This window comes from Pseudomonas sp. PGPR N4 (assembly GCF_059693665.1).
This window is the reverse complement of sequence record NZ_JCAUKV010000006.1, coordinates 229557-286566: the sequence shown is the minus strand read 5'-3', so window position 1 is coordinate 286566 and position 57010 is coordinate 229557. Positions and strand designations below refer to the sequence as shown.

Genomic DNA, 57010 nt, shown 5'->3' with positions numbered 1-57010 from the left:
CGCACCGTTCTGGCAGCAGCTTGACGTGTTCATCGACAAAACCCAGCGTGCAGCGCGCCTTGAAGCTGCAGGTAATCGGCTGGGCATCCTCGACTGGATCCGCCAGCGCCGCCCTCAGCCCGCGCAACTGCAGGCCATCAAGCAGCGTCTGGAGCGACTGGGGGCGCCGCGCATTGCCGTGCTGGTGATTGACCGAGGCGATCAGGTGGCTTTGGCTGCCACCGTGGACAGTCTGGTTCACAGCCGCTATCAGCAGCTGCAGATCGTCGTTTTTGGCAGGGTCCAGCCCAAGCAGAGCAATATCGAATGGCTGGCGACGGATCCACAGCAGCCGCTGGCTGCTATCAATGCGTGGCTGAGCGGCAGCCAGAGCCCATGGCTGATGCTGGTCGAGGCGGGCACAACATTCATCCACAGTGGCCTGCTGCTGTGCGCAGTAGGCTTGGCTGAAGCCGCCAGCGACTGTCTGGCGGTATACGCAGACGAGGCGTCGCGTGGCGATGATGGCGCCGTCGAACTCTGTTTGCGCCCCGATCTCAACCTCGACCTGTTGCTGTCGCGCCCAGCAGAGCTGGCAAGGCACTGGCTATACCGGCGTGAAGCCCTACAGCAGGGATTCAGCTGCGCTGCCGGGCGTGCGTTCGAACTTGAGTTGCAGTTGCGCCTGCTCAGCGAACACGGCCTGGGCTGTGTCGCCCACGCCAGTCAAACACTGCTCATAGCGCAGGTGCCCGGCCAGGTGCCGTGCAGCGACGAACAGGCGGTGATCGGCGCTCATTTGCAGGCGCGCGGTTATGTCAACGCGCAGGTGCTGGCGCAGTCGCACGGTGGCTATCGCATTGAATATGGACTGCAGTCTCCGGCACTGGTCAGTATCGTGATTTACCTGGAGGGGCAACTGCAGCAGTTTCAACGCTGCCTCGACAGCTTGCTGACACAGACGTCCTACAGCGATTACCAGGTGCTGTTGATCGAGCCGGGCACAGACGACCCTGCCCGCCAAGCCTGGCTCGACCAGCTCGAGCAGATAGGTGCGGGCCGTTTCGAGGTGCTGCGATTTGCCCCCGGTCAGGCGCCTGCGGCCATGTGCAACGCGGCGGCGCAGGAGGCTCGCGGCGAGTATCTGGTCTGGCTCAGTGCCTGTAGCGTCCTGCTCGAGCCAGGTTGGCTGCAGGCGCTGCTCAATCACGCTCAGCGCCCGGAAGTCGGCGCGGTGGGCGGCAAGTTGCTCAACCGCGACGGCAGCATTGCTCAGGGAGGTTTGGTGCTCGGCCTGGCGGGCTCGGTCGGGCCGGCGTTTGCAGGCGTATCCGCCCAGGCCCCCGGCTACATGGACCGCCTTTGCCTGGACCAGAACTACTCGGCGCTGGGCGGTGAATGCCTGATGCTGCGCCGGGCGCTGTTCATTGAAATGGGGGGCTTTGATGCCGCTCCTTTGCTCTCCTGCTGGACCGCAGTTGATCTGTGTCTGAAGCTGCAACGGTCCGGCTACCTGAATGTCTGGACACCGCATGCGCGGCTGCTGCTCGATGCCGAGCCAGTGCCGGCGCCCAGCGCTGATCAGGAAGATGCGCTGTATGCCCGCTGGTTGCCCGCGCTGGCACGCGATCCAGCCTATAACCGCAATCTGTCGCTGACTGCCGGAAAAAGCTTCAGCCTGGAAACCAACGCGTTGAGCTGGCGCCCGGTACAGCACATCCTGCCAACCGTGCTGGCCTGCGCAGCAGGTCCGCAGCCCCTGGGCAGGGCGCGCTTGCTGTTGCCGTTCATGGCCTTGCGCGACTGCGGCGAGCTCGATGGCGCGGTGACTGCCGGGATGCTGTCGCCGGTCGAAATCGAGCGTTTCGAACCGACCAGCGTAATTGTCCAGCGCCCCTGCGATGACGCCGGTCTGCTTGCGCTGCGGCGCTTGCGGGCATTTTCGGCGGTTTTCAAAGTTTACGATCTGGACGGCTATCTGCCGGAAATGTCCTTGCCCGGCGGATTCTCCGCCGCCGAGCTGCAGCAGCGGCTGCAGCATGGCATCAGCCAGGCCGATCGGGTGTTGGTAAGCACTCCGGCGCTGGCGCAGCTGTTGCAGGCTGAGCATGAAGATGTGCGCTTGCTGGAAAGCGCGTTGCCGAGTAGCTGGGGGCGCCTCCAAGGCGGTCGCGGCAAGGGCAGCAAGCCGCGTGTGGGCTGGCTGGGCGACAAAGACGCGGACGTGCTTGCCGAGGTCATACCGGCGTTGGCAGGGGCGGTCGAATGGGTCGTGCTGGGCGATTGCCCAGCCGCCTTGCGTGGCTGGCTGACAGCCTGGCAGCCGCAGGTCGACGACAGCCGTCTGGGCCAGGCTTTGGCAGAGCTGGATCTGGATCTGGCACTGGCGCCTATGCGTGAATCCTTTGCCAACGCCTGCTCGGGCGACCTGCGCATTCTGCAGCATGCAGCCTGTGGCCAGCCGGTGATCTGCAGCCGGGTTGCAGGGTTTGTCGGTGGCGAGGTGTTGCCGTTGACACGCGTGAGCAATGAGGCGGCAGATTGGGTCCGGGCAATCAGACTGCACCTGGACGATCAACAGGCGTCAGCCCAGTTGGGCTCTGCCCTGCAGGCCCAGGTACGTAAGGACTGGCTACTCGAAGGCGACCGACTGCAAGCATGGCGGCGTGCCTGGTTGCCAGATTGAGCGGCGTCAGTCACATGACAACGATCATGGCGGACATCGCTCCGATCCATGCAGGAGAAACGGCATAGATGAACAACACACTCGATACTTTCATTGGCGCTTACAGCGACAGTTTCGGCTACGCCTACGACAACAACATCATGCTGAACTGGTACCCGCGGCGGATCATGGAGCTTTGCGGCCCTGAGCTCAGCTTGCTGGAACTGGGTATCGGGCATGGTTTCTCAACCAATCGATTCTCTCGCTATTTCAACTCGCACACTGTGATCGATGGTTCGCCTTCGGTAATTGCCCAGTTCCAGGCGCAATACCCGGACAGCCCGGCGCACATCGTCGAAGGCTATTTTGAAACCTTCGAAACCGATCAGCGTTTTGACCTTATCGTCATGGGCTTTGTCCTTGAGCATGTCGAAGACCCGCAGGTAGTGCTGCGCCACTTCCGCCAGTACCTCAAGCCCAATGGCCGCTGTTTTGTTCTGGTGCCCAATGCACAATCGCTGCACCGGCGCTTCGGCCATGCCGCTGGGCTGCTTGATGACATGATGGTGCTGGGGCAGGGCGATCATGAACTGGGGCATCTGCGCGCCTACTCACTGGACACGCTGACGCAAGAGCTCGAGCAGGCGGGTTTGCGGGTCGTGCGCAAGGAAGGCCTGTTCCTCAAGCCGTTCATGACCTCGCAGATGAAATCACTCGAACTCAGCGAAAGCATTACCACTGCCATGTGCACCGTCGCCATCGATTACCCGGAGCTCAGCTGCGCGCTGATGCTCGAAGCGACCGTCGCCGACCTATGAAAAGCCTGGTGATCGGCAGCACTTCGACCCTCGGCAAAGCAATCGCCCAGGCGCTGACACGCCACGGCCCGGTCCAGTTGGCGGGGCGCCGCGAGGCTAACATTGTCTTTGACCTGAGTCGGTTGGATAGTCCGGTCTGTGAGCAATCGTTCGATGTAGTGGTGCACGCCGCAGCCGATTTCGGTGGCGCAGAGCCCGACGATCTGGTGCGTGCCGAGCAGGTCAACAGCGTCGGTGCGCTGGCAGCCTGTCGCCTGGCCGAACAGTGTGGCGCGCGGCATTTCATTCTGTTGTCATCGCGCTGGGCCGCGCATCAAGCGCAAGACCCGTATTACGGTATCTATGCGCTGTCCAAACGGCACGCCGAAGAAGTCGTCAGCCTGTACTGTCAGTCACGGGGCATGGCCCTGACGATTCTGCGTATCAGCCAGGTCTATGACAGTCAGGCCCAGTGTCGAATCCACCAACCGCTGCTGTACGCCATTGCCGACAGTGCAGCAGCCGGCAACACGGTCAAGCTGTACGGCAGCAACGACCCTCGTCGCAACTACCTGCACGTCGATGATCTCGCCGAGATCTGCGCACGAGTCGCCGAGCAGCGGGTCGAGGGCTTGCACAACTGTGGCCATCCAGAAGACCCGCGCCTGTCGCAGATTGCCCGAGCGGCGTTCGAGGCTTTCGGTCAGCCGGTTGATGTGCAGTTTCTGCCGGATCGGGCTGATATCCCCGATCTGCCAATGTTCGCCTGCGCGCACGCGCTGTTCGAACGGATTGGCTACGCGCCCAAGGTGGATATCCGGCGCGGCTTCGAATTGATGCGGGCACAGCGAGGGATGCACGGATGAGAACGGTAATGGTCACCGGCGTGGGTGCCATCATGGGCTATGGCCTGCTGAAATCGCTGCGTGCAGCCGACCCCGCGGTGCGCCTGGTAGGCACCGATATCTACGACGATGCGGTCGGCCGGGCATGGTGCGATGTGTTCGAACAGGCGCCGCTGACTGCCGATGCCAACTACGGCCACTGGCTCCAACAGGTAGTGCTCAGGTACCAGGTCGACTTGCTGATTCCGGGCATCGAGCAGGACGTCCACTGGCTTTCCGACCACCGTGCGCTGCTGGCGAAGACGAGTACTCAGGTGGCGCTCAATACCCAGGCTCTGATCGACTTGTCGCGCGACAAGTGGGCCATGGATCAGGCCCTGCTGGCGCTTGACGAGCGCTGCCGCATCCCAAGCCTGATAGCCGGTGATTTCCACTCGCTGAAGCAGGCCCTGGGTCTGCCGTTTCTGCTCAAGCCGCGCAAGGGTTATGCCTCTAAAGGACTGGTATGGGTCCACCAGGAGCAGGACTTCACGCCTTATGCGCCGCTTCTCGGTGAGGTGATGATGGCGCAGCCGATCATTGGCACCGCGGCTCAGGAGTACACCGTGGCGGTGTTCGGCGACGGCCTGGGCAATGCCGGTGCGAGCATTGCCTTCCAGCGCAGTCTGGCCTCCGACGGTTCGACCGCCAAGGCGTGGGTCTATCAGGCCGATAGCCTGGACGGCACGGTCGCCCGATTGTGCCGTGCGTTCAAGCCGGTAGGTCCGACCAATCTGCAGTTTCGCCGCGATGACCAGGGCGGCTGGCGCTTGCTTGAGATCAATCCGCGGATTTCTTCGACCAGCTCGATCCGTACTGCTTTTGGCTATAACGAGGCGGCGATGTGCCTGGACTATTATCTGGACGGCAGGATTGCCCAGCAGCCGACACTCAGGCAGGGCTTCGCGGTCCGCTACATAGAGGATCACGTTGTCTATGATCGGCATCATTTCTGACGTCCACGGCAACTACAGCGCACTGTGTACGGTGCTTGACCGGCTTGATGCGCTTGGCGTGTCGCGGATCATCTGCCTGGGCGACACCGCTGGCTACTACAGCGAGGTCAATGCGTGCTGCGATGCATTGCGCGAGCACCAGGTGCTTTCGGTGATGGGTAACCACGACTGGTACCTGGCCAATCAAGAGCGCTGCCCCCGCTCGAACAGTGCCAATGCGTGCCTGGATTATCAGGCGGGTGTCATCAGCGCGAGTAACCTTGACTGGTTGAAAGGCCTGGCCACGCATGCCGTGGAGCAGGAAATCCACATGGTGCATGGCGGCTGGAATGATCCGTTGGATGAATATCTGCGTCCCTCGCAAGGCTATTTCGATGCGCTGCCGGGCTGTCGCTTCGCCTCAGGGCACACCCATGTGCAGTTTCTCTGGCAAGGCCAAGGCAAGGTCTATTGCAATCCGGGTTCGGTTGGCCAGCCGCGTGACGGAGACCCGCGCGCAGGTTTCGCCACCTGGGACGGTGAGACGTTTGTACTGCACCGCGTCGCCTATGACATCGGCAGGACGCAGCGGGCGATGGCCGCTGCCGGATTCACCCCATACTTTTACCAGAACCTTGAGAAGGGCACTCAGATAGGTGGCAGGATCAGCACCGTTCCGGGGCTCTGAATGGCTAACCAGCGACCCATGGCTTCGGGTGGCGACTGCGGAAAATCAGCAATGAACACAGAAAAGATGTTCTTCAATCGCCCGCACATGACGGGCAAAGAGCTGTACTACATTGCCGAGGCCAAGTTCGGCAACATGCTGGCTGGCGATGGCCCGTATACCAAGCGCTGCCACCAGTGGCTGGAAGCCCACACCCGCAGCGCCAAGGCCCTGCTGACCCACTCCTGTACCGCCGCGCTGGAAATGACGGCGCTGTTGCTGGATATCCAGCCGGGCGATGAAGTCATCATGCCTTCCTACACCTTCGTCTCGACTGCGAACGCGTTCGTGCTGCGTGGCGCTGTGCCGGTATTCGTCGATATCCGGGCCGATACGCTCAATCTCGACGAGCGCCTGATCGAAGCCGCCATCACCCCGCGAACCAGGGCGATCGTGCCGGTGCACTACGCTGGAGTGGCCTGCGAAATGGACAGCATCATGGCCATTGCCCGCAAGCATGGCCTGGCCGTGGTCGAGGACGCCGCCCAAGGTGTGATGTCCAGCTACAAAGGCAGGGCGCTGGGCAGCATTGGTGATCTGGGTGCATTCAGCTTCCATGAGACCAAGAACGTCATTTCCGGTGAAGGCGGAGCGCTGTTGGTCAATACCCCGAAGCAGGTGCTGCGCGCCGAGATCATCCGCGAGAAGGGCACTGACCGCAGTCGCTTCTTCCGCGGCGAGGTAGACAAGTACACCTGGCAGGAGGTCGGCTCGTCGTTCTTGCCTGGTGAGTTGATTGCAGCGTTTCTCTGGGCTCAGCTCGAGGAAGCGCAAGCGATCACCGACAACCGCCTGGCCAGCTGGGATTACTACCATGGCGCCCTGGAGCCGCTCGAGCAGCAAGGCTTGCTGCGTCGGCCGATCATCCCCCTCGACGTTCAGCACAACGCCCATATGTACTATGTACTGCTCGCGCCCGGGATTGATCGCCAGGCTGTGATCGATGCGCTCAGGCAGCACGAGATCTATGCCGTGTTTCACTATGTGCCGCTGCACTCGTCCCCAGCGGGTCAACGCTACGGACGCGTGCACGGCTCGATGCAAGTCACTGACAGCAGTGCTGAGCGGCTGTTGCGTCTGCCACTCTGGTGGGGGCTGCCGCGAGCGGGCCAGGATCGGCTCGTCGAGGTGCTCGGCGATTGCCTGACCGGGCAGTCCGCAGCGAACGCGTATTCGACAAAAAGAGCGTGACTTGAGAGTCAGAACGCGCATCTTCACTGTATATTGTCGGAAACCGGGAGCCGCTGCATAGCGCCTGCAAAACGGGTCAGGGATCGGTAGTCACCGTATCGCCTGGCTTTTTGTCGTTGTGCATGCAGTGGGTGTTTCGCTGTTATTGAATTGGGAAGCCATATGATTGGCATTAAAAGCATTGCCAGCTACGTGCCCACCGAAGGGGTGGACAACTACGCCCAGGGTGCGAAATTCGGCAAAGACCAGGATTTCATCTTCGGCAAGATCGGTTCGACGTTCTTGCCGCGCAAGGACGCCGGCCAGGAAACATCCGATCTGGCTGTCGAGGCTGCCAAAGTCTTGTTTGCAAATAATCCAGCGCTGGATCCGGCGGCAATTGATGTGTTGATCGTCGTTACCCAGAACGGTGACGCCGAAGGGCTGCCGCATACCGCTGCGATCGTCCAGCACAAGCTGGGCCTGCCCACCCATATCGCGGCGTTCGACATTTCTCTTGGCTGCTCTGGGTATGTCTACGGACTGTATGCCATGAAGGGCTTCATGGAAGCCGCGGGCCTGAAGAATGGCTTGCTGATCACCGCCGATCCTTACTCGAAGATCGTCGACCCTGAAGACCGTAACACCACCATGCTGTTCGGCGATGCTGCAACCGCCACCTGGATGGGTGAGGACGCCAGCTGGAAGCTCGGCAAGTCGCTGTTCGGCAGCGACGGCAGTGGCGCTGAGCACCTGCGCACCACTGAAGGCAAGTTCTACATGAACGGCCGCCAGGTCTACAACTTTGCCTTGGTGAAGATCCCCGCTCACCTGCAGCAGTTGCTCGATGCCAGCCAATTGCAGGCTGATGACATTGACCTGTTCTGCCTGCACCAGGGCAGCGCGGCCATCGTCGATGCGGTATCGCTGCGCTTCCAGGAAGGGCAACACAAGGCCAGGTTCGTCAAGGACATGGTCGAGACGGGTAACACTGTGTCGTCGAGCATTCCCTTGCTACTGGAAAAACATGTATTCGGCTCACGTCACCAGCGCGTCGCGTTGAGCGGCTTCGGCGTAGGTCTGTCATGGGGCTCGGCGATCATCGAACGATGTGACTGAGCACTGTCGATGTATGCATAGAAACGCCGCCATATCCCGGGCGGCGTTTTTGTTGGTGTGCAGGCAAGCTTGCGTCAGGGGCAAATTTTTGCCCTGCGGTCTTTAAATGCGCGCCTGAATCATGGCGTCAAGTCCGCGAATTCTCTGGGCTGGCAGGATGCCACCAATTTTTTTCGAAAATCCGCTAAAGCAACGCCCGCTGACGACGATAACTATTACGAAGGTTCTCTGTGCCCCCACCCGGCGAATTGCCAAGGCCGGAAGCCGTAGTACCCAATTAACGAGGAATTCGTCATGGCTTTGACCGTTAACACCAACACTACCTCCCTGGGCGTTCAGAAGAACCTGAACCGTGCTACCGATGCACTCAGCACCTCGATGTCCCGTCTGTCTTCCGGCCTGAAAATCAACAGCGCCAAAGACGACGCTGCCGGCCTGCAGATCGCTACCCGCATGACCTCGCAGATCAAAGGTCAGACCATGGCGATCAAAAACGCCAACGACGCTATCTCGATCGCCCAGACTGCTGAAGGCGCGATGCAAGAGCAGACCAACATTCTGCAGCGTATGCGTGAACTGGCTGTTCAGTCGCGAAACGACAACAACAGCGAAGACGACCGTGCCGCACTGGACAAAGAGTTCCAGTCGATGCTGAAAGAAATCGACCGTATCGCCAACAGCACCCAGCTGAACGGCAAGAACCTGCTGAACGGCGACGCTGGCGAGATGACCTTCCAGGTCGGTTCCAACACCGGTACTGACAACCAGATCACCATCAACCTGAGCGACGCGCTGAACACCACTGGTGCACTGAGCGGTCTGACCGGCCAGAACATCACCGGTGCAGACAGCTCCTCGGCCGAGGCCACCTTCACCGCCGCCATGAGCGCGATCGATGACGCCCTGAACGCCATCAACACTACTCGTGCTGACCTGGGTGCCGTGCAGAACCGTCTGACCAGCACCATCAACAACCTGCAAAACATCAACGAAAACGCCGAAGCTGCTCGTGGTCGCGTACAAGACACCGACTTCGCCGCTGAAACTGCCCAGCTGACCAAGCAGCAGACTCTGCAGCAAGCTTCCACTTCGGTTCTGGCTCAGGCCAACCAGCTGCCATCCGCTGTACTGAAGCTGCTTCAGTAATAGTTGATTGGTCGTTGGCGGAGGAGTGCAGAATGCTGCGCTTCTCCGCTTTTTTCGTTGCGAGGTGGCAGACATGGACATGAGCGTCAAGCTGAACCAGTCTTACCCGGCCGTGCGTCCGGTCGAGGTGGTCGCCGACAAGCCAGTAGCTGATGCGCCTGTGTTGCGCTCGGCAGATACTGATCGTGTCAGTGAAACGAAACAACCGCCGGCCGTGATCGATGCCGAGCAGGTTCGCAATGCGGTATCGGAAATAGAAAAATTCCTGAGCACGTCTCGACGTAATCTGGAGTTCTCCACCGATGAGGATTCCGGCAAGATCGTGGTCAAGGTCATCGCCAGCGAGACTGGCGAGCTGATTCGTCAGCTACCCTCGGAAGAGGCGTTGCGGATCGCCAGCAGCTTGAGTGATGTCAACAGTCTTCTATTCGACGCCAAGGTATGATTGGCGGCGAATTCAGCAATAATGAATCGTTGCGGCCCTGTAACCTTGGGTGACCGCACAAGCAGAGAGGAGCACCACCATGGCAAGCTCGATCGTTTCCTCCTTGGGCCTCGGCTCTGGAATCAACATCACTGAAATCGTAAAAGTGCTGGTCGATTCCGATACTGCCGCCAAGAAGGCACAGATCACCCGGCAGACCAGCAACAATGCTGCGTACATTTCCGGGGTTGGCGCGCTGCGTAGTGCCCTCACTGCTTTCACTACGTCGATGGGTAAGCTCAACGACAAGAATGCGCCGTCGTTCAATGCCTATGCGGCAACGTCGGCAAGCGAGAGCGTGGTCAAGGCCAAAGCCAGCAACACGGCTGTGGCGGGCTCTTACAGCATCGAAGTGAAAAACCTCGCCACCAGTTCCAAGGTCGCCAGCCAGGCGTTTCTTGAAGGTCCGAGTAAAAGCATTGATCCGGGCGAGCTGGTCATCGAGCAAGGTGGCAAGAGCTACAAGATAACTGTTGGTGATGATGCGACCCTGCAGACCGTGCGCGACCAGATCAACAAGGAACTGAGCGCCAGTGGCATCTCTGCCAACATCATCACCGGTGAAGATGGTGCTCGTTTGGTGCTGGGTTCCACTACTACAGGCGCCAATACCGATATCAAGGTCAGCGGTATCCCTGATCTGGAGATCGACGGCACCAAATCGATGAAGACCGAAGGCGCTGGCTATATCACTGCGCTAGCTGAGGATGCGGTCATGCTGGTGGATGGCCTGGAGGTCAAGAGTGCTTCCAATACCGTCACCACCGCAGTGAGCGGGCTGTCACTCGAATTGACCGGCGCCAGCCTCGCTGGGTCGCCGACCAAGGTCACCGTAGCATCCAACAACGACGGCTTGAAAACGTCGGTGCAGAGTTTCGTCGACGCATACAACACCCTGCAGAAAACGGTTGCTGCGCTGACCAAAGCCACCACCAATGCTGATGGCAGCGTAACGCTCGGCCCACTGAGCAACGATCCGACGACCCGGTCGCTGCTGGCCGATGTGCGCGGTGTTCTGGCCGAAGTTGGCGCAGGTGACCGGCTGACCACCTTGAGTCAGCTTGGCATCAACACGCAGAAAGACGGCACGCTGGAGTTCTCCAGCAGCAAGTTCGACAGCGCCATGAATGACAAGAAACTTGGCAGCGAGATCCAGCAGCTGTTCAGCGGCACCAATGGTATTTTCGAGCGCATGACCAAAGTCATTGATCCGTATAACGCGGTCGATGGCAGCCTGGTGACACGCAAGAACAACCTCGACAAGGTCGCCAAGAACCTTGCCGATCAGCAGGCTGCCCTGGATCGTCGTACCGAGGCGCTGACCGCATCGCTGACCAAGAAGTACGTGGCGCTGGACACCGCTCTGGGCAAGATGAAGGCTCAGGCCAACCAGATTACCTCGATCTTCGAAGCCATCAATGCGCAGGCCAAAAAGTCCTGAGCATGAGCAGCTGAAACAAGCCCGGTAGCGTTGCCAAGACGCACCGGGTTTTTTTTCGCGGCTAAAGTTTTTTGACGTGGCGGCGATATACAGGGTATACGCAACCTTTTTCGCGGTAACGAGGCAGATCCATGAATCCGATGCTGGCCCTTCGGCAGTACCAGAAAGTCAACGGTGTGGCGCAGACGTCCGAGGCGAGCCCGCATCGTCTGGTGCAGATGCTCATGCAGGGCGGGCTGGACCGCCTGGCACAAGCCAAGGGTGCTATCGCGCGCAAAGATATCGCCCAGCAAGGCATCCTCCTCAGCAAAGCCATCGACATCATCGGCGGCCTGCGTGAAGGTCTCGACCTGGAAAACCACGCCGACAGCCTGGCCGAGCTTGATAATCTGTATACCTACATGAGCCGGCGCCTGGTCGAGGCGAACCTGAAGACCGACACCGCGATCATCGACGAAGTCGCCCGCCTGCTGATCACGGTCAAGGAAGGCTGGGATGCGATCGCCGACCAACAGCCGGAAGGCTGATCCAAGGAGCGTGGCATGAGCATGGTGATCGAGCGTATCGAACAGACCCGTGAGGCGCTGCTGGCAGCGCTCGCCGGCCGCGACTGGGATGCAGTGAGCGAGCTCGACCTGGAGTGCCGCCTGTGCGTCGATGACGTGTTGTCCGAAGCATCGCACAACGAAAGCCAGGTACGTGCCAGCCTTGAGCAGCTACTCGAGGTCTATCGGCATCTGATTGAAGTTGCAAGTGGGGAACGTCAAACTTTAGTCGACGAGATGACGCAAATCCGTCAGGCGAAAAATGCCGCCAAGGTATACCATCTGTTCAGCTGACACTGATGAGATACAAAAACTGAGCGCCATAAATTTGACTGTGCGTTTTTTTTTGACTTTACTAGTGGCTGTATTCGAATTTCAGACGTCCGAACACTGACCATTCAGTCGGAATGATGTCGAGCACGCCCTCAGGGCGCCGATATGACTAGGGAAGTTGCTATTGCATGTGGCGTGAAACCAAGATTCTCCTGATCGATGACGACAGCGCCCGCCGCCGCGATCTGGCAGTGGTTCTGAACTTTCTCGGCGAAGACAACCTGTCTTGCTCAAGCCAGGACTGGCAGCAAGCGGTAGAGTCGCTGGCCTCCAGCCGTGAGGTGCTGTGCGTACTGATCGGTGCGGTCAATGCGCCTTCCAGTGTGCAAGGGCTCCTTAAGACAGTGGCAGGCTGGGATGAGTTCCTTCCGATGTTGCTGCTTGGCGATGTTTCTGCTGCAGAGTTCCCTGAGGACCTGCGCCGTCGGGTGTTGTCCAACCTGGAAATGCCTGCCAGCTACAGCCAGCTGCTCGACTCCCTGCACCGCGCCCAGGTCTATCGCGAAATGTACGACCATGCCCGCGAGCGTGGCCGTCAGCGCGAACCGAACCTGTTCCGCAGCCTGGTCGGCACCAGTCGCGCCATTCAGCACGTGCGGCAGATGATGCAGCAGGTGGCCGACACCGACGCCAGCGTGCTGATCCTCGGCGAGTCGGGCACTGGCAAGGAAGTGGTTGCGCGTAACCTGCACTATCATTCCAAGCGCCGTGAGGCACCGTTCGTGCCGGTCAACTGTGGGGCGATCCCGGCCGAGTTGCTCGAAAGCGAACTGTTTGGTCACGAAAAGGGCGCGTTTACCGGTGCGATCACCAGTCGAGCTGGGCGCTTCGAGCTGGCCAACGGCGGCACGCTGTTCCTCGACGAGATCGGCGACATGCCGCTGCCGATGCAGGTCAAGCTGCTGCGCGTGCTGCAGGAACGTACCTTCGAGCGTGTCGGTAGCAACAAGACCCAGAGCATCGATGTGCGCATCATTGCCGCCACGCACAAGAACCTTGAGGTCATGATCGAAGAGGGCACCTTCCGCGAAGACTTGTACTATCGCCTGAACGTGTTCCCGATCGAGATGGCGCCGCTGCGCGAGCGAGTTGAAGACATCCCGCTGCTGATGAACGAGCTGATCTCGCGTATGGAGCACGAGAAGCGTGGGTCGATTCGGTTCAATTCGGCCTCGATCATGTCGCTGTGCCGGCATGGCTGGCCTGGCAACGTCCGCGAGCTGGCCAACCTGGTCGAGCGCATGGCGATCATGCATCCCTACGGTGTGATCGGGGTGTCCGAGCTGCCGAAGAAATTCCGCTACGTCGACGATGAAGACGAGCAGTTGGTCGACAGCATGCGCAGCGACCTGGAAGAGCGCGTTGCGATCAACGGCCATACGCCGAATTTCTCCAATCACGCGATGCTGCCGCCCGAAGGCCTCGACCTCAAGGACTACCTCGGTAGCCTCGAGCAAGGCTTGATCCAGCAGGCGCTGGACGACGCCAATGGTATCGTTGCGCGGGCCGCCGAGCGCTTGCGGATTCGCCGTACGACGCTGGTGGAGAAAATGCGCAAATACGGCATGAGCCGTCGTGACGGCGAGGAACAGGCAGAGGATTGACGCCTGCCGTTTCCCTTGCATAGGGCTGCAGTGCAGCCCTGATAAGCCCTCCACCCCGTTAACCCTATCTCCGGCACGGCTATTGCTATATCGCAGGCAACACACCGTTTTTATGACGGTCAGCCACGCGAGAGAGCACGATGCCCCACGCCGCCCCGATTTCCCGAGCCGCTGATCCGCAGGGTCGCATCCCGGTCGAGCAGGAAAGCCGACAGGGCCTTGAACACGCATTCGCGTTGTTCAATCAGGTTTCCAGCCAACTGAATCAATCCTACGGCATGCTCGAGGCGCGGGTGCGCGAGCTCAAGGGCGAGCTGGCTGTAGTCAGTGCGCAGCGCATGGCTGAACTGGACGAAAAGGAACGCCTGGCCAATCGCCTGCAGAACCTGCTCGACCTGTTGCCTGGCGGGGTGGTGGTGATCGATGAGCACGGCAGGGTGCGTGAGGCGAATCCTGCAGCCTGCGAGTTGCTGGGCGAGCCATTGCTCGGCGAATTGTGGCGCCAGATCATTGCCCGCAGTTTCGCTCCACGCAAGGACGACGGCCATGAAGTGTCCCTGCGCGATGGCCGCCGTGTGTCGATCGCTACTCGTTCGCTGGATGCCGAGCCTGGCCAGTTGGTCCTGTTGACCGACCTGACCGAAACCCGTCGCCTGCAGGATCAACTCGCCCGGCATGAGCGCTTGTCCTCGCTCGGGCGCATGGTTGCCTCGCTGGCGCATCAGATCCGCACGCCGCTGTCGGCGGCCATGCTCTATGCCAGCCATCTGGCGGATCCGCAGCAACAGTTGCCCAGCGAAACCCGTCAGCGCTTTGCTGGAAACCTCAAGGAGCGCCTGCACGAGCTTGAGCATCAAGTGCGCGACATGCTGGTGTTCGCCCGCGGTGAGTTGCCGCTGGCTGATCGGCTCAGTCCGAAGGGTTTGTTCCAGGCGTTGCAACAAGCCGCGCAGGTGCATGTGCAGGGCCATGCAGTGCGTTGGCAGTGCGACACCCACCTGGGTGAGTTGCTGTGCAATCGCGACACCCTGGTCGGGGCACTGCTCAATTTGCTGGAAAACGCCCTGCAGGCAAGCACGCTGCCGGCGCGGGTAAAAATTCATTTGTTCCGCCGTGGGCATGCGCTGCACCTGTGCGTCAGTGATGCTGGCTGCGGCATCGCGCCGGCGCTGCTGGCGCGCCTCGGTGAGCCGTTTCTGACCACCAAGACTACCGGTACCGGGCTCGGTCTGGCCGTGGTTCAGGCGGTGGTGCGCGCACATCAGGGCGAAGTACGCATGCGCTCGCGACTAGGTCGGGGCACCTGCGTGCAGGTGATCCTGCCGCTGCTTGGCGAGTTGCCTGGGGAGGCGCGCTGATGGGTATCAAGGTGCTGCTGGTCGAGGATGACCGGGTGCTGCGTGAAGCGCTTGGCGATACCCTCGAGATCGGCGGTTTTGCCTATCGGGCGGTGGGCAGTGCCGAAGAGGCGTTGGCCGCTGTGGCCGGTGAAGCGTTCAGTCTGGTGGTGAGTGACGTCAACATGCCGGGCATGGACGGCCATCAGTTGCTGCTGCAATTGCGCAGCAGCCATCCGCAATTGCCGGTGCTGCTGATGACCGCCCATGCTGCGGTTGAGCGTGCGGTCCAGGCCATGCGCCAAGGCGCGGTGGATTACCTGGTCAAGCCGTTCGAGCCGCAGGCGCTGTTAAGTCTGGTGGCGCGTCATGCTGGCGGTCGCGTCGGCGGAGCCGATGAAGACGGCCCGGTGGCATGCGAGCCGGCCAGCCGGCGCTTGCTGGAGCTGGCTGCGCGAGTCGCCCAGAGTGATTCGACGGTGTTGATTTCCGGCGAATCGGGTACCGGCAAGGAGGTCTTGGCGCAGTACATCCATCGCCAGTCCGCGCGAGCGGCGCAGCCGTTTGTGGCGATCAACTGCGCAGCAATCCCGGACAACATGCTCGAGGCAACCTTGTTCGGCCACGAGAAGGGCGCCTTCACCGGCGCCATTGCCGCTCAGCCAGGCAAATTCGAGCAGGCCGATGGCGGTACCTTGCTCCTTGACGAGATTTCCGAAATGCCGCTGGGCTTGCAGGCCAAGCTGCTGCGGGTGTTGCAGGAGCGCGAAGTGGAGCGGGTGGGTGGACGCAAGCCGATCGCGCTGGATATTCGCGTGCTGGCTACCACCAACCGCGACCTGGGCGCTGAAGTGGCGGCGGGGCGCTTCCGTGAAGACCTGTTCTATCGATTGTCGGTGTTCCCCTTGGCCTGGTGCCCGCTGCGCGAGCGCAGCGGCGATATTCTGCCGCTGGCCGAGCGCCTGCTGGCACGCCATGTGGCGAAGATGAAGCACGCGCCGGTCCGGTTGTCTGCCGAGGCGCGCCACTGCCTGCAGAACCATCCGTGGCCGGGCAACGTGCGCGAACTCGACAATGCCCTGCAGCGGGCGCTGATTCTGCAGCAGGGCGGCTTGATCGAGGCGGCGGATTTTTGTCTGGGTGGGGTCATTGCCTTGTCCGCACCGGCAGCGCTGGTCGCGCCTGCACAGGCAGTCACTAGCGATTCGCCTGCTGATTCCGGGGTGTTGGGCGATGACCTGCGCCGGCACGAATTCCAGATGATCATCGACACCCTGCGCGCCGAGCGCGGGCGGCGCAAGGAAGCGGCCGATCGACTGGGCATCAGTCCACGCACCCTGCGCTACAAGCTGGCGCAGATGCGCGATGCCGGCCTTGATGTCGAGGCCAGCCTGTTCGGCTGATTCACCTTAATTAACCCGCTTACAGGATGGCTGGCATCGCTCTTGCTAGCACCAGCCTATCCGCTGCATGAGTGTCAAAAAAATGCGGCCGCCGGAGAGAGAAGTTCATGAGCCAAGGTGTTGAATTCAATCGTCTGATGTTGGACATGCGGTCCATGCAGGCCGATGCCATGTCCCTGCCCAAAGTGGCAGCTGCGCCTGAGCTGGCGCCAGGGCAGAGCAGTTTTGCCGACATGCTCGGCCAGGCCATTGGCAAGGTCCATGAAACCCAGCAGGCCTCGAGCCAGCTCGCCAACGCTTTCGAAATTGGCAAGAGCGGCGTGGACCTGACCGACGTGATGGTTGCTTCACAAAAAGCCTCGGTGTCATTCCAGGCGTTGACCCAGGTGCGCAACAAGCTGGTTCAGGCGTACCAGGACATCATGCAGATGCCGGTTTGAGGACTAATTGACTCATGGCCGAAGCAGTCGTCGATAACGCCCCCGCCAAGAGCGGGCCGCCAGTGGCCAAGCCGCCGCTGTTCGGCATGTCGTTCCTGGAAAACATCTCGCGGATGCCCGCCCTGCGTCAGGTCGGCCTGTTGGTCGGGCTGGCTGCCAGTGTGGCTATCGGCTTTGCCGTGGTGCTCTGGTCGCAGCAGCCGGACTACCGGCCGCTGTATGGCAGCCTGGCCGGCATGGACACCAAGCAGGTCATGGAAGTGCTTGGCGCTGCCGACATCCCCTACAACGTGGAGCCCAACTCCGGCGCTCTGCTGGTCAAGGCCGACGACCTCTCCCGTGCGCGCCTGAAACTGGCAGCCGCTGGCGTGGCGCCAAGCGACGGCAACGTCGGCTTCGAGATGCTCGACAAAGAGCAGGGTCTGGGCACCAGCCAGTTCATGGAGGCGACCCGCTACCGGCGCAGCCTGGAAGGCGAGCTGGCGCGTACCGTGTCGAGCCTGAACAACGTCAAGGCCGCGCGCGTCCATCTGGCGATCCCGAAAAGCTCGGTATTCGTGCGCGACGAGCGCAAGCCAAGTGCGTCGGTACTGGTCGAACTGTATCCGGGCCGTGCGCTGGAGCCGGGCCAGGTGATGGCGATCGTCAATCTGGTGGCGACCAGCGTGCCGGAACTGGACAAGACCCAGGTCACCGTGGTCGACCAGAAAGGCAACCTGCTCTCCGATCAACTGCAGGACTCTTCGCTGACCATGGCCGGCAAGCAGTTCGATTACAGCCGACGCATGGAAGGCATGCTCACCCAGCGTGTGCACAACATCCTGCAGCCAGTGCTGGGTAATGACCGCTACAAGGCCGAAGTGTCGGCCGATGTCGACTTCAGTGCAGTCGAGTCGACCTCCGAGCAGTTCAACCCTGATCAGCCAGCCCTGCGCAGCGAACAGTCGGTCGACGAGCAGCGCACCAGCAGCCAGGGGCCGCAAGGCGTGCCGGGTGCTCTGAGCAACCAGCCGCCAGCTGCCGCTGCCGCACCGCAAAACGCCACCGCCGCGGCAACCCCAGCGGGTGCCATTCAGCCTGGCCAGCCATTGCTGGATGCCAATGGCGCGCAGATTATGGACCCGGCCACCGGCCAGCCTATGCTCGCACCGTACCCGGCCGACAAGCGCAAGCAGTCGACCAAGAACTTCGAGCTGGACCGCTCGATCAGCCATACCCGTCAGCAACAGGGCCGCCTCAGCCGCCTGTCGGTGGCAGTGGTAGTGGATGATCAGGCCAAGCTCGATGCTGCGACTGGCGAAACCACCCGTGCACCGTGGGGCGCCGAAGATCTGGCGCGCTTCACCCGCCTGGTCCAGGACGCGGTGGGCTTCGATGCCAGCCGTGGCGACAGCGTGACCGTGATCAACGTACCGTTCGCCGCTGATCGCAGCCCTGAAATCGCCGATATCCCGTTCTACTCGCAGCCCTGGTTCTGGGACATCATGAAGCAGATGATGGGTGTGCTGTTCATTCTGGTGTTGGTGTTCGGCGTATTGCGTCCGGTGCTCAACAACATCACCGGCGGTGGCAAGCAGTCTGCTGCCGACGGCGACATGGAGCTGGGTGGGATGATTGGTCTGGATGGCGATCTGGCCAACGACCGTGTCAGCCTGGGTGGCCCGCAAAGCATTCTGTTGCCAAGCCCGAGTGAGGGATATGAGGCGCAGTTGAACGCAATCAAAGGCCTGGTGGCCGAAGACCCGGGCCGTGTCGCCCAGGTCGTGAAAGAGTGGATCAACGCCGATGAGTGATAACCGAGCCGTTACCGCCAAACTGAGCCGCACCGACAAGGCCGCGATCCTGCTGCTGTCGCTGGGCGAAACCGATGCCGCGCAGGTCCTGCGCCATATGGGCCCCAAGGAAGTGCAGCGAGTCGGCGTGGCCATGGCGCAGGTGGGCAATATCCACCGCGACCAGGTCCAGCAGGTGATGAGCGAGTTCGTCGAAATCGTCGGCGAGCAGACCAGCCTTGGCGTCGGCTCCGACGGCTACATCCGCAAGATGCTCAACCAAGCCCTTGGCGAGGACAAGGCCAACGGCCTGATCGACCGCATTCTGCTCGGTGGCAACACCAGCGGCCTGGACAGCCTGAAGTGGATGGAGCCACGCGCCGTGGCTGACGTGATCCGCTTCGAGCACCCGCAGATCCAGGCCATCGTGGTGGCCTACCTGGACCCTGACCAGGCCGGTGAGGTGCTGGGTAACTTCGACCACAAGGTGCGCCTGGACATCATCCTGCGCGTATCGTCGTTGAATACGGTACAGCCAGCGGCGCTCAAGGAACTCAACCAGATCCTCGAGAAGCAGTTCTCCGGCAACTCCAATGCCGCGCGGACCACGCTGGGTGGTATCAAGCGGGCTGCCGATATCATGAACTTCCTCGACAGTTCGGTCGAAGGTCAGCTGATGGATTCGATCCGCGAGATCGATGGCGACCTGTCCGAACAGATCGAAGACTTGATGTTCGTCTTCAACAACCTCGCCGACGTCGACGACCGTGGCATTCAGGCGCTGTTGCGCGAAGTGGCCTCGGACGTACTGGTGGTGTCGCTCAAGGGCGCCGACGAGCGGGTCAAGGACAAGATCTTCAAGAACATGTCCAAACGTGCTTCCGAGCTGCTGCGTGACGACCTCGAAGCCAAGGGCCCGGTGCGGGTCAGCGACGTCGAGACCGCGCAGAAGGAAATCCTCACCATCGCGCGGCGTATGGCCGATGCCGGCGAGATCGTGCTGGGCGGCAAGGGCGCCGAAGAAATGATCTAAGCCTTGTTCAGGCTGGCGCTGAAAGGTTCGACCTCAGGCGCCAGCGCTGGCACGCTGGATTTTTCCACCGACGCGCGCGCGAGCAGGGCGTACGTTGGCCGAACATGGTTTTTGAGAGCCCCACAGCATGTCCACCACCGAACACCCCAGCGACCTGATCCGTGCCCGCGACCTTGAAGGCGTCGATGTCTGGGCGCTGCCCAGCTTTGACCCGGCGCCTGCGCCAGCACCGGAGCCTGAGCCTGAAGTCATCGAGCCGGAAATCGAAGAGGTGCCCCTCGACGAGGTCCAGCCGCTGACCCTCGAAGAGCTCGAAGCGATTCGCCAGGAAGCCTACAACGAAGGCTTTGCCACCGGTGAGCGCGAGGGTTTTCACAGCACCCAGCTCAAGGTCCGCCAGGAAGCCGAGGAAGCCCTCGCCGCCAAGCTGGGTGAGCTTGAGCAGTTGCTGGCGCATCTGCTCGAGCCGATTGCCGAGCAGGACACCCAGATCGAGCGCTCGCTGGTGCACCTGGTGGCGCACATGACGCGGCAGGTCATCGGTCGTGAGCTACGCACTGATTCGAGCCAGATCACCCAGGTGCTGCGCAGCGCGCTGAAGCTGCTGCCGATGGGCGCCGACAATATCCGCATCCACCTCAATCCGCAGGACTTCGAACTGGCCAAGGCCCTGCGCGAACGCCACGAAGAGAGTTGGAAAATCCTTGAAGACGAAACGTTGTTGCCCGGCGGGTGCCGTATCGAAACCGCCCACAGCCGCATCGACGCCAGCATGGAAACCCGCATCGAGAAGGCCGTAGCGCAGCTGTTCGACCAGTTGCACGATCAGGCCCTGCATCCGGCGCCTGCCGATATCAGCCTGGACCTGGGCAGCACCGATGCGCCTTGACCGCACCAGCTTCGGCAAGCGCCTGGGCGGCTACGCCGAGGCGATCAGCCTGCCTGAGCAGCCGGTGGTCGAGGGTCGCCTGTTGCGCATGGTCGGCCTGACGCTTGAGGCCGAAGGCCTGCGCGGCGCAGTCGGCAGTCGCTGCCTGGTGATCAACGACGACAGCTACCACCCGGTGCAGGTCGAGGCCGAGGTGATGGGCTTTGCCGGGACCAAGGTGTTCCTCATGCCGGTTGGCAGCATTGCCGGGATCGCGCCGGGCGCGCGGGTGGTGCCGCTGGATGACAGCGGGCGCCTGCCGATGGGCATGAGCATGCTTGGCCGGGTGCTCGATGGCGCTGGCCGGGCGCTGGATGGCAAAGGAGGGATGAAGGCCGAAGATTGGGTGCCGATCGACGGGCCGATCATCAACCCGCTGAACCGTGACCCGATCAGCCAACCACTGGATGTCGGCATCCGCAGCATCAACGGTCTGCTTACCGTCGGCCGCGGCCAGCGCCTGGGTCTGTTCGCTGGTACCGGCGTCGGTAAGTCGGTGTTGCTGGGCATGATGACGCGCTTCACCGAAGCCGAAATCATCGTGGTCGGCCTGATCGGCGAGCGGGGGCGGGAGGTCAAGGAGTTCATCGAACATATCCTTGGTGAAGAAGGCCTGAAGCGTTCGGTCGTAGTCGCCTCGCCGGCCGACGATGCGCCGCTGATGCGCCTGCGCGCTGCGATGTACTGCACGCGCATCGCGGAATACTTTCGCGACAAGGGCAAGAATGTCCTGTTGCTGATGGACTCGCTGACCCGGTTTGCCCAGGCCCAGCGCGAAATCGCCCTGGCCATCGGTGAGCCGCCAGCGACCCGCGGTTACCCACCGTCGGTATTCGCCAAGCTGCCCAAGCTGGTCGAGCGCGCCGGTAACGGCGAGGCCGGCGGGGGTTCGATCACGGCGTTCTATACCGTGCTGTCCGAAGGTGATGACCAGCAAGACCCGATCGCCGATGCGGCGCGGGGTGTGCTCGACGGTCACTTTGTGCTGTCGCGGCGGTTGGCCGAAGAAGGTCATTACCCTGCGATCGACATCGAAGCCTCGATTAGCCGGGTCATGCCGCAGGTAGTAGACGCCGATCACTTGCGCCAAGCGCAGAAATTCAAGCAGTTGTGGTCGCGCCTGTCGCAGAGCCGCGACTTGATCAGCGTGGGCGCTTATGTTGCAGGCGGCGATCCCGAGACCGATCTGGCGATTGCCTTGCAGGCACGCCTGGTCGGCTTCCTGCGTCAGGGCCTGGACGAAAACGTCAGCGGCACGCAGAGCCGTGAGCAGTTGGCCGGCGTGTTTGCCACGCCCACAGGCGGTGGCTAAGCCATGAGCACGCCCAGCCGTGCCGCGCGCCTGGCGCCGGTGGTGAACATTGCCGAAGAGGCTGAGCGCAAGGCGGTACAGCGCCTTGGTCACTTCCAGCAGCAGGTAGCCCAGGCTCAGGCCAAGCTGGCCGAGCTCGAGCGCTTTCGCGAAGACTACCAGCTGCAGTGGATCAACCGCGGTGGGCAGGGCGTCAACGGCAGCTGGCTGCTCAACTATCAGCGCTTTCTGGCCCAGCTGGAAACGGCCATGACCCAGCAGCGGCAGAGCCTGGCCTGGCACCAGAGCAACCTCAACAATGCCCGTGCCACCTGGCAGCAGGCTTACGCCCGGGTTGAGGGCTTGCGCAAGCTGGTACAGCGCTACATGGATGAGGCGCGCCGGCTCGAAGACAAGCGCGAGCAGAAGCTGCTGGACGAGCTGTCCCAGCGCCTGCCGCGATCCAGCGCTTACTAGGGCATTGGTCGAGTTTGTTGGCGCTGTCGCTTGCAACTTGTCGGCGCGTCTTCTAAACCTTCTGAAGCTGCATCCGCCATCATCGAAGGAATCGCTAGCATGGCAGTGGAACCTACGCTTTCCCCCGACGGCAAGAAGCTGACGATTGCGATCAAGGGCCGTTTCGATTTCGCCAAGCATCAGGCGTTTCGCGATGCTTACGAGCGGCAGAACGGCCGGCCCGAGCAGGTCGTGGTCGACCTGAGTGAGGCAGCCTACCTGGACAGTTCTGCGCTGGGCATGCTGTTGCTCTTGCGCGACCATGTTGGCGGTGACGACTCCGACGTGCGCGTGGTGCACGCCACAGCCGATGTGCGCAAGATCCTGGCGATCTCCAACTTCGAAAAACTGTTCGACATCAGTTGACTGCGCTCATGCCGGCTGAAGCCACTTTGCAGGTGCTGATTGCCGAGGATGGCGCTGCCGATCGTCTGTTGCTGGCGCAGATCGTACGCCGCCAGGGTCATCAGGTGTTGACCGCGGAAAACGGCGCCGAGGCGGTGGCGCTGTTTTGCCAGCACCGGCCGCAACTGGTGCTGCTCGACGCCTTGATGCCGATCATGGATGGCTTCGAGGCCGCGCGGCAGATCAAGGCGCTGGCCGGCGAGACCTTGGTGCCGATCATCTTTCTCACGTCATTGAGCGAGGAACAGGCGCTGGTGCGCTGCCTTGAAGCCGGTGGCGACGACTTCATCGCCAAACCCTACAGTGCGGTGATTCTGGCGGCGAAGATCGGTGCCATGGAGCGCCTGCACAGGTTGCAGGCCAAGGTCCTCGAGCAGCGCGATGAAATAGCCCTGCACCACCAGCATCTGCTCAACGAGCAGCGCGTGGCCAAGGCGGTATTCGACAAGGTCGCCCATACCGGCTGCCTGCAGGCGCCGAATATCCGCTATTTGCAGTCGCCTTTTGCGCTGTTCAATGGCGACCTGCTGCTGGCGGCCTACACGCCCTCGGGTGACATGCATGTGCTGCTGGGTGACTTTACCGGGCATGGCCTGCCCGCAGCGGTCGGCGCCATGCCGCTGGCAGAGGCGTTTTATGGCATGACCGGCAAGGGCTATGGTCTGGCGCAGACGCTGCGCGAAATGAACGCCAAGCTCAAGCGCATCCTGCCGGTAGACATGTTTTGCTGTGCGTTGCTGCTGAACATCAGCTACCAGCGCGGCACCGTGGAGTTCTGGGGTGGCGGGATGCCCGATGGCTATCATCTGGCGTCCAGCGGCGAATTGCTGGCGACCTTGCCGTCTACCCAGCTACCGCTGGGTGTACTGGCCCCGGAACGCTTCGATGAGCGTACCCAGGTGATGCCACTGGCGCCGGGTGAGCGGCTGTTGCTGCTGTCCGATGGTGTAATCGAGACCAGCAACGCCGGCGGGCAACTGTTTGGGGTCGAGCGCCTGCAGCAGGTAATCGCCCTGAACCGCACCCCCGCACTGTTGTTCGAGGAGCTGCTGCAAGCCTTGCAGGCGTTTGGCGGACGCGCTCGGGATGATGTCAGCCTGTGTGATATCCGCATGCTCGAGCCAGGCGCGGATTTACCCGCCAATGCCGGCCATGCCGACAGGGGGCGCAGCAGCCCGCTCGATTGGTCGCTAGGCTTCGAGCTGCGCGGCGAGACGTTGCGGTGGGTCAATCCAGTTCCGCAACTGCTGCAGCTGCTGCAGGAAATCCATGGCCTGCGACCGCTTGCCGGACATTTGCACAGCGTCTTTGCCGAGCTCTATACCAATGCCCTGGAACACGGCGTGCTCGGCCTTGATTCAGCGCTAAAGGGCGATGCGGCAGGGTTTTCAGAGTTTTACCGGTTGCGCGGTGAGCGACTTGCGCAGCAGGTAGATGGTTACATTCGGATAGATCTCAAGGTTGAACCCTGGGAGCGAGGAGGGCGTCTGATCATCGAAATCCGTGACAGCGGTGTCGGCTTCGATGTCGAGCAGGTGCTGGCACGGCTGCCACGCCAGGATGCCTTCAGTGGGCGCGGAATACATCTGGTGCGGCGCCTGAGTCAGGATGCACAATGGATCGAGGGCGGTCGATGCGCCAAGGTAGAGGTGCTCTGGTGAGCACGCTGCCAGGCCTAGCCGCCTCAACAGGGAGTGAACAGATGATGGACGTGCACATCGATGAGCGGGTCCTGCGTGACTTGCAGGACATCATGGAGGGTGGCTATCAGCAACTGCTGGAGATTTTTCTGGAAGACTCCGAGCGGCGCCTGAGCCAATTGCATGGCGCGAGAAATGCCAGTGAGTTGGGCATGGCCGCGCACAGCTTCAAGGGCAGCAGCAGCAACATGGGTGCGGTCGGTTTGGCCGCCCTTTGCCAGCAGCTCGAAGAGCGGGTCAAGCAGTCGCCGGCCTATGGCGTTGAAGACCTGGTCAACCGTATCGACTCCGAATACCGCCAGGTGAAGTGCTTCTACCTACTCGAATGTGAGCGTGTCTCCGGCAGTTGAGCAAAACTGGCGCGAGTTTTGCCTGTCTCTGTGCAGACGATTTTGCCGCAAGCCGGCGCGGAGACCCTCGATGCCTGTCGCACCCAACCCACTGATCCAAGCCAGCGCTCCCGCCAAGCAGACCCGGATGGGCGCCGACAAGCCGCCTGCGGCCGCTGTTGCGCAGGATAAAGGCTTTGATCAAGTGATGGCAAAGCAGGCCCGCGACAGTGTCGGCCAACGTGACGACAAGGTGGCCCCGGCCAAACCGAAGGACAAGCCCGACGCCGCCTCGGCCGGCAAGGCCCAGACCGCCGACAAGCCTGAGGTTGCCGCTGACGGCAATAACTTGCCAGGCAGCGACCCGGCGCAGCAGGCCGACGCCAGCACTGACGGCGATAACAAGGCTTCTGTGGATGCCAGCCTGGTTGCCGGCCAGGTCACCGACGCCCCAGCCGGTGCCCAACTGATCCAGGCTCAGGCGCAGGCGATTGCTCCCGTCTTGCAGGCGGGTGTGCCGGCCACTGCAGCGCCGCAAACCGGCGAGCCGGCCGAGGCTGCGTTCGACCCCGAAGCTGACGCCTTGGCAGGCCTGCCAAGCCTGCGCTTTGCACTTGAGCACAGTGCTCAGGCCAAAGGCACGACCTCGGCGCATGCGGCCAATCAGTCAGAAGCTGGCAAGGCACCCGCAGACGGCAACCAGGCTGCCGTCAATACCTTGGCGAACGTGGTCGAGAAAGGCGAGCATGAAGGCGGCAAGTCCGAGTCAGGCCACAAAGCCTTCGGCAGCCTGATCGAGGACGGCCTGAAAGACATCAAGAGCGCCAGCAGTGATACCCGCGTCGACAACTTCGCTGACCGCCTGGCCACGCTGACCCAGGCCGCCACCGCCAAGACCGCCAACGCCGTGCCGGTCAACCCCAGCCCGCTGCAACAGCCGTTGGCAATGAATCAGGGCGCCTGGACCGAAGGCCTGGTCAACCGGGTCATGTACCTGTCGAGCCAGAACCTCAAGTCGGCGGATATCCAGCTTGAGCCGGCCGAACTGGGTCGGTTGGACATCCGCGTCAATATTGCCACCGACCAGGCCGCGCAGATTACCTTCGTCAGTGGTCACGCCGGTGTGCGTGACAGCCTCGACAGCCAGCTGCACCGTTTGCGTGAGTTGTTCGCGCAGCAGGGCCTGGCCCAGCCTGACGTCAACGTTGCCGATCAGTCCCGCGGTCAGCAACAGCAGGCGCAGCAAGAGGCATCGCAGCTGTCCGGTGTGGCGGCACGGCGCAGCGCCGCCGCTGCGGCTGAGCAAGGTGAACAAGGCGAGCTGAGCGAGGCTTCACGCGCGGCCGAGCAGCAAGTAGTGATCGGCGACAGCGCAGTCGATTACTACGCCTGACCCAGCATTTGCTGATCCAGGACGCCGGGCCAGTCTGCCGTCACTCTGTTGGGTGACGACGGGCGGGCCCGGCGTTTTGTCTACGTTGCAATATCTGGCATAACACTTGCTCAAGCCACGTCATCCACCTACGAACCCCTGATGGACGACGGATTATTGGCATGGCGAAGAGCGAAGCAGTGAAAGACCCCGCCGCAAAAGGCAAACTCAAGTTGATCCTGCTGATGGTAGTGGCACTGCTACTGGCGGTTGGCCTGTCGGTGGGCGCTACCTGGTTCATCATGCACAAGGGCGAAGCGGCGCCAGCCACCGACCCGGCCCTGGCCAACGTCAAGCCGGCTGCGATCTACGAGCCGCTGGCGCCGGCCTTTGTGGTCAATTTCAACCAGAATGGCCGCCAGCGCTATATGCAGGTGAGCATCACCCTGCAAGGCCGTAACCAGGCTGACATCGACGCACTCAAGGTGCACATGCCGGTGATCCGCAACAACCTGGTGATGATGTTCTCGGGGCAAGGCTTCGACACCCTGGCCAGCAGTTCGGTGGGCCAGGAGATGCTGCGCCAGAAGGCCACTGCGGTGGTCCAGGAAGTGGCGCAGAAAGAAGTCGGCAAACCGGTCATCGACCAGTTGCTGTTCACCAACTTCGTGTTGCAGTAGGAGTCCGTAATGGCCGTACAGGACCTGCTGTCCCAGGATGAGATCGACGCGCTGCTGCATGGCGTCGACGATGGCCTGGTACAGACCGAAAGTGCTGCCGACCCCGGCAGCATCAAGAGCTACGACCTGACCAGTCAGGATCGGATCGTGCGCGGGCGCATGCCGACCTTGGAAATGATCAACGAGCGTTTTGCCCGCTACACCCGGATCAGCATGTTCAACCTGCTGCGCCGCTCCGCCGATGTGGCGGTGGGGGGCGTGCAGGTGATGAAGTTCGGCGAGTACATCCATTCGCTGTACGTGCCCACCAGCCTCAACCTGGTCAAGATCAAGCCGTTGCGCGGCACCTCGTTGTTCATTCTCGACGCCAAGCTGGTGTTCAAGCTGGTCGACAACTTCTTTGGCGGTGACGGGCGTCACGCCAAGATCGAGGGGCGCGAGTTCACCCCGACCGAGCTGCGCGTGGTGCGCATGGTTCTGGATCAGTGCTTCGTTGACCTCAAGGAAGCCTGGCAGGCGATCATGCCGGTCAACTTCGAGTACATAAACTCCGAGGTCAACCCGGCCATGGCCAACATCGTTGGTCCCAGTGAAGCGGTAGTGGTGTCGACCTTCCACATCGAGCTCGATGGCGGCGGCGGCGACCTGCACGTGACCATGCCCTATTCGATGATCGAGCCGGTGCGCGAGATGCTCGACGCGGGCTTCCAGTCCGACCTCGACGATCAGGACGAGCGCTGGGTCAAGGCCCTGCGCGAGGACGTGCTCGATGTCAGTGTGCCGGTCACCGCCACGGTTGCCCGCCGCCAGCTGAAACTGCGCGACATCCTGCACATGCAGCCGGGCGATGTGATCCCGGTTGAGCTGCCCGAGCACCTTGTGCTGCGCGCCAATGGCGTGCCGTCGTTCAAGGCGCGGCTGGGCTCGCACAAGGGCAATCTGGCCCTGCAGATCATCGATCCGATCGAGCGCCGCTGACGGCGTGCCGGTCGCAACCCCGAATTGAATGCTTGTCGAGGACACTATGGCTAACGAAAACGAAATCACCTCTGCCGAGGACCAGGCCCTGGCCGATGAATGGGCTGCCGCGCTGGAAGAAACCGGTGATGCCGGCCAGTCCGACATCGATGCACTGCTGGCCGCCGACAGTGGCGGCGCCGGGCGCCTGCCGATGGAAGAGTTCGCCAGCTCGCCCAAGCCCAATGAAAACGTCAGCCTCGAAGGGCCGAACCTGGATGTGATCCTCGACATCCCGGTAAGCATTTCGATGGAAGTCGGCAGTACCGACATCAACATCCGCAACCTGCTGCAGCTCAACCAAGGTTCGGTGATCGAGCTCGACCGCCTCGCCGGTGAGCCGTTGGATGTGCTGGTCAACGGCACCCTGATCGCCCATGGCGAAGTGGTTGTGGTCAACGAGAAGTTCGGCATCCGCCTGACCGACGTGATCAGTCCTAGCGAACGCATCAAGAAGCTGCGCTGAGTGAAGCCGGTGATACGCGCTGTGGCCGCTGTCGCCACGCTGCTGGTCAGCGAAGTGGTGGTTGCCTCGCAAGCGCCTGCTGCTGCCCCGGTCACCGCCGCGACGCCGCCAGGTGGCCTGGGCGGGCAACTGGCGCAGATGGTCTTTGGCTTGTTGCTGGTGGTCGGCCTGATCTTCGCGCTGGCCTGGCTGCTGCGGCGCATGCAGGGCGCCGCGCCGCGCGGTGGCCAGGTGATCGAGATCATCGGCAGCCGCACCATCGGCCCGCGTGACCGGCTGTTGCTGGTGCAGGTCGGCAAGGAACAGATCCTGCTCGGGCACAGCCCGGGCAGCATCAAGGCCTTGCATGTGCTGGCCGAGCCGGTCGAGGTGCCTGCCAGTGCCCGCCCGGCGACTCCAGAGTTCGCCCAGCGGCTGTTGGAGCTGATGGGCAAGGATCAGAAGGACACCAAGTGATGATCGGCGCCGTGCGCATGCTGTTGACCCTGGCGCTGCTGCTGGCCGCGCCGCTGGCCCTGGCCGCCGACCCGCTGTCGATCCCCGCCATTACCTTGTCCAGTGGCGCCGACGGCCAGCAGGAGTATTCGGTCAGCCTGCAGATCCTGATGATCATGACTGCGCTGAGTTTCATTCCAGCGTTCGTCATCCTCATGACCAGCTTCACCCGCATCATCATCGTCTTTTCGATCCTGCGCCAGGCCCTTGGCCTGCAGCAGACGCCATCCAACCAGGTGCTCACCGGCATGGCCTTGTTCCTGACCCTGTTCATCATGGCGCCGGTGTTCGACAAGGTGAACAAGGATGCCCTGCAGCCGTACCTGAGCGAGCAGATGACGGCTCAGCAGGCCATCGACAAGGCCCAGGGGCCGCTCAAGGACTTCATGTTGGCGCAGACCCGGCAGAGCGACCTGGACATGTTCGTGCGCCTGTCCAAGCGCACCGACATTGCCAGCCCCGAGCAGGCACCGCTGACCATTCTGGTACCGGCGTTCGTCACCTCGGAGCTGAAGACCGCGTTCCAGATCGGTTTCATGATCTTCATCCCGTTTCTGATCATCGACATGGTGGTCGCCAGCGTGTTGATGGCGATGGGTATGATGATGCTGTCGCCGCTGATCATCTCGCTGCCGTTCAAGATCATGCTGTTTGTGCTGGTCGATGGCTGGGCACTGATCATGGGCACCCTGGCCGGTAGTTTCGGTGGCCTCTGACACCGTCAAGGAGAGCGTGGCATGACCCCTGAAGTTGCCGTTGACCTGTTCCGTGATGCGCTCTGGCTGACCGCCCTGATGGTCGCCGTGCTGGTAGTGCCGAGCCTGCTGGTCGGTCTGGTGGTAGCGATGTTCCAGGCTGCGACCCAGATCAACGAACAGACCCTGAGCTTTCTGCCGCGTCTGCTGGTGATGCTGGTGACGCTGATCGTGGTCGGGCCTTGGCTGGTGACCAAGTTCATGGAATACATGCTTGGTCTGTACACCAGCATCCCGCAGTTGATCGGTTAGCCGGCGATGCTGGAGCTTACCGACGCGCAGATCGGCACTTGGGTAGCGACCTTCATGCTGCCCTTGTTCCGCGTGACTGCGGTGCTGATGACCATGCCCATCTTCGGCACCAAGATGCTGCCGGCGCGGGTGCGCTTGTACGCCGCGCTGGCGATTACCGTGGCCATCGTGCCGGGGCTGCCGCCAATGCCGGAGTTCGACCCGCTGAGCCTGCGCGGGCTGATGCTGTGCGGTGAGCAGATCCTGGTGGGCGCGCTGTTCGGTTTCTCGTTGCAGATGCTATTCCAGGCGTTTGTCATCGCCGGGCAAATTGTCGCGATCCAGATGGGTATGGCATTCGCCTCGATGGTTGACCCGGTCAACGGCGTCAACGTGGCGGTGGTCAGCCAGTTCATGACCATGCTGGTGAGCATCCTGTTTCTGCTGATGAACGGCCACCTGGTGGTGTTCGAGGTGCTCAGCGAAAGCTTTACCACCTTGCCGGTCGGCAATGCCTTGGTGGTCCAGCACTTCTGGGAAATAGCCGGGCGCCTGAGTTGGGTATTTGGCGCTGGGGTGCTGTTGATTCTGCCGGTGGTCACCGCACTGCTGGTGGTCAACGTATCGTTTGGCGTAATGACCCGTGCGGCGCCGCAGTTGAACATCTTTTCGATCGGTTTTCCGCTGACCCTGGTGCTCGGCCTTGGCCTGTTCTGGGTCGGCCTGGCTGACATCCTCTCGCATTACCAGGCACTGGCCAGCGAAGCGCTGCAGTGGCTGCGTGATCTGGCACGGGCGCGCTGAGCATGGCAGAAAGCGAGAGCGGCCAGGACAAGACGGAAGACCCCACCGACAAGCGCAAGCGTGACTCGCGCAAGAAAGGTGAGATCGCCCGTTCCAAAGAACTCAATACGGTGGCGGTGACCTTGGCCGGCGCTGGCGGTCTGTTGGTGTTCGGCGGCCATCTCGCTGACACCCTGATGGACTTGATGCGAATCAACTTCTCGCTGTCGCGCGAGGTGCTGATCGACGAGCGCTCGATGGGTCTGTTTCTGCTGGCATCAGGCCAGAAGGCGCTGTGGGCGGCGCAGCCATTGTTGATCATGCTGTTCGTTATTGCCTTTGTGGCGCCGATCATTCTGGGTGGCTTCATCTTCTCCGGCAGCCTGCTGCAACCCAAATTCAGCCGGATGAATCCTCTGGCCGGGATCAAGCGGATGTTCTCGCTGAACGCGCTGACCGAGCTGCTCAAAGCGATGGCCAAGTTCGTATTGATCCTGTTTGTGGGCTGGCTGGTGCTGCTCAATGACCGTATAGCGCTGTTGTCCATTGCCAACGAGTCGCTGGAGCAAGCGATCATTCACAGCGCGGTAGTGGTCGGCTGGAGTGCGGTGTGGGTGTCGGCGGGGCTGCTGCTGATCGCTGCGGCGGACGTGCCGTTCCAGCTCTGGCAAACGCAGAAAAAGCTCAAGATGACCAAGCAGGAAGTGCGCGACGAGCACAAGGACTCCGACGGTAAGCCCGAGGTCAAGCAGCGCATCCGGCAATTGCAGCGCGAGGTCTCGCAGCGGCGCATGATGGCGGCAATCCCTGACGCCGACGTGATCATCACCAACCCGACCCACTATGCCGTAGCCCTGCAATACGACCCGGAGAAGGGCGGTGCCGCGCCGTTGCTGCTGGCCAAAGGCAGCGACTTCATCGCCCTCAAGATCCGCGAGATCGGCGCTGCGCACAACGTGCAGATTCTCGAGTCGCCGGAGCTGGCGCGGGCGATCTACTACTCCACCGAGATCGAGCAGGAAATCCCTGCCGGCCTGTATCTGGCGGTAGCCCAGGTGCTGGCGTTCGTCTTCCAGGTCCGCCAGCACCGCGCCGGCAAGGGCAAGCGCCCTGATCCGCTGAACAAAGACCTGCCGATTCCGGACGATCTGCGCCGCGATAGCTGATCGCAGGCATCCGTTGGCAAAGTTGGACAGCTTCTTGCAAAGGCAGCGCAGGCGCTCTACAGGCGTCAAAGTTTTGCTTGAAGAGGAATCGCGGTGGATCGCAGTCAGTTAATCAGCAACGCGCGCAGCAACCTGAGCGGACTCGGTCGGGGCAACCTGGGTGTGCCGTTGTTGCTGTTGGTGATGTTGGCAATGATGATGTTGCCGATCCCGCCGTTCCTGCTCGACGTGTTCTTCACCTTCAACATCGCCCTGTCGCTGGTGGTGCTGCTGGTCTGCGTATATGCCCTGCGGCCGCTGGACTTCGCCGCGTTCCCGACCATTCTGCTGGTAGCGACGCTGTTGCGCCTGGCGCTCAACGTCGCCTCGACGCGGGTGGTGCTGCTGCACGGCCACGAGGGCCATGGCTCGGCGGGCAAGGTCATCCAGGCCTTTGGTGAGGTGGTGATCGGCGGCAACTACGTGGTCGGTGCCGTGGTGTTCGCCATCCTCATGATCATCAACTTCGTGGTGGTGACCAAGGGCGCCGGGCGTATCTCTGAAGTCAGCGCGCGCTTCACCCTCGATGCCATGCCCGGCAAACAGATGGCGATCGACGCCGACCTCAACGCCGGCCTGATCGATCAGGCCCAGGCCAAGGCGCGCCGCGCCGAAGTCGCCCAGGAAGCCGAGTTCTACGGCTCTATGGACGGTGCCAGCAAGTTCGTTCGCGGCGACGCCATTGCCGGCCTGCTGATCCTGTTCATCAACCTCATCGGCGGCGTGCTGATCGGTATCCTCTCGCACGGCATGTCGGGCGGGGAGGCCGGTAAGGTCTACGCGCTGCTGACCATTGGTGACGGTTTGGTGGCGCAGTTGCCATCCTTGCTGTTGTCCACCGCCGCCGCAATCATGGTGACGCGCGCCTCGGGCTCCGAGGACATGGGCAAGCTGATCAACCGGCAGATGTTCGACTCGCCAAAAGCCTTGGGCGTGTCGGCCGGCATCATGATTGTCATGGGCCTGGTCCCGGGGATGCCGCATGTGGCCTTCCTCAGCCTCGGTGTGCTGGCGGCGGGTGGTGCCTATCTGGTCTGGCGCAAGCAGCAGGTCAAGGCGGTCAAGGCGCTGGAAGAAGTGCAGCGCCAGCAGGATCTGCTGCCATCTCCGCAGCGCGCAATGGACACCAAGGAGCTGGGCTGGGACGACGTCACTCCGATTGACATGATCGGCCTGGAAGTAGGCTATCGGCTTATCCCGCTGGTCGACCGCAACCAGGGCGGCCAGTTGCTGGCGCGGATCAAGGGCGTGCGCAAGAAGCTCTCGCAGGATCTGGGCTTCCTCATGCCGACCGTACACATCCGCGACAACCTCGACCTGCAGCCAAGTGCCTATCGTCTGACCCTGATGGGGGTAATCCTCGCGGAAGCCGAGATCTACCCGGACCGCGAGCTTGCAATCAACCCAGGCCAGGTGTTCGGTACCCTCAATGGTATCGCCGCGCGTGACCCGGCGTTCGGCCTGGAGGCAGTTTGGATCGACATCGGCCAGCGCGCGCAGGCGCAGTCGCTGGGCTACACCGTGGTCGATGCCAGCACTGTGGTGGCGACCCATTTGAACCAGATTCTGCAAAAGCACTGCCACGAACTGATCGGTCACGAGGAAGTCCAACAACTGTTGCAGGTGCTGGCCAAGGCCTCGCCGAAGCTTGCCGAGGAGCTGGTGCCGGGTGTCATTTCCTTGTCGGGGCTGCTCAAGGTCTTGCAAGCTCTGCTCTCCGAGCAAGTGCCGGTGCGCGATATCCGCAGCATTGCCGAAGCTATCGCCAACAACGCTGGCAAGAGTCAAGATAATGCCGCGCTGGTCGCCGCAGTGCGCGTCGGATTGTGTCGCGCCATCGTGCAAAGCATTGTCGGCGTTGAGTCCGAGCTGCCTGTTATCACCTTGGAGCCAAGGTTGGAACAGATTTTGCTCAATAGTCTGCAAAGGGCCGGGCAAGGTCAGGAAGATGGTGTTCTTCTTGAACCGAGCATGGCCGAAAAGCTACAGCGTTCGCTTATCGAAGCGGCCCAGCGTCAGGAGATGCAAGGTCAGCCAGCTATCCTTCTGGTAGCCGGCCCGATCCGGGCAATGCTGTCGCGCTTCGGCCGCCTGGCTGTACCGAATTTGCATGTTTTGGCGTATCAGGAAATACCTGACAACAAGCAAGTCACCATCGTTGCCACCGTGGGCCCGAACGGCTGAGGTAGTGGAGTATGCAAGTTAAGCGTTTTTTCGCCGCAGATATGCGTCAGGCCATGAAGCTGGTCCGCGATGAGCTTGGCTCCGATGCCGCTATCATCGGTAACCGGCGCATCGCCGGCGGCGTTGAGCTGACCGCTGCACTGGACTACAAGCTGTCGGCGCTGGCGCCGCGGGTGCCCAACCCTGAGCTTGAAGACGAGCTGCGCAAGACCCAGTCGCGCATCGCTACCGCCCAGGCCGAACTGAGCAGCCGCAGCGATGCCGATGACGGCAACCGTCAGTTGTTTGCCGGCCTCTCGCTGACCGCTTCCGAGCCCTTGGTCGAGCCGCACGTCGAGCAGCCCGCCGCCCCGGCTGCGCCGGCAGTGGCGCCGGTTGATCCGCGCCTGTTCGATGCCATGCGCTCGGAGCTGTCCGGCCTGCGTGAACTGCTCGAAGTACAGCTCGGCTCGCTTGCCTGGAGCCAGTTGCAGGGCAGCAAACCGCTGCAGGCCAACCTCTGGCGGCGCCTGCAGCGTGTTGGCCTGACCGGTGCGCTGGCCCGTGAACTGCTCGACCTGACCGGCGAAATCGACGAGCCGCGGCAAGCCTGGCGGATGATCCTCGCGCACCTGGCGCGAATGATCGATGTACCCGAGATCGAACCGATCGAGGAGGGCGGAGTAATTGCCATGGTTGGCCCGGCCGGCATGGGCAAGACCACCACCCTGGCCAAGCTGGCAGCGCGTTATGTGCTCAAGTACGGCGCGCAGAACCTGGCGCTGGTGAGCATGGACAGCTTCCGTATCGGCGCTCAGGAGCAACTCAAGACCCTGGGCCGCATCCTCAACGTGTCGGTGACCTACGTCGACCCGGGCGAGTCCCTCGCTCAGGCCCTGGAGCCGCTGCTGCGCAAGCGTGTGGTGCTGATCGATACCGCCGGCCTGCAGGCCAGTGATCCGGCCCTGCGCATGCAGCTGGAGACGCTCGCCGGGCGTGGTATCGCTTCGAAGAATTATCTGGTCCTGGCAACCACCAGCCAGAAACAGGTGCTGACCGCCGCCTATCACAGCTACAAGCGCTGTGGCCTGGCTGGCTGCATCCTGACCAAGCTTGATGAAACCGCTTGTCTCGGTGAAGTACTGAGCCTGGCGATCAGTCATGAACTGCCCGTGGCCTATCTTACCGACGGCCCGCGTATTCCTGACGACCTGCACCTGCCGCGCAAGCACCAACTGGTCAGCCGCGCCGTCAGCGTGCAAATGCAGGAAGACCCCAGCGAAGAGGCCATGGCCGATATGTTCGCTGATCTGTACCACAACTCCGGCAAACGCGTGGGTTGAAGATGAACACAATGCAAAGTACCTACAGCAAGGGCTTTAATCACAGCCCTCCATGTGGCCTCGGTTCAAGCGCGACAAGGTAAAGAACAAATATGGGTAGCATGCATCCCGTACAGGTTATCGCCGTGACCGGTGGCAAAGGTGGCGTCGGCAAGACCAACGTTTCAGTCAACCTGTCCCTGGCGTTGGCCGAACTCGGCCGCCGGGTCATGTTGCTGGACGCCGATCTGGGTCTGGCCAACGTCGACGTGCTGCTGGGGCTGACGCCCAAGCACACCCTGGCCGACGTCATCGAAGGCCGCTGCGAGTTGCGCGACGTGCTCTTGCAGGGGCCTGGCGGGGTACGCATCGTGCCGGCCGCCTCGGGCACCCAGAGCATGGTCCATCTGCAGCCGGCGCAACACGCCGGGCTGATCCAGGCCTTCAGCGAGATTGGCGACAACCTCGACGTGCTGGTCATCGACACCGCTGCCGGTATCGGCGATTCGGTGGTGAGCTTTGTCCGCGCCGCGCAGGAAGTGCTGCTGGTGGTGTGCGACGAGCCGACCTCGATCACCGACGCCTACGCGCTGATCAAACTGCTCAATCGCGACTATGGCATGAACCGTTTCCGCGTCCTTGCCAACATGGCCCAGAGCCCGCAGGAAGGGCGCAACCTGTTCGCCAAGTTGACCAAGGTCACGGACCGCTTCCTTGACGTCGCCCTACAATACGTCGGCGCCGTGCCGTACGACGAATGCGTGCGCAAGGCGGTGCAGAAGCAGCGTGCAGTTTACGAAGCCTTCCCTCGCTCCAAGTGTGCGCTGGCGTTCAAGGCCATCGCGCAGAAGGTCGATAGCTGGCCGCTGCCTGCCAACCCTCGTGGGCATCTGGAGTTCTTCGTCGAGCGCCTGGTGCAGCCCACCAGTGCGGGACCAGTGCTATGAGTGCAAGCGGTTTTCAGATGTACAGCAAGGCTTCCAAGGACGCCCAGTACGAGTTGGTCGAGCGTTACGCGCCGCTGGTCAAGCGCATCGCATACCACCTGCTGGCGCGCTTGCCGGCCAACGTGCAGGTCGAGGACCTGATCCAGGCCGGCATGATCGGCCTGCTCGAAGTGTCCAACAAATACGATGCCAGCAAGGGCGCCAGCTTTGAAACCTACGCCGGTATCCGCATCCGTGGCGCCATGCTCGACGAGGTCCGCAAGGGTGACTGGGCGCCACGTTCGGTGCACCGCAATACCCGTATGGTCAGCGACGCGATGCGCGCTGTTGAAGCAAGAACCGGTCGCGACGCTAAAGATCACGAGGTTGCTGCCGAACTCCAATTAGGTCTCGATGATTATTACGGGATTCTGAACGATACCCTGGGCAGCCGACTGTTCAGTTTTGACGACCTGTTGCAGGACGGCGAACATGAAGGTCTGCACGAGGATGGCGCCAGTGCGCAGGTCGAACCGTCGCGTGATCTGGAAGAAGAACGCTTCCAGACGGCGTTGACCGATGCGATCGCCAACCTGCCGGAACGCGAGCGGTTGGTGCTGGCGCTGTACTACGACGAAGAGCTCAACCTCAAAGAAATCGGTGAGGTGCTGGGGGTCAGCGAGTCGCGTGTCAGCCAGCTGCACAGCCAATGCGCGGCACGTCTGCGCAGCCGGCTGGGTGAATGGCGAGCGCGTTGAAACCGGGGTCGCTGCAGTCGTTTTGACGGTGTACCGAATTGATTGAATGCGCGCTCGGGGCCGAGCGCGTTTAAGACTGCTTGGAGGTCTAATTGAACAAAGACATGAAAATCCTCATCGTTGACGACTTTTCGACGATGCGGCGGATCATCAAGAACCTCTTGCGTGATCTGGGCTTCACCAATACCCAGGAAGCCGACGATGGCCTGACCGCCATGCCGATGCTCGAAAGCGGCCACTTTGACTTCCTCGTCACCGACTGGAACATGCCCGGCATGTCCGGCATCGACCTGCTGCGCAAAGTGCGTGCCGATGAGCGTCTCAAGCATCTGCCGGTGCTGATGGTAACTGCCGAAGCCAAGCGTGATCAGATCATCGAAGCGGCCCAGGCCGGCGTCAATGGTTACGTGGTCAAGCCGTTCACCGCCCAGGTGCTCAAAGAGAAGATCGAAAAGATCTTCGAACGCGTGAATAGCTAAATCACGCCAGGGGGCGCCATGGACTCTAACAACAACTCTTTGGGTGAGTTTGAAAACACCCTGAAGAAGCACGCTCAGGAACTGGTCGAGAGCCTTGAGCGCGGCCGGTTTGGCGATGCGGTGCAGCTGATTCATCAGCTCAACCAGACACGCGACCGTGGCCTGTACCAGGAAGTCGGCAAACTGACCCGCGAGCTGCACAGTGCGATCGTCAGTTTCCAGATCGACCCGGCAATGCCGCAGGCCGAGGAAGTCTCGCAGATCACCGATGCCACCGAGCGTTTGTCCTACGTGGTCAAGCTGACCGAGGGTGCCGCCAACCGCACCATGGACCTGGTCGAAGCGAGCACCCCGGTACTCAACGACCTGGCCGGTGAGGCCCAGGCGCTGAGCACTGACTGGCAGCGCTTCATGCGCCGTGAAGTGGCCGCGCCGGAGTTTCGCGATCTGGTCAAACGAGTCGACAGTTTCCTGACGCACAGTGCCGAGGGCAACCGCAAGGTGTCCGGGCACCTCAATGACATCTTGCTGGCTCAGGACTATCAGGACCTGACCGGCCAGGTGATCAAACGCGTCACCGCGTTGGTCACCGAAGTCGAAAGCAATCTGCTCAAGCTCGTGCTGATGGCCAGTCAAGTCGACCGCTTTGCCGGTATCGAACATGACCACGATCAGTTGCGTGCTGAAAAAGATCAAGAAAAACATCCGACTCGGGGTGAAGGTCCGCAGATTCATGCCGATAAGCGTGAAGACGTTGTGTCCGGTCAGGACGATGTCGACGATCTGCTGTCCAGCCTTGGTTTTTAGGGAGCACGTTTAATGAGCTTCGGCGCCGATGAAGAAATCCTTCAGGATTTCCTGGTAGAAGCCGGGGAAATTCTTGAGTTGTTGTCCGAGCAATTGGTCGAGCTGGAAAGCCGACCGGATGATGCCGACCTGCTCAATGCGATTTTCCGCGGTTTTCACACTGTAAAAGGGGGCGCCGGCTTCCTCCAGCTCAATGAGCTGGTGGAGTGCTGCCACATTGCCGAGAACGTCTTCGACATCCTGCGCAAAGGTGAGCGCAGGGTCGACGCCGAGCTGATGGACGTGGTTCTGGAAGCGCTGGATTCGGTCAACAGCATGTTCGGCCAGGTGCGCGAACGCACCGAGGTGACCCCGGCTTCCCGCGAGTTGCTGGCAGCGCTGTCGCGTCTGGCCGAGCCGGGTGCGGCGCCGGCGCCTGCCGCGGTGGTCGAGCCTGAGCCAGCGGTGGTCGAGGAAGACATCACCGACACCGAGTTCGAACAACTGCTCGACTCGCTCGATGCGGTCAAGGCCGAGGCCGAGGCTGCTGAACAACCGCAGCCAGGTGCAGCCAGCGCCGAGTCGGATGAAATCACCGACGCCGAATTCGAATCTCTGCTCGATCAACTGCACGGCAAGGGCCAGTTCTCGGTCGAGGCGGCCACGGTCGCTCCCGAGGCTGTCGTGCCAGCGCCAGCCGGTGACGAGATTACCGACGACGAATTCGAAGCATTGCTCGACCAGTTGCATGGCAAGGGCACCTTCGCTGCCGATGCGCTGCCGACTGCTGCGGTTGCCGAGGCTGCAGCCAGCCCCGCGCCGGCTGCCAGCGGCGACGAAATCAGCGAGCACGAGTTCGAAGCGCTGCTCGATGAGCTGCACGGCAAAGGCAAGTTCTCGACCGACGCTGCCGAAGCGGCTGCTGTGGCCGTTGCGCCGGCAGCAGCCAAGGCTGAGGTGAAAGCTGCGCCCAAGCCTGCTGCACCCGCAGCAGCTGCCAAGCCTGCGCCAGCGGCCCCGGCACGTGCGCCAGCGCCAGCAGCGCCCGCAGAAAAGCACGCCAGCGAAGCCGAGACGACCGTACGCGTCGACACCGCGCGGCTGGATGAGATCATGAACATGGTTGGCGAGCTGGTGCTGGTGCGTAACCGGCTGGTGCGCCTGGGCCTGAACAGCGGCGACGAAGCCATGTCCAAGGCTGTGTCCAACCTCGATGTGGTCACGGCCGACCTGCAGACTGCGGTGATGAAGACCCGCATGCAGCCGATCAAGAAAGTCTTCGGGCGGTTCCCGCGACTGGTTCGCGACCTTGCCCGCCAGCTCAAGAAGGAAATCAACCTGGAGCTGGTCGGCGAAGAAACCGACCTCGACAAGAACCTTGTCGAGGCTCTGGCCGACCCGTTGGTCCACTTGGTGCGCAACGCGGTCGACCACGGCATCGAAATGCCCGACGAGCGCGACGCCTCAGGCAAGGCTCGCACCGGCAAGGTGGTGCTGTCGGCCGAACAGGAAGGCGACCATATCCTGCTGTCGATCTCGGACGACGGCAAAGGCATGGACCCCAACGTGCTGCGTGCCAAGGCCGTGGAAAAAGGCCTGATGGACAAGGACGCCGCCGAGCGCCTGAGCGAATCGGACTGCTACAACCTGATCTTTGCCCCGGGCTTCTCGACCAAGACCGAGATTTCCGACGTGTCCGGCCGCGGCGTCGGCATGGACGTGGTGAAAACCAAGATTTCCCAGCTCAACGGCTCGATCAACATCTACTCGGCCAAGGGCCAGGGTTCGAAGATCGTCATCAAGGTGCCGCTGACCCTGGCGATCATGCCGACCCTGATGGTGATGCTGGCCAACCAGGCGTTTGCCTTCCCGCTGGTCAACGTCAACGAGATCTTCCACCTCGACCTGTCGCGCACCAATGTCGTCGACGGCCAGGAAGTGGTCATCGTCCGCGACAAGGCGCTGCCGCTGTTCTACCTCAAGCGCTGGCTGGTCCAGGGCCAGGTGCATGAAGAGCAGCACGAGGGCCATGTGGTGATCCTCTCGGTCGGCACCCAGCGCATCGGCTTTGTGGTCGACCAGCTGGTGGGCCAGGAAGAAGTGGTGATCAAGCCGCTGGGCAAGATGCTGCAGGGCACCCCGGGCATGTCTGGCGCGACGATCACTGGCGATGGCCGGATTGCGTTGATCCTCGACGTCCCGAGCATGCTCAAGCGTTACGCCGCCAAGCGTTATTGATTTTCGGTGGCGCAGCCTCGCGGTTGCGCCATCTAATGGAGTGTTTATGGCAGTCAAGGTCCTGGTGGTGGATGATTCCGGTTTCTTCCGCCGGCGCGTTTCGGAAATTCTCTCGTCCGACCCGACAATCCAGGTTGTGGGTACCGCGACCAATGGCAAGGAAGCAATCGACCAGGCGCTGTCGCTCAAGCCCGATGTCATCACCATGGACTATGAAATGCCCATGATGGACGGCATCACTGCGGTGCGGCACATCATGCAGCGATGCCCGACGCCGGTGTTGATGTTCTCGTCGCTGACCCATGAAGGCGCCCGGGTAACCCTCGACGCGCTGGATGCCGGGGCGGTCGACTACCTGCCGAAAAACTTCGAAGACATTTCGCGTAACCCAGAAAAGGTCAAACAGATGCTCTGCGAGAAGGTACATACCATCTCGCGCAGCAACCGCCGCCTGAGCAGCTATGCCGCACCGGCGCCCGCGCCAGCCGCGAGCAGCCCTGCACCGGCCAGCAGCCTTGGCCACACACCTGCAGCGCGCACTCCGACGCCTGCTCCCGTGCGTAGCCCGGCAGCGCCTGCTGCGGCGCATTCGCCGGCGCCCAAGCGCAAGCCCTACAAGCTGGTTGCGATCGGCACCTCGACCGGTGGCCCGGTTGCGCTGCAGCGTGTCCTGACGCAACTGCCCGCCAGCTTCCCGGCACCGATCGTGTTGATCCAGCACATGCCCGCGGCGTTCACCAAGGCTTTTGCCGAACGCCTCGACAAGCTCTGCCGGATCAACGTCAAGGAAGCCGAAGACGGCGACATGCTGCGTCCAGGTCTGGCGCTGCTGGCGCCTGGTGGCAAGCAGATGATGGTCGATGGCCGCGGCATGGTGAAAATCCTGCCGGGCGACGAGCGCCTCAACTACAAACCATGTGTGGATATCACCTTCGGCTCGGCGGCCAAGTCCTACGGTGACAAGGTCCTGTCGGTAGTACTTACCGGCATGGGCGCGGATGGCCGTGAAGGTGCGCGCCTGCTCAAGCAGGGCGGTAGCACGGTGTGGGCGCAGGACGAAGCCAGCTGCGTGATCTATGGCATGCCCATGGCCATCGTCAAGGCCAACCTGGCCGACGCGGTGTACAGTCTCGACGATATAGGCAGGCACCTGGTCGAGGCCTGCGTCTGATGGACGTACTCAGCCTGATCGGCCTGATCCTGGCCTTCGTCGCCATTGTCGGTGGCAACTTCCTCGAGGGCGGGCATGTCGGTGCGCTGCTCAACGCGCCAGCTGCGTTGATCGTGCTCGGCGGCACCCTCGGCGCGGCCATGCTGCAGGCACCGCTGCCGTCGTTCAAGCGTGCGCTGCAGATTGCTCGCTGGATCATCTTCCCGCCGCGGGTCGACCTGGCAGGTGGTATCGATCGGGTAGTCAATTGGAGCCTGACCGCACGCAAGGAGGGCCTGCTCGGCCTGGAAGGCGTGGCTGACGGCGAGCCTGATCCGTATGCGCGCAAGGGCTTGCAACTGCTGGTCGACGGCGCCGAGCCGGAGGCTATCCGGAGCATCCTCGAGGTGGATTTCCTGACCCAGGAAAGCCGCGATATCCAGGCGGCAAAAGTGTTCGAAAGCATGGGCGGCTATGCGCCGACCATCGGCATCATCGGTGCTGTGATGGGCCTGATCCATGTCATGGGCAACCTGGCCGACCCGTCCCAACTGGGCAACGGCATCGCCGTGGCGTTTGTCGCCACCATCTATGGCGTGGCCAGTGCCAACCTGATCCTGCTGCCGGTCGCCAACAAGCTCAAAGCCATCGTCATGCGTCAGTCACGCTACCGCGAGATGCTCCTCGAAGGCCTGCTGTCGATCGCCGAAGGCGAAAACCCACGCTCGATCGAGCTGAAGCTGCAAGGCTTCATGGAGTAAGCCATGCGTCGCCGTCGCCATACCGAAGAACCCGAGAATCACGAGCGCTGGCTGGTGTCGTACGCCGACTTCATCACGCTGCTGTTTGCTTTTTTCGTGGTCATGTATTCGATCTCTTCGATCAACGAGGGCAAGTACAAGGTCGTCTCGCAGGCCTTGCTCGGCGTGTTCAATGACCCTGAGCGGGCCATGCGGGCCATCCCGATCGGCGAAGAACAGCCGCTCAGCATCAAGCCAGCCGAGCCGTTGATCAAAGACAGCGAGCAGACCGATGCGGGCCTCGGCCAGACCAGCGCCGACCCGCTGCAGACCATCAGCGATGATGTGCGCAGCGCTTTCGGCGATTTGATCAGCTCCAACCAGATGACCGTGCGCGGCAACGAACTGTGGGTCGAGGTTGAGCTCAATTCGGCGCTGTTGTTTGGCAGTGGCGATGCCATGCCCAGCGACGCTGCATTCGCGATCATCGAGAAGGTGGCGAATATCCTCAAGCCGTTCGCCAACCCGGTGCACGTCGAGGGCTTTACCGACAACCTGCCGATCCGCACTGCGCAGTACCCGACCAACTGGGAACTGTCGGCCTCGCGTGCGGCCAGTATCGTCCGCCTGTTGGCCATGAACGGCGTCAATCCCGGGCGCATGGCCTCGGTCGGCTATGGCGAGTATCAACCGGTCGCCAGCAACGATACGGCCGAAGGCCGTGCGCGCAATCGACGGGTCGTGCTGGTGATTTCGCGCAACCTGGAAGTACGCCGCAGCCTGACCGCAACCGGCAGCGCCAATGCGACCCCAGATGCGGCGATGCGCCGTGCTGGCACACAAAGTGCACCGCCAAGCGCAGTAGCGGCGGGAGGGGGCTAGCCCCGTCAAATCCCCGTCACAGAATTTCACACCGTTCCCGGGAGGGCAGGCGGCCATACCGGGAGGAAGCAGCGCACCATGAGAGTCTGGGCAGTAGCCAATCAAAAAGGTGGCGTCGGCAAGACCACCACAACCATCGCCCTGGCCGGCTTGCTGGCCGATGCGGGCAAGCGCGTGGTCGTTGTCGATCTCGACCCGCACGGCTCTATGACCAGCTATTTCGGGCATAACCCGGATGCGCTGGAGCACAGCTGCTACGACCTGTTCCTGCACAAGGGCACGGTGCCCGAGGGCTTGCCGGGGCAGTTGCTGCTGCCGACCAGCCACGAACGTATCTCCCTGCTGCCGTCGAGCACAGCGCTGGCGGTGCTCGAGCGGCAGTCGCCGGGCCAGAGTGGCCTGGGCCTGGTGATCGCCAAGAGTCTGGCGCAGCTGTGGCAGGATTTCGACTTTGCCCTGATCGACAGCCCGCCGTTGCTCGGCGTGCTGATGGTTAACGCGTTGGCTGCCAGCCAGCAGTTGGTGATCCCGGTGCAGACCGAGTTCCTCGCCGTCAAAGGCCTGGAGCGCATGGTCGGCACCTTGGCGATGATCAACCGCTCGCGCAAGCAGGCGCTGCCGTATCAGATCGTGCCGACCCTGTTCGACCGTCGCACCCAGGCATCACTGGGCACCCTCAAGGTGCTGCGTGATACCTATGCCGACAGCGTCTGGCAGGGCTATATCCCGGTCGACACGCGCCTGCGCGATGCCAGCCGGGCCGGGGTCACGCCATCGCAGTTCGATGGCAAGAGCCGCGGCGTTGTGGCCTATCGGGCCTTGCTCAAACATATGCTCACCTACAAACCCGCATTGCAGGTGGCCTGATGAAACACGCGCAACAGCTTGCCAGCAAACCGCAACTGGCCTTGCAGAGTTACCTCGATGGCCTGTTGCAGGAGGCTACCGAGCCGTTCGACCTTGACCTGCCAGTGGTAGTGGTCGACGAGGCGCCAAGCAGCGACTTCGAAGCCGCCGTGCGCGAAGAGCAGGCACGTGATGCCCAGCGCAAGTCTGCTGTTGTCGACGTAGCTGGCGCCAGGCCGTTTGCCGAGCCGCAGGCCAAGCTGCTGCCGACCGTGCTGGCCCCCGCTGTGGCAGCGCCAGAACCGCTGCTCAGCGTTGTCGAGACTACGGTGGTGGCCGAGGCGAGCATTCCGTTGCTGACCGAGGTCGAAGCGCCTGAGCCGGCCGCGCCGCTGGTCGAAGTGCACTTGCCGGCAGCCAATGTGCCGACGCCGCCTACGACCAGCGATGGTCGTCCGGCCTGGGCCGCGGAGCCGTTCGAATGCCTGTTGTTCGATGTAGCCGGGCTGACCCTCGCGGTGCCGCTGGTGTGCCTGGGCTCGATCTACACCCTGGCCGGGCAGGAGCTGACCCCACTGTTCGGTCAGCCGGACTGGTTCCTGGGCATCCTCACCTGCCAGGCGGGCAACCTCAAGGTACTCGATACGGCGCGTTGGGTGATGCCCGATCGCTACCGCGACGACTTCCGCCAGGGCTTGCAGTACGTGATTTCGGTGCAGGGCTACGAATGGGGGCTGGCGGTGCACCAGGTCAGCCGCTCGTTGCGCCTGGACCCCAACGAGATCAAGTGGCGTAGTCAGCGCGGGCAGCGGCCCTGGCTGGCTGGCACGGTCATCGAACACATGTGTGCGTTGCTCGACGTCGCTGAACTGGCCGAGTTGATCGCCAGCGGCGCCGTCAAGCAGATGCACGCCAAACACCAATAATTCGCGGCCACGGCCGCACCGAGCACACCGCCGCTGGCGGCATTTGAGGGTAGGGGAATGAAAAAGTCGTCCGCACAGGGTTCTGAAGATCCGATTCTGCAGTGGGTTACCTTCCGTCTGGACAACGAGTCCTACGGCATCAACGTCATGCAGGTGCAGGAAGTTCTGCGTTACACCGAGATCGCGCCAGTGCCGGGTGCGCCGAGCTATGTGCTGGGCATCATCAACCTGCGCGGCAACGTCGTCACCGTGATCGACACCCGCCAGCGCTTTGGCCTGGTGCCGACCGAGGTCACCGACAATACTCGTGTGGTGATCATCGAAGCCGACAAGCAAGTGGTCGGCATTCTGGTCGACAGCGTTGCCGAAGTGGTTTACCTGCGTCAGTCGGAAATCGAAACCGCGCCGAACGTGGGTAACGAAGAGTCGGCCAAGTTCATCCAGGGCGTGTGCAACAAGAACGGCGAGCTGTTGATCCTGGTCGAGCTGGACAAGATGATGACCGAGGAAGAATGGTCAGAGCTGGAGAATATCTGAGTTGATTTTCGAAGCTGCTGTCATCTTCCTGGCGCTGCTTTGGGCGCTGAGCCTGTGGTTTTTTCTCAACTACAGCAAGCGCCAGCGTGAGCTGGCTGCGCAACAGGCTCAAGGTGACGCCGTGCGTGACCAGCGCATCAAGGAGCTGGCCAAGCGGGTGGACGATTACCAGAACGGCACGGTGCGCATGGGCGAGGCGATCCATGAATTGCGCGCTGTGGTCGCGCCGTTGCCGGACAAGCTGCAACAACTGGAGCAGCGCGATCCCAATGATGTGACCTTTTCCCAGGCGGCCAAGCTGGTGGGGATGGGCGCCAGCGTCGAGGAACTGACCCAGACCTGTGGCCTGACCCAGGCCGAGGCGCAGTTGATGACCAAGCTGCACCGCAGCGAGTGAGCTGGATAAAGGCGACCTCAAGTCATAAGACTGCGTCGCCTGGTCTGGGGCTGCTTTGCAGCCCTTCGCGGGCAAGCCCGCTCCCACAGGGATAGCGCGTATTTGCAAAGCGACGCGGTCCCTGTGGGAGCGGGCTTGCCCGCGAAGGGCCGCAAAGCGGCCCCAGCTTCTTGACTGACTGGCACTGACCTGCGGCCTCAGTAGTTCAGAACGTCTACCTTCCCCACGACGGCGTGAACTACAGGGGGCAGGTGAGCTTTGAAAGCTGCTACAACTTGGTCTTTGTGCTTGCGCTTGAAAAACACGTAGAGGCTTCCGGTGGTCATGAAAGCGGAGCCCTCTTCCGACACGCTGAAACCCACCTCAACCATATTTCTATTGGTTGCAATCGTTGTCGTTGTCAGCTCTGTCCATTGAAAAAAACGATTATGGTATCGAGTGTGCAGTGCTTGATAACTTTTCGAATTTGCCATGCACAGGTGCGTCAATGCCATACCGCCAGGGCCGATAAAAAGTGGGGTCACGGGTTGCCATGAAGCCTATGCCAATTAGAGTGCGGGTGATAAGGCCCTTTCGCGACACAAGGCCGTTCCTGCAAGGGGGCGTCGTTTTGGGGAAACGGTGCTTGTTGGCGCGGCCTGGAGAGCAGCTCGTCAGGGCTTGGCCCAGGCGTTGAAGCCACCTATCCGTGCCACCCGGTCAAGCGGCAGCAATTGGCGGCGGATCGCCTTGTAGTGCTCAAGGTTGACGAAGCGCCATGAGTTCAGCCGGCGAAAGCAATACAGGTTGTTGACCTGCCGCATCACTCGCAGCAGGGGCAGGTGACGTTCGGCTACCTCGGTCAACAGCGCCGGGCCTGTCAGGCGGCTGAGGGTGCTGGCATAGCGATAGAACGCTTCTGGGTCGCTCGCCAGGGTGGGCCGGGTGTCATAGAACGCGGGCTCGGCGAGGTAGCGGCTGTGCATTTCCTGAAGAATCGCCTTGAGCGTCGGATTACCCGGATGGCTGCCAATCAGGCTGCTGTTGTACAAGCAGTTCATCCCCATCTTTTCATTGGATACCGGCGGATACAGCAGCAGGCCGTCGTCGGTGGTCGCCAGCGGCACCTCATCCAGGGCTTCGCCTGGCGTTTCCAGTGAAGGATCGAGCAGCATGTGGGGGATTTCCCCAGGCATCAGCAGGGTGTCATCGATATCCATGTACAAGCCGCCTTCCTGCTCAAGCAAGGCAAAACGCAGCACATCCGAGGCCGAGGCGAAGTTGCCTGCGGTCCCGCCCTTGCCGTCAATGGCCGCGGCGTACTGACTGAAGTTCTGGTGGTTGCGAAAACCTGCGTAGAACGGCTGTTCTTCCAACGGCAACACCGTCACCCCGGGTGCCCGTTCGGTCAGCAGCCGGAGGTTTTCCTCGAAGGCGGTCGGGGTGGTCTTGGACAGGTAGAGGCGAAAGCTGTACTGACTGCCCGCGAGCCGCTCGGCATTGGTGGCGATATTGGCTATCAGCTCTTGGCTGAGCACTCTGTCGCCCACCCAGACACTGAGTATCTGCTTGGGGATCGGACGCAGGGTTTCACTGGGCAATTCCGGGAGTGCCAGTGGCAGCTGCAGGTCAACCCCCAACGCCCGCAGGCTGCTCATGCGCATCGCGTCGGTGACGGGGCGGGAGCCGATGTCCACCTCGACCAGGTTGAGCGAGTCCGGCGTTGCCGTGTAGTAGGTGGGTTCAACCTCATTGAGGTCATGTTCGGTGATGAACGCATCCGCTTCGATGTCGTAGACCATCTCTGCCTGATAACCGCCGATCATGCCCGTGAGCAGGTCGGGTGTACCGTCGTAGCGGGGTGTCCTGATGATCGCGCCGGCGATGCCAGGGTCGCCGTCGGGCAGCGGTGCAATCGGCTCGGGGAAGTGGAAGTACTCGGCTATATCGACCGCTGGCAGATGCGGCGGGCCAGTCGGGCTCAAGCGATAGCCCAGTTGCTCGTTGACCCGGCTGGGCAGGACGAAGCGGTCTTGCTTGAAGCGCAGCAGCACCGGTGTTTTGGACAGTCCGGCGGTGATCAGTGGGGCCGCATTGAGCAGGCCGAAGGCTGTGGTGGCGACGCCGTCGGCCTTGTCTTGCGCGGTTTTGCCGTGGATCGCCTGGTCCAGGCCCAGACCGAACTGGGCGACGCCGCCGAGGGCGAAGATCGGCGCCAGCTCCGGCACCACCAGCGCCAGCGGTGCCAGCAGGTTGATCGCCGAGTTGAGGTAGCCGCGCCACTTGGCCTTGGTCACTTCGCTGTCGCCCGTGATGACGTAATCGGCGTCCTGGTAGCTGCGCCGCTTGTGGCGCTTGGCCAGGGCGAGGAACAGGTCGCCGTCGATCAGCGGGCTGTAGTCCTTGGCCTTGTAGTTGATGTAGTCCCCCGGTGCCCAGATGCCTTCGGTGGTGAAGCCGGGGCGATTGCTGTCCAGGTGACAAGGCTTGGGGTAGCTGCCCAGGCCACACAGGGCCGTGTGCAGGCCGCTGTAGCTCAACCCGTCCTCGCGGTCGGCGAGGGTGAAGTGCGCCTGCAGCGCGTCGCGGGTTAGTGGCGAGCGGCACTGTTTGGCGAACCAGTCGAGCATCGGCTGTTTGTCGCTGAATTCATGCAGCGGCGAAGCGTTGCCGGGGACGTAGAGGATCGTCAGGCCGCTGACGACATCGCGCAGGCACAGCAGGTCGGTGGAGGGGTAGCCATAGACGTTCAGCAACCTGGCCTGGACCCTGGGTCGGCCACTGGCTTTGCCTGAGCCGGTGGGCATCGGCGGTGTGGCCAGCAGGCCACAGGCCTGCCAGACCAGCCGCCTGCCCGCGTCGCTGAGGCTGGCTTCACTGACTTGCCTGTTGCACGCGGCGAGCAGGTTGATCTTTGCCCCGACACGGTAGCTTTCGAGATTAGCGTCCCAGTAGCGGTCGAGCATCGCTTTGTAGTGCGCGTGGAAGTCGAGGTTCCAGATGAACGACTGGAAGGCCTCGGCCGACAACGGCACATGGGTGTCTGCGCTGTATTCTCCGCTGTCGGTCTGGCGGAACAGGCCGTTGAAGATCGCGTAGGGGTCGCCATAGTGGATCAGGCCCTGACCGCGCAGATGGTCGACGATGGTCAGCGGGCCTTCAGGAAAGCGCCCGGCCCACGGCGCGCCGAGGGCGGCGCCGACCAGGTTGTTGCTCGACTCGCCTTGCCAGTTGGCCAACACCGCCTGGGTCAGGCTCATCTTCTGCGTGACCACCCCGACCCAACCACGCGTCTGGTTGAACTGGTAGTGCAGGGTCACGGCGTCGGTCGTGTCCGGATCCAGCGCCAGGTTCTGAGCTTTGGCCCATTGGCGCACGGCCTCGGCCGCCGCTCGGTCCGGCCGCGGAAAGTCGGCGAGGTGGTCGCGTACGTATTGCACACCCTTGGCATTCACGTAGGAGTTGGTCATGCAGGTCACCTTGTGGTGGGGGGTAAGGCCGGTAAGGGTGGCCTGGCCCGGGCACCTTGTGGGGCTATTTAATTAGCCCCTGGGTGGTTTCTGCCCGCAGTGCGAGCCCGGCAGAAACCCGGTAGGCGCGGGTTGGCGGCGGGCTCAGTGTTCCCACCAGCTGTGCGCTTGGCCCATCTGGAAGGCCTGGCCGAGGGGAACATGCTCGTGCAGCGTGCGGGTGAACCCGCGCAGATTGATCACGCGATGGACGTCATGCAGTGGGGCGACCAGCAGGTTGCACAGTTCGCGCAGCTGGCTGAGCCAGGGCAGCCGCTGGTCGATCACCTGATTGAGCACGCCCGGCCCGGTGAGCAGGTTCAGCCGTCGCGCATAGGCGGCGATGGCCGGGCCACTGTCTGCCCTTGCCGGGCGACGGCTGTAGAAGGTCGGGTCGAGCTGGTAGCGGTGCAGGATCTCTTCGGAAATGGCCTCCAGGGTCGGGTTGCCGGGATGGCTGCCGATCATGCTGCTGTTGAACTTGATGTACATGCCCATCTGGTCATTGGACACCGGCGGTGCCAGCAACAGGCCATCCGAGGTGGTCCTGAGTGGCTGGCGCAGCAGGGGAAGCGTCTGCCGGTCCGGTCTGGCGGCCAGCAGCAACCGGTCATCGGCATCCAGGTAGATGCCGCCCAGGTGGCTGAGCAGCCGATAGCGCAAGATGTCGCAGGCCGAGCTGAAGTTGGTGGCTACGCCGCCGTTGCCGTCGATTGCGGCCTGGTACTGGGCGAAGTACTTCGAGCGGGCAAATGCCTGGAAGAACGCCTGCTCCTCGAGCGGTGAGACGCTTAGGCCAGGCGCCCTTTCGGCCAATACGGCGAGGTTGTGCTGATAGGCGTCGCGGTCCAGAGCCGACAGAAACAGCTGGTAGCGGTAGTCGCTGTCAGCCAAGGCCTGGGCGTTGTGCGCCAGCGCATCGAGAAATGTCGGCCCGATGGTCCGGTCGCCGACCCAGAGGCTGGAGATCACCCGCGCAATGGGGGTGGTGGCCAGGGCGTCATAGCGGGCGAGATCGATCGGCAGTTGCACCTCGATGCCCAGCGCCTGCAGAGTGGCCATGCGCTGCCGATCGCTGACCGGGTGGCTGAGATCGGCCAGCCTGACCAAGGTGCTGCGGTTGCTGACGATCCAGCGCGGCGGATCCGCCAACCGCGCCTCTTCGACCTTGATGAAGCTGTCGCTGGCCAACTCGTACTCCATCCATTTGCTGGTGGCCTTGCCGTTGTCGTCGAACCAGCCCATGAAGCGCACTTGCAGGTTGTGGTCGATGCGTGTGGCCAGGGCGCTGATCTGCGAGGAGGGCATGATCGGCGCTTCGCGGAAGGCACTCTCCGCCGGCGCCAGCTCGAACGCTTCGGCCTGCTCGACCTGCGGGCTGCCGGCGGTGAGCAGGGCGCGCAGCCTGGGCGGGGTGACGAAGCCGGGCCGGTACCAGCGGAACACCTGCGCCGGGTCGGCCGCCAGTCGGCCGGCCACGGGCAGGGCATTGAGCAGGCCGAACACCTCGGTGCCGACGGCGCTGGCCTTGTCTTCCAGCGTCTTGCCGTTGAGCAGTTGGTCCATGCCCAGCGCGAACTGGCTCAGCCCGCCCGTCAGCAGCACCGGGATCAGCTCCGGCACGACCATCGCCAACGGGCTGAGGATGACCATTGCCGCATTCAGGTAGCTGGTCCAGCGCGCCTTGTCGATCTGATGGTTGGTGGTGATCTGGCTGTCGGCATCCGCATAGCTGCGCTGCTTCTGTCGCTCTGCCAGGTAGGCGAACAGGTCGCCCGTGAGGATCGGGCTGTACGTCTCGGCGCGGTAGTTGACCATCTCGTGCGCCACCCAGAAGCCACTGGTTGCGAAGCCATCGTGGTTGACCGCGAAGCGGTGCGGTTTGGGGTACAGGCCCAGGCCCTTGAGCGCGGTACGCAAACCGCTGTAGTCGAGGCCGTCGGGCCAGTCGGCGGGGGTGAAGTAGGCTTGCAGTGCGACGCGCCTGGCCGCGTCCTGGCATTGCTCGGCAAACCACCGCTGCATGGCCGCCTGATCGGCAAATTCATGCAAGGGCGAGGCGTTGCCCGGCAGGTAGAGCAGGGTGAACCCGCTGTCGGCGTCGCTCAGGCAGAGGATCGAGGTCGAGGTGTAGCCGTAGACATTCAGCATCCATCGCTGCAAGCCGGGCGCCTGGGTGCGGCTCAGGCCCGCCGCCTGCCAGGCCAGGCGCCGTCCCTGGTCGCTGAGGCTGCCCTCCAGCACCTGGCGATTGCACGCCGCGATGAAACTGATCTTCAGCGCGCGTTGGTAATGGGCCAGGCGCGCTTCCCAGAAGCGGTCGAGGCTGGCCCGGTACAGGTGGTGGAAGTGCAGGCCCCAGATGAAGCCCTGAAAGTCTTCGGCCCTCACCGCCAGCCGGGTCTGCGGGCCATAGACCTGCGGGCTGGTGCGCCGATAGAGGCCATTGAAGATCTGGTACGCCGAGGCATTGGAGAACACGCCTACGGGTTCCAGGCGCTCGACCAGGGTCACCGCGCCTTGCGGCGGCAGCCCGGCCCAGTTGCCGAAGTGGAAGTTGCCATAGCCGGTGCTGGGCTCGCCCTGCCAGTTGCCGAGCAGCGCTTCGACCAGGGACATTGCCTGCGTGACGATGGCGTTTACGCGAAAGTGTCGGCGACCTTCGCCCAGCGGTTCGTGCTGGTAGTGCAGCGTGACCACCTCGATATCGGCCGGCGCCTGCTCGATGCCGCGGGCGCGCAGCCACTGGGTCAGCTGTTCGCTGGCGAGGGTGTCGGGGCGTGGGAAGTCGATGAGCGCTTCGCGCGGCAGGTGCAGGTTTTCGTTGGGAATGTAGGGCATGGGCCGATCCTGTGCAGGTGAGTCGCACAGGATCGGCGGCCGTGGTGGCGGCTGGGCGTTACTTACTGCTGGAGTTCGGTGGCAGGCGCAGCAGTTCGGGCGTGATGTCGCGAGGGGTGGCGGGCGCGTCGTTGAAGCCTGGGGGCAGCTTGCCGCGCAATTGCCAGGCGAAGGCGATGATTTCGGCAATCGTCAGGTACAGCGCTTCGGGGATCTGCTCGCCCAGTTCCAGGCGTGCCAGCAGGCGCACCAGTTCGGCGTTCTCGTAGATGGGCACGTCGTGCTCGCGGGCAATCGCCAGGATCGCCTCAGCCAGCTCATCGTCACCTTTTGCGCTCAATGTCGGTGCCTGTTGGCCGTCATAGCTCAGGGCAATGGCCTGACGTGATTGCTTGTCACTCATGCGGTCTCATCCACCCAGCGTTGTTCGACACGTGTTTTCGGACCTTGTGGCGGCGTGCCAGTGTGGCATTGCAGGTCACCGACTTCGAGACCGCGATCAAGCAGGCGTGTGCGCAAGCTGCCCAGTTGGCTGTCGATCAATTGCGCGGTCTGCGCAAGCTCCGCCCACAATTGCCCGGACAAGCGGCCCTGACTGAGCTGCGCCTGCACCTGCAACGGGCCGAGCGGCGGCAGGTCGAAGGCCAGCTCGATGCGCCACAACGACTCGAGCGGATCGCGTTGCTCGCGCTGGCCGTCAGCCTGTTGCTGCGGGGTTTCTTCGCGCTGCAGCTTGGCTTGCAAAGGGATGAACTCCTGGCCGTGGCGGATCGGGATTTCGGCCTGCCAGGTGGTCTGCAGGTTACCGTTTTCGCTCACACCGGTCTGTTGCAGGCTGCTCAGGGCGTGGCTCTGCAAGCGCGACACGGCAGCCGCAGCCAGACGCAGCAGTTGCTCCAGATCGCCTTCCTGCTCCAGGCTCTGCAGCAACCGTGACGGTAGCGGGAAACTGCCTGGTTGCGGTCGGGGGCTGACCCGGTCAAGCATGCCCAGTGCACTGCGGGCGAAGCCGGGCATCACCTGCGCCAAAGTATTGGCAACAACGGTGGGGTTGCTCATGGGGTTGGCGGCGTTCGGCAGCGCCTGCGCAACCAGCCTGATCAACTGCGCTTTGAGGTCTGGGGCGATACCCGCAGGCAAACCGGCCAACAGCTTCGCCTCAAGAAAACCACCACTGTTACTCAATGCCTGCGCCACGCCTTTGGGATCGCTGAGCTGGCGCGCATCCGGCAGGCTGGCCAGCAGGCGCTCGGCGCTGGCGCGCAGTAGGCTGCCCGTGTCGGGATCGCTGGCGAGCTGCTGCAATGCGCTGAGCACACCGGGCAGCGAAGCTTGCCGAGCCTGCTGGTTGGCCAGTTGCTGGCTGATCAGCAACTGATCCTGACGCCCGCTCAACGGCACGAAGCGCAGTGACTGGTCGCCCTGCACCAAAGCGCTGAGCAGGCTGCCCACCGGCAACGGGCGCGGGCTGTCGATACTCAGGGTGGCGCCGGCCTGGCTGCTGTTGAGCAGGCTGACCAACGCGCGAAAACTGGCAGTTTCACCGGGGTTGACTGGCAATGCCTGGTTGCTCAGGACCTTGCCCTGCAGCAGGGTACCGATCGGCACCTGGCTGGTGTCGAGGCGGGTGAGGGTGCTGACATTGTTGGCGTTGGCTTGCTGCACCATGACTGCCAGGCGATTGCTGTCGGCCTGGCTCAGCAGCAGCTGGCTGCCCGGAGCCAATGGTTGGCTGGCGGTGGTCTGGACCTGGGTCTGAGTACCGTTGGCGGCAGTCAGGCGCAGCAGCAACTGGAAGTCGACGCCAAGCTGGCGCAGCGACATGACCTCGGCCTTGGCAGTCTCGCCGGGCGCGATCAGCCCGGGCTGCGGTTGCAGCAGGCGCAGCAGTTCGCCGGTCATGGCAGCTTTGGCTGCCTGCGGGGCGATTGCGCTTTGTGCGCCGAGACTATTGATTTCAGTCATGATTGTATACAACCTGTCGAAGCAGCCCTCTTGGCAGCGCGGCGGCGCGTGTAATAATGCCGGCCACGCCGCCCACCACTGTCAGTATAACGGCAGGCCAGGGGGCGACTTGAGACTCAGGCTCCACACAGAATAAGGCGGTACCGTGACCCTTGACCTTCGAGCCACCGGCCTGGCGTGCGAGCGCGACTGGCGCCTGCTGTTTGAACACCTGGATTTTCAGCTGGGCCCAGGCGACATGCTGCAGATCAGCGGCCCCAACGGCAGCGGCAAAACCAGCCTGCTGCGGCTGTTGGCCGGGCTGATGCAGCCCACCGCCGGGCAGATCCAGCTCAATGGCCAGCCGTTGGCCGAGCAGCCGCAGGCACTGGCCAGCATCCTGCTGTGGATCGGTCATGCGGCGGGTATCAAGGATTTGCTCACGGCCGAAGAGAACCTCGCCTGGCTCTGCGCGCTGCATCAGCCGGCCAGTGTCGAGGCGATCTGGCAGGCCCTGGCTGCAGTCGGCCTGCGCGGTTTTGAAGATGTGCCCTGCCACACCCTGTCCGCCGGCCAGCAGCGGCGGGTGGCGCTGGCGCGGCTGTACCTGGCCGGGCCGCCACTGTGGATTCTCGATGAGCCGTTCACCGCCCTCGACAAACAGGGCGTTGCGCAGCTTGAAGCGCACCTGGCCGCGCACTGCGAGGCGGGCGGCACAGTGGTGTTGACCACGCACCACAGTCTCACGCTCAAGCCTGCCGGCTATCGTGAACTGAATGTGGGGCAGTGGGCCGCATGAGTGTATTCGTCCTGTTGTTGCGCCGCGAAGCGCGCCTGCTGTTCCGCCGCCCGGCCGAGCTGGCCAACCCGTTGGTGTTTTTCGCCATTGTGGTGGCGTTGTTCCCCCTTGCCGTCGGCCCCGAGACGCAATTGTTGCAAACCTTGTCGCCTGGCCTGGTCTGGGTAGCCGCGCTGCTTGCGGTACTGCTGTCGTTGGACGGCTTGTTTCGCAGCGATTTTGAAGACGGCTCGCTGGAGCAATGGGTGCTGTCGCCGCATCCACTGGCGTTGTTGGTGCTGGCCAAGGTGCTGGCGCATTGGATCTTTTCCGGGCTGGCGCTGGTATTGTTGGCGCCGCTGCTGGCGCTGATGCTGGGCCTGCCGTCGAGCTGCCTGCCAGTGCTGCTGGCCTCGCTGCTGCTGGGCACGCCGGTGCTGAGCCTGCTCGGTGCAGTGGGCGCGGCGCTGACCGTGGGCCTCAAACGCGGTGGTTTGTTACTGGCGCTACTGATTTTGCCGTTGTATATCCCAGTATTGATCCTGGGCAGTGGCGCCTTGCAAGCGGCGTTGCAGAATATGCCCGCCACTGGCCACCTGTTGTGGCTGGCCAGCCTGACTGCCCTGGCTGTGACCCTGGCACCCTTTGCGATAGCGGCCGGCCTGAAGATCAGCGTCGGCGAATAACGAGATCTGGGCCTACGGCAGAATGCTCAAGGCCCAGCCAAGACCGGATGTACCTGATGAAAATAAGCTGGACGTGGTTCCACAAGCTCGGCTCGCCCAAATGGTTCTACGCCATCAGCGGGCGCATGCTGCCCTGGCTGACGGTGGCCGCTGTGCTGTTGCTGACAGTCGGCATGGTCTGGGGCCTGGCCTTTGCGCCGCAGGACTATCAGCAGGGCAACAGCTTCCGCATCATCTATATCCATGTGCCGGCGGCCATGCTGGCGCAGTCCTGCTATGTGCTGCTGGCGGTGGCTGGTGTGGTCGGGCTGGTGTGGAAGATGAAGATCGCCGACGTTGCCCTGCAGTGCGCGGCGCCCATCGGCGCCTGGATGACCGCCGTGGCGCTGGTCACCGGGGCCATCTGGGGCAAGCCGACCTGGGGTAGCTGGTGGGTCTGGGATGCGCGCCTAACGTCGATGCTGATCCTGCTTTTTCTGTACTTCGGCATCATTGCGCTGGGCCAGGCGATCAGTAATCGTGACAGCTCGGCCAAGGCTTGTGCGGTGCTGGCGATCGTGGGCGTGATCAACATCCCGATCATCAAGTATTCGGTGGAGTGGTGGAACACCCTGCACCAGGGCGCGACTTTCACCCTCACCGAAAAGCCGGCGATGCCCGCAGAAATGTGGCTGCCGCTGCTGCTCACCGGGCTTGGCTTCTACTGCTTCTTCGGCGCTGTGCTGCTGGTGCGCATGCGCCTCGAGGTGCTCAAGCGCGAGGCCCGCGCCAGCTGGGTTCGTGAAGAAGTGCTGAACAGCCTGGGGCGGAGGGCAGCATCGTGAGTTTTGCCTCGTTCAGCGAGTTTCTCGCCATGGGCCACCACGGCTTGTACGTATGGTCGGCCTACGGCATTTGCCTGGCAGTGCTGGCGCTCAATGTAGCCGCACCACTGTTGGCCCGCCGTCGTTATCTGCAAGAAGAGGCGCGTCGTCTGCGCCGGGAGAACAATCAGTGAATCCGCAGCGCAAGAAACGCCTGTTGCTCATCGGCGCCCTGCTGGTCGGGGTCGGCGTCGCCGTTGGCTTTGCCCTGAGTGCCCTGCAGCAGAACATCAACCTGTTCTACACCCCGACCCAGATCGCCACCGGCGAAGC

The 57010-nt window shown here is 62.4% G+C and carries 56 protein-coding genes (2 of these 56 only partly in view); 52 read left to right on the top strand and 4 right to left on the bottom strand.

Annotated elements, in window-relative coordinates; all coding sequences use genetic code 11:
- From AC58X1_RS21440 to AC58X1_RS21210, 47 genes are all read left to right on the top strand, one after another.
- On the top strand, positions 1-2665 hold the 3' portion of the coding sequence (locus tag AC58X1_RS21440; protein ID WP_497429432.1) for a glycosyltransferase. The gene continues 869 nt to the left of window position 1, outside the view; the window shows 2665 of its 3534 coding nt (coding positions 870-3534); its start codon lies beyond the left edge, outside the window; the stop codon is at positions 2663-2665.
- Between the two features lie 68 nt (positions 2666-2733).
- A complete protein-coding gene (locus AC58X1_RS21435; RefSeq protein WP_150569783.1) occupies positions 2734-3462 on the top strand; it encodes a class I SAM-dependent methyltransferase in 729 nt (242 codons plus the stop codon).
- Complete coding sequence (locus AC58X1_RS21430) at positions 3459-4307, top strand: NAD-dependent epimerase/dehydratase family protein (protein WP_150569782.1); 849 nt, start codon at positions 3459-3461, stop codon at positions 4305-4307. Before AC58X1_RS21435 ends, AC58X1_RS21430 begins: the two co-directional genes overlap by 4 nt.
- Complete coding sequence (locus AC58X1_RS21425; RefSeq protein ID WP_150573126.1) at positions 4304-5281, top strand: ATP-grasp domain-containing protein; 978 nt, start codon at positions 4304-4306, stop codon at positions 5279-5281. The genes AC58X1_RS21430 and AC58X1_RS21425 overlap by 4 nt, the downstream gene beginning before the upstream one ends.
- The gene (locus AC58X1_RS21420; RefSeq protein WP_497429431.1) at positions 5262-5948 is read left to right on the top strand and encodes a metallophosphoesterase family protein; all 687 of its coding nucleotides are present in this window, start codon (positions 5262-5264) and stop codon (positions 5946-5948) included. Before AC58X1_RS21425 ends, AC58X1_RS21420 begins: the two co-directional genes overlap by 20 nt.
- 51 nt (positions 5949-5999) lie before the next feature.
- Entirely contained in the window at positions 6000-7178 is a 1179-nt protein-coding gene (gene rffA, locus AC58X1_RS21415; protein WP_186698627.1) for a dTDP-4-amino-4,6-dideoxygalactose transaminase, read from the top strand.
- A 162-nt stretch (positions 7179-7340) separates the two neighbouring features.
- Positions 7341-8276, top strand: coding sequence for a ketoacyl-ACP synthase III (locus tag AC58X1_RS21410; protein WP_150569778.1), 936 nt, complete (start codon positions 7341-7343; stop codon positions 8274-8276).
- A 294-nt stretch (positions 8277-8570) separates the two neighbouring features.
- On the top strand, positions 8571-9422 hold the full coding sequence (locus AC58X1_RS21405) for a flagellin domain-containing protein (RefSeq protein WP_150569777.1): 852 nt from the start codon (positions 8571-8573) through the stop codon (positions 9420-9422).
- 73 nt (positions 9423-9495) lie between these two features.
- Positions 9496-9867, top strand: coding sequence for a flagellar protein FlaG (locus AC58X1_RS21400; protein WP_150569776.1), 372 nt, complete (start codon positions 9496-9498; stop codon positions 9865-9867).
- Between the two features lie 79 nt (positions 9868-9946).
- On the top strand, positions 9947-11347 hold the full coding sequence (fliD, locus tag AC58X1_RS21395; protein ID WP_150569775.1) for a flagellar filament capping protein FliD: 1401 nt from the start codon (positions 9947-9949) through the stop codon (positions 11345-11347).
- Between the two features lie 131 nt (positions 11348-11478).
- Positions 11479-11874 (top strand): flagellar export chaperone FliS, encoded by a 396-nt coding sequence (fliS, locus tag AC58X1_RS21390; RefSeq protein ID WP_150569774.1) that lies wholly within the window; start codon positions 11479-11481, stop codon positions 11872-11874.
- 15 nt (positions 11875-11889) lie between these two features.
- Positions 11890-12186 carry a flagellar protein FliT gene (locus AC58X1_RS21385; protein ID WP_150573123.1) on the top strand — a complete coding sequence of 99 codons (297 nt, stop codon included), beginning with the start codon at positions 11890-11892 and terminating at the stop codon, positions 12184-12186.
- 167 nt (positions 12187-12353) lie between these two features.
- Positions 12354-13829, top strand: a complete 1476-nt coding sequence (fleQ, locus tag AC58X1_RS21380; protein WP_103436646.1) for a transcriptional regulator FleQ — start codon at positions 12354-12356, stop codon at positions 13827-13829.
- A gap of 140 nt (positions 13830-13969) precedes the next feature.
- Positions 13970-15187: a sensor histidine kinase gene (locus AC58X1_RS21375; protein ID WP_150569772.1), complete on the top strand. Its 1218-nt coding sequence runs from the start codon at positions 13970-13972 to the stop codon at positions 15185-15187.
- Complete coding sequence (locus tag AC58X1_RS21370) at positions 15187-16569, top strand: sigma-54-dependent transcriptional regulator (RefSeq protein WP_150573122.1); 1383 nt, start codon at positions 15187-15189, stop codon at positions 16567-16569. Before AC58X1_RS21375 ends, AC58X1_RS21370 begins: the two co-directional genes overlap by 1 nt.
- Positions 16570-16676: 107 nt before the next feature.
- Positions 16677-17009 (top strand): flagellar hook-basal body complex protein FliE, encoded by a 333-nt coding sequence (gene fliE, locus AC58X1_RS21365; RefSeq protein ID WP_101317840.1) that lies wholly within the window; start codon positions 16677-16679, stop codon positions 17007-17009.
- Between the two features lie 14 nt (positions 17010-17023).
- The gene (fliF, locus tag AC58X1_RS21360) at positions 17024-18802 is read left to right on the top strand and encodes a flagellar basal-body MS-ring/collar protein FliF (RefSeq protein ID WP_101317842.1); all 1779 of its coding nucleotides are present in this window, start codon (positions 17024-17026) and stop codon (positions 18800-18802) included.
- Positions 18795-19814: a flagellar motor switch protein FliG gene (fliG, locus tag AC58X1_RS21355; RefSeq protein WP_101317844.1), complete on the top strand. Its 1020-nt coding sequence runs from the start codon at positions 18795-18797 to the stop codon at positions 19812-19814. Before fliF ends, fliG begins: the two co-directional genes overlap by 8 nt.
- A gap of 127 nt (positions 19815-19941) precedes the next feature.
- Entirely contained in the window at positions 19942-20703 is a 762-nt protein-coding gene (gene fliH, locus AC58X1_RS21350; protein ID WP_101317846.1) for a flagellar assembly protein FliH, read from the top strand.
- On the top strand, positions 20693-22054 hold the full coding sequence (gene fliI / locus AC58X1_RS21345) for a flagellar protein export ATPase FliI (RefSeq protein WP_101317848.1): 1362 nt from the start codon (positions 20693-20695) through the stop codon (positions 22052-22054). The genes fliH and fliI overlap by 11 nt, the downstream gene beginning before the upstream one ends.
- A gap of 3 nt (positions 22055-22057) precedes the next feature.
- The gene (gene fliJ, locus AC58X1_RS21340) at positions 22058-22510 is read left to right on the top strand and encodes a flagellar export protein FliJ (protein WP_101317850.1); all 453 of its coding nucleotides are present in this window, start codon (positions 22058-22060) and stop codon (positions 22508-22510) included.
- Between the two features lie 99 nt (positions 22511-22609).
- Positions 22610-22915, top strand: coding sequence for an STAS domain-containing protein (locus tag AC58X1_RS21335; protein WP_497429430.1), 306 nt, complete (start codon positions 22610-22612; stop codon positions 22913-22915).
- An 8-nt stretch (positions 22916-22923) separates the two neighbouring features.
- On the top strand, positions 22924-24615 hold the full coding sequence (locus tag AC58X1_RS21330) for an ATP-binding SpoIIE family protein phosphatase (protein ID WP_497429429.1): 1692 nt from the start codon (positions 22924-22926) through the stop codon (positions 24613-24615).
- A gap of 41 nt (positions 24616-24656) precedes the next feature.
- Positions 24657-25004, top strand: a complete 348-nt coding sequence (locus AC58X1_RS21325; protein WP_101317857.1) for an Hpt domain-containing protein — start codon at positions 24657-24659, stop codon at positions 25002-25004.
- A 70-nt stretch (positions 25005-25074) separates the two neighbouring features.
- On the top strand, positions 25075-26376 hold the full coding sequence (locus AC58X1_RS21320) for a flagellar hook-length control protein FliK (RefSeq protein ID WP_497429428.1): 1302 nt from the start codon (positions 25075-25077) through the stop codon (positions 26374-26376).
- A gap of 161 nt (positions 26377-26537) precedes the next feature.
- Positions 26538-27035 carry a flagellar basal body-associated protein FliL gene (gene fliL, locus AC58X1_RS21315; protein WP_101317860.1) on the top strand — a complete coding sequence of 166 codons (498 nt, stop codon included), beginning with the start codon at positions 26538-26540 and terminating at the stop codon, positions 27033-27035.
- A 9-nt stretch (positions 27036-27044) separates the two neighbouring features.
- Positions 27045-28013, top strand: a complete 969-nt coding sequence (gene fliM, locus AC58X1_RS21310) for a flagellar motor switch protein FliM (RefSeq protein ID WP_101317862.1) — start codon at positions 27045-27047, stop codon at positions 28011-28013.
- A gap of 46 nt (positions 28014-28059) precedes the next feature.
- Positions 28060-28518: a flagellar motor switch protein FliN gene (gene fliN, locus AC58X1_RS21305; protein ID WP_101317864.1), complete on the top strand. Its 459-nt coding sequence runs from the start codon at positions 28060-28062 to the stop codon at positions 28516-28518.
- Positions 28519-28974, top strand: coding sequence for a flagellar biosynthetic protein FliO (fliO, locus tag AC58X1_RS21300; RefSeq protein WP_101317866.1), 456 nt, complete (start codon positions 28519-28521; stop codon positions 28972-28974). It begins immediately after the preceding gene.
- Positions 28974-29729: a flagellar type III secretion system pore protein FliP gene (fliP, locus tag AC58X1_RS21295; RefSeq protein WP_178080752.1), complete on the top strand. Its 756-nt coding sequence runs from the start codon at positions 28974-28976 to the stop codon at positions 29727-29729. Before fliO ends, fliP begins: the two co-directional genes overlap by 1 nt.
- 21 nt (positions 29730-29750) lie before the next feature.
- On the top strand, positions 29751-30020 hold the full coding sequence (gene fliQ, locus AC58X1_RS21290) for a flagellar biosynthesis protein FliQ (RefSeq protein WP_101317868.1): 270 nt from the start codon (positions 29751-29753) through the stop codon (positions 30018-30020).
- Between the two features lie 6 nt (positions 30021-30026).
- A complete protein-coding gene (gene fliR, locus AC58X1_RS21285; RefSeq protein WP_101317871.1) occupies positions 30027-30803 on the top strand; it encodes a flagellar biosynthetic protein FliR in 777 nt (258 codons plus the stop codon).
- A 2-nt stretch (positions 30804-30805) separates the two neighbouring features.
- Positions 30806-31948 (top strand): flagellar biosynthesis protein FlhB, encoded by a 1143-nt coding sequence (gene flhB / locus AC58X1_RS21280; protein WP_150569767.1) that lies wholly within the window; start codon positions 30806-30808, stop codon positions 31946-31948.
- 93 nt (positions 31949-32041) lie between these two features.
- The gene (gene flhA / locus AC58X1_RS21275) at positions 32042-34171 is read left to right on the top strand and encodes a flagellar biosynthesis protein FlhA (RefSeq protein WP_188035627.1); all 2130 of its coding nucleotides are present in this window, start codon (positions 32042-32044) and stop codon (positions 34169-34171) included.
- Between the two features lie 11 nt (positions 34172-34182).
- On the top strand, positions 34183-35493 hold the full coding sequence (gene flhF, locus AC58X1_RS21270; RefSeq protein ID WP_101317881.1) for a flagellar biosynthesis GTPase FlhF: 1311 nt from the start codon (positions 34183-34185) through the stop codon (positions 35491-35493).
- 92 nt (positions 35494-35585) lie between these two features.
- Positions 35586-36419, top strand: coding sequence for a flagellar synthesis regulator FleN (gene fleN / locus AC58X1_RS21265; protein WP_101317883.1), 834 nt, complete (start codon positions 35586-35588; stop codon positions 36417-36419).
- Positions 36416-37156: an RNA polymerase sigma factor FliA gene (gene fliA, locus AC58X1_RS21260; RefSeq protein WP_101317885.1), complete on the top strand. Its 741-nt coding sequence runs from the start codon at positions 36416-36418 to the stop codon at positions 37154-37156. Before fleN ends, fliA begins: the two co-directional genes overlap by 4 nt.
- 104 nt (positions 37157-37260) lie before the next feature.
- On the top strand, positions 37261-37635 hold the full coding sequence (locus AC58X1_RS21255) for a chemotaxis response regulator CheY (protein ID WP_178080754.1): 375 nt from the start codon (positions 37261-37263) through the stop codon (positions 37633-37635).
- A gap of 18 nt (positions 37636-37653) precedes the next feature.
- Positions 37654-38442, top strand: coding sequence for a protein phosphatase CheZ (locus tag AC58X1_RS21250; protein ID WP_103436662.1), 789 nt, complete (start codon positions 37654-37656; stop codon positions 38440-38442).
- Positions 38443-38454: 12 nt separating this feature from the next.
- Complete coding sequence (locus AC58X1_RS21245; protein WP_101317891.1) at positions 38455-40659, top strand: chemotaxis protein CheA; 2205 nt, start codon at positions 38455-38457, stop codon at positions 40657-40659.
- A gap of 46 nt (positions 40660-40705) precedes the next feature.
- Positions 40706-41830 (top strand): protein-glutamate methylesterase/protein-glutamine glutaminase, encoded by a 1125-nt coding sequence (locus AC58X1_RS21240; protein ID WP_220633295.1) that lies wholly within the window; start codon positions 40706-40708, stop codon positions 41828-41830.
- Entirely contained in the window at positions 41830-42570 is a 741-nt protein-coding gene (locus tag AC58X1_RS21235) for a flagellar motor protein (protein WP_101317895.1), read from the top strand. Before AC58X1_RS21240 ends, AC58X1_RS21235 begins: the two co-directional genes overlap by 1 nt.
- A 3-nt stretch (positions 42571-42573) precedes the next feature.
- Positions 42574-43431 (top strand): flagellar motor protein MotD, encoded by an 858-nt coding sequence (gene motD / locus AC58X1_RS21230; RefSeq protein WP_101317897.1) that lies wholly within the window; start codon positions 42574-42576, stop codon positions 43429-43431.
- 78 nt (positions 43432-43509) lie between these two features.
- A complete protein-coding gene (locus tag AC58X1_RS21225) occupies positions 43510-44298 on the top strand; it encodes a ParA family protein (protein WP_101317899.1) in 789 nt (262 codons plus the stop codon).
- A complete protein-coding gene (locus tag AC58X1_RS21220; protein WP_497429427.1) occupies positions 44298-45203 on the top strand; it encodes a CheW domain-containing protein in 906 nt (301 codons plus the stop codon). The genes AC58X1_RS21225 and AC58X1_RS21220 overlap by 1 nt, the downstream gene beginning before the upstream one ends.
- 57 nt (positions 45204-45260) lie before the next feature.
- Positions 45261-45740, top strand: coding sequence for a chemotaxis protein CheW (locus AC58X1_RS21215; protein WP_101317903.1), 480 nt, complete (start codon positions 45261-45263; stop codon positions 45738-45740).
- A 1-nt stretch (position 45741) separates the two neighbouring features.
- On the top strand, positions 45742-46137 hold the full coding sequence (locus tag AC58X1_RS21210) for a DUF2802 domain-containing protein (RefSeq protein ID WP_150573773.1): 396 nt from the start codon (positions 45742-45744) through the stop codon (positions 46135-46137).
- A 653-nt stretch (positions 46138-46790) separates the two neighbouring features.
- On the opposite strand, the gene AC58X1_RS21205 is transcribed toward AC58X1_RS21210, so the two are convergent.
- From AC58X1_RS21205 to fliK, 4 genes are all read right to left on the bottom strand, one after another.
- Positions 46791-49586 (bottom strand): dermonecrotic toxin domain-containing protein, encoded by a 2796-nt coding sequence (locus AC58X1_RS21205; RefSeq protein WP_150573772.1) that lies wholly within the window; start codon positions 49584-49586, stop codon positions 46791-46793.
- 144 nt (positions 49587-49730) lie between these two features.
- A complete protein-coding gene (locus AC58X1_RS21200; RefSeq protein WP_497429426.1) occupies positions 49731-52466 on the bottom strand; it encodes a dermonecrotic toxin domain-containing protein in 2736 nt (911 codons plus the stop codon).
- 58 nt (positions 52467-52524) lie between these two features.
- Positions 52525-52869 carry an EscU/YscU/HrcU family type III secretion system export apparatus switch protein gene (locus AC58X1_RS21195; protein WP_150572713.1) on the bottom strand — a complete coding sequence of 115 codons (345 nt, stop codon included), beginning with the start codon at positions 52867-52869 and terminating at the stop codon, positions 52525-52527.
- On the bottom strand, positions 52866-54431 hold the full coding sequence (fliK, locus tag AC58X1_RS21190) for a flagellar hook-length control protein FliK (RefSeq protein WP_497429425.1): 1566 nt from the start codon (positions 54429-54431) through the stop codon (positions 52866-52868). The genes AC58X1_RS21195 and fliK overlap by 4 nt, the downstream gene beginning before the upstream one ends.
- A gap of 145 nt (positions 54432-54576) precedes the next feature.
- On the opposite strand from fliK, the gene ccmA reads away from it, so the two are divergent.
- The 5 genes in view from ccmA to ccmE are tightly spaced (at most 56 nt apart) and all read left to right on the top strand, a layout consistent with a single transcriptional unit that may run on beyond the window.
- Positions 54577-55209 carry a cytochrome c biogenesis heme-transporting ATPase CcmA gene (ccmA, locus tag AC58X1_RS21185; protein WP_101317915.1) on the top strand — a complete coding sequence of 211 codons (633 nt, stop codon included), beginning with the start codon at positions 54577-54579 and terminating at the stop codon, positions 55207-55209.
- Positions 55206-55874: a heme exporter protein CcmB gene (ccmB, locus tag AC58X1_RS21180; RefSeq protein ID WP_188035631.1), complete on the top strand. Its 669-nt coding sequence runs from the start codon at positions 55206-55208 to the stop codon at positions 55872-55874. The genes ccmA and ccmB overlap by 4 nt, the downstream gene beginning before the upstream one ends.
- 56 nt (positions 55875-55930) lie before the next feature.
- Complete coding sequence (locus AC58X1_RS21175) at positions 55931-56698, top strand: heme ABC transporter permease (RefSeq protein WP_497429424.1); 768 nt, start codon at positions 55931-55933, stop codon at positions 56696-56698.
- Positions 56695-56871, top strand: a complete 177-nt coding sequence (gene ccmD, locus AC58X1_RS21170) for a heme exporter protein CcmD (RefSeq protein WP_101317919.1) — start codon at positions 56695-56697, stop codon at positions 56869-56871. Before AC58X1_RS21175 ends, ccmD begins: the two co-directional genes overlap by 4 nt.
- Positions 56868-57010: the start of a cytochrome c maturation protein CcmE gene (ccmE, locus tag AC58X1_RS21165; RefSeq protein WP_497429423.1), read on the top strand. Its footprint extends 313 nt past the window's final position; 143 of the gene's 456 nt are visible here — the first part of the coding sequence; its start codon is at positions 56868-56870; the stop codon falls past the right edge of the window. The genes ccmD and ccmE overlap by 4 nt, the downstream gene beginning before the upstream one ends.

Coding starts and splice junctions, on each gene's coding strand:
- AC58X1_RS21435 (WP_150569783.1), top strand. CDS start 2,734: ATGAACAACACACTCGATACTTTCATTGGCGCTTACAGCGACAGTTTC.
- AC58X1_RS21430 (WP_150569782.1), top strand. CDS start 3,459: ATGAAAAGCCTGGTGATCGGCAGCACTTCGACCCTCGGCAAAGCAATC.
- AC58X1_RS21425 (WP_150573126.1), top strand. CDS start 4,304: ATGAGAACGGTAATGGTCACCGGCGTGGGTGCCATCATGGGCTATGGC.
- AC58X1_RS21420 (WP_497429431.1), top strand. CDS start 5,262: ATGATCGGCATCATTTCTGACGTCCACGGCAACTACAGCGCACTGTGT.
- rffA (WP_186698627.1), top strand. CDS start 6,000: ATGAACACAGAAAAGATGTTCTTCAATCGCCCGCACATGACGGGCAAA.
- AC58X1_RS21410 (WP_150569778.1), top strand. CDS start 7,341: ATGATTGGCATTAAAAGCATTGCCAGCTACGTGCCCACCGAAGGGGTG.
- AC58X1_RS21405 (WP_150569777.1), top strand. CDS start 8,571: ATGGCTTTGACCGTTAACACCAACACTACCTCCCTGGGCGTTCAGAAG.
- AC58X1_RS21400 (WP_150569776.1), top strand. CDS start 9,496: ATGGACATGAGCGTCAAGCTGAACCAGTCTTACCCGGCCGTGCGTCCG.
- fliD (WP_150569775.1), top strand. CDS start 9,947: ATGGCAAGCTCGATCGTTTCCTCCTTGGGCCTCGGCTCTGGAATCAAC.
- fliS (WP_150569774.1), top strand. CDS start 11,479: ATGAATCCGATGCTGGCCCTTCGGCAGTACCAGAAAGTCAACGGTGTG.
- AC58X1_RS21385 (WP_150573123.1), top strand. CDS start 11,890: ATGAGCATGGTGATCGAGCGTATCGAACAGACCCGTGAGGCGCTGCTG.
- fleQ (WP_103436646.1), top strand. CDS start 12,354: ATGTGGCGTGAAACCAAGATTCTCCTGATCGATGACGACAGCGCCCGC.
- AC58X1_RS21375 (WP_150569772.1), top strand. CDS start 13,970: ATGCCCCACGCCGCCCCGATTTCCCGAGCCGCTGATCCGCAGGGTCGC.
- AC58X1_RS21370 (WP_150573122.1), top strand. CDS start 15,187: ATGGGTATCAAGGTGCTGCTGGTCGAGGATGACCGGGTGCTGCGTGAA.
- fliE (WP_101317840.1), top strand. CDS start 16,677: ATGAGCCAAGGTGTTGAATTCAATCGTCTGATGTTGGACATGCGGTCC.
- fliF (WP_101317842.1), top strand. CDS start 17,024: ATGGCCGAAGCAGTCGTCGATAACGCCCCCGCCAAGAGCGGGCCGCCA.
- fliG (WP_101317844.1), top strand. CDS start 18,795: ATGAGTGATAACCGAGCCGTTACCGCCAAACTGAGCCGCACCGACAAG.
- fliH (WP_101317846.1), top strand. CDS start 19,942: ATGTCCACCACCGAACACCCCAGCGACCTGATCCGTGCCCGCGACCTT.
- fliI (WP_101317848.1), top strand. CDS start 20,693: ATGCGCCTTGACCGCACCAGCTTCGGCAAGCGCCTGGGCGGCTACGCC.
- fliJ (WP_101317850.1), top strand. CDS start 22,058: ATGAGCACGCCCAGCCGTGCCGCGCGCCTGGCGCCGGTGGTGAACATT.
- AC58X1_RS21335 (WP_497429430.1), top strand. CDS start 22,610: ATGGCAGTGGAACCTACGCTTTCCCCCGACGGCAAGAAGCTGACGATT.
- AC58X1_RS21330 (WP_497429429.1), top strand. CDS start 22,924: ATGCCGGCTGAAGCCACTTTGCAGGTGCTGATTGCCGAGGATGGCGCT.
- AC58X1_RS21325 (WP_101317857.1), top strand. CDS start 24,657: ATGATGGACGTGCACATCGATGAGCGGGTCCTGCGTGACTTGCAGGAC.
- AC58X1_RS21320 (WP_497429428.1), top strand. CDS start 25,075: ATGCCTGTCGCACCCAACCCACTGATCCAAGCCAGCGCTCCCGCCAAG.
- fliL (WP_101317860.1), top strand. CDS start 26,538: ATGGCGAAGAGCGAAGCAGTGAAAGACCCCGCCGCAAAAGGCAAACTC.
- fliM (WP_101317862.1), top strand. CDS start 27,045: ATGGCCGTACAGGACCTGCTGTCCCAGGATGAGATCGACGCGCTGCTG.
- fliN (WP_101317864.1), top strand. CDS start 28,060: ATGGCTAACGAAAACGAAATCACCTCTGCCGAGGACCAGGCCCTGGCC.
- fliP (WP_178080752.1), top strand. CDS start 28,974: ATGATCGGCGCCGTGCGCATGCTGTTGACCCTGGCGCTGCTGCTGGCC.
- fliQ (WP_101317868.1), top strand. CDS start 29,751: ATGACCCCTGAAGTTGCCGTTGACCTGTTCCGTGATGCGCTCTGGCTG.
- fliR (WP_101317871.1), top strand. CDS start 30,027: ATGCTGGAGCTTACCGACGCGCAGATCGGCACTTGGGTAGCGACCTTC.
- flhB (WP_150569767.1), top strand. CDS start 30,806: ATGGCAGAAAGCGAGAGCGGCCAGGACAAGACGGAAGACCCCACCGAC.
- flhF (WP_101317881.1), top strand. CDS start 34,183: ATGCAAGTTAAGCGTTTTTTCGCCGCAGATATGCGTCAGGCCATGAAG.
- fleN (WP_101317883.1), top strand. CDS start 35,586: ATGGGTAGCATGCATCCCGTACAGGTTATCGCCGTGACCGGTGGCAAA.
- fliA (WP_101317885.1), top strand. CDS start 36,416: ATGAGTGCAAGCGGTTTTCAGATGTACAGCAAGGCTTCCAAGGACGCC.
- AC58X1_RS21255 (WP_178080754.1), top strand. CDS start 37,261: ATGAAAATCCTCATCGTTGACGACTTTTCGACGATGCGGCGGATCATC.
- AC58X1_RS21250 (WP_103436662.1), top strand. CDS start 37,654: ATGGACTCTAACAACAACTCTTTGGGTGAGTTTGAAAACACCCTGAAG.
- AC58X1_RS21245 (WP_101317891.1), top strand. CDS start 38,455: ATGAGCTTCGGCGCCGATGAAGAAATCCTTCAGGATTTCCTGGTAGAA.
- AC58X1_RS21240 (WP_220633295.1), top strand. CDS start 40,706: ATGGCAGTCAAGGTCCTGGTGGTGGATGATTCCGGTTTCTTCCGCCGG.
- AC58X1_RS21235 (WP_101317895.1), top strand. CDS start 41,830: ATGGACGTACTCAGCCTGATCGGCCTGATCCTGGCCTTCGTCGCCATT.
- motD (WP_101317897.1), top strand. CDS start 42,574: ATGCGTCGCCGTCGCCATACCGAAGAACCCGAGAATCACGAGCGCTGG.
- AC58X1_RS21225 (WP_101317899.1), top strand. CDS start 43,510: ATGAGAGTCTGGGCAGTAGCCAATCAAAAAGGTGGCGTCGGCAAGACC.
- AC58X1_RS21220 (WP_497429427.1), top strand. CDS start 44,298: ATGAAACACGCGCAACAGCTTGCCAGCAAACCGCAACTGGCCTTGCAG.
- AC58X1_RS21215 (WP_101317903.1), top strand. CDS start 45,261: ATGAAAAAGTCGTCCGCACAGGGTTCTGAAGATCCGATTCTGCAGTGG.
- AC58X1_RS21205 (WP_150573772.1), bottom strand. CDS start 49,586: ATGACCAACTCCTACGTGAATGCCAAGGGTGTGCAATACGTACGCGAC.
- AC58X1_RS21200 (WP_497429426.1), bottom strand. CDS start 52,466: ATGCCCTACATTCCCAACGAAAACCTGCACCTGCCGCGCGAAGCGCTC.
- AC58X1_RS21195 (WP_150572713.1), bottom strand. CDS start 52,869: ATGAGTGACAAGCAATCACGTCAGGCCATTGCCCTGAGCTATGACGGC.
- fliK (WP_497429425.1), bottom strand. CDS start 54,431: ATGACTGAAATCAATAGTCTCGGCGCACAAAGCGCAATCGCCCCGCAG.
- ccmB (WP_188035631.1), top strand. CDS start 55,206: ATGAGTGTATTCGTCCTGTTGTTGCGCCGCGAAGCGCGCCTGCTGTTC.
- AC58X1_RS21175 (WP_497429424.1), top strand. CDS start 55,931: ATGAAAATAAGCTGGACGTGGTTCCACAAGCTCGGCTCGCCCAAATGG.